This is a genomic window from Sphingomonas sp. BL-S-30 (assembly GCF_055521475.1).
Genome location: NZ_CM145481.1, coordinates 2,999,510 through 3,057,180, shown reverse-complemented (window position 1 = coordinate 3,057,180; position 57,671 = coordinate 2,999,510). Strand labels below are relative to the sequence as shown.

The window sequence follows — 57,671 nt, the reverse complement described above, 5'->3', positions numbered from 1 at the left end:
TGGCGAGGATCGGCGCCGCGATGCCCAGCGAGCTGAACTCGGCCAGCGCGCGCGGCAGTTCGGTGAACGCCAGAAGCGCGGACGGCGGCCGTATCGCGTCGGCCTGGGGTTCAGTCATTCGGTCATCCTTCCAATAGCTGCAGTCTTAACTCGCTGCACTGCAATATAGTTCATTCATCCATCCCGAACGCCCGGTGCTGCGCTGAAACGCGCGCGACGTCGTGCGCCAGGATGGCAAGGTCGTGCGGCTTGCCATCGCGGTCGCGGACATGGTCTTTCAGCAGCGCCTCCGCGCGGAAGCCGAGGCTCTCGAACAGCATCACCGATCCGATCTGGTCGGGGGTCATCTGCGCGGTCAGCTTCTCCAGCCCGCGCTCGATCGCGACGGCATAGATCGCTTCGAGCAGGTCGCGCCCGATGCCCGATCCGCGCTTGCCCGGCGCGACGAGCAGCCGGATCTCGCCGACATGCGCGCTCCAGCCGAGCGGATCGCGCACCAGCGCGGCCGTGCCGACGAACTGCCCGCCATCCTCGGCGATCAGGCTGTCGATCCAGCCGTCTTCGATCGCCGACTGCCAGGCGTCCACCACGCGCGGATGCTTCAGGTCGCGGCCGAGGAACAGCAGGTCGTGTTCGGGCAGGGTATTGGCGAAAGCGAGCATCGCGTCCCGGTCGCTCGGTGCGAACCGCCTGATGTGATGACTCATGTCGACCTTTCCCCCAGCCAGTCGACCAGTTTCGGCCATAGCCGCTTGATCGCGTTGCCCCCGGCGACGAGGCTGACATGGCCGCCCTTCATTGTCACCTGTTCCTTGTCGGCCGATCCGATCTTGTCGATCAGCGGGGCCGAGGCCGCGGATGGTACGATATGGTCGTGCTCGGCGGTGACGTGGAGGAAAGGCGCGGTGATCCGGGCCAGATCGACCGGCCGGCCGCCGACGTCCATCGTGCCCTCGTTGAGCGCATTGCCCCACATCAGCTTCTTGGTCGTCTCGCGGAAATATTCGCCGGCGAGCGGCAGCGTGTCGCTCGCCCAGCGGTCGAACATGCGGAAGGATTTGACATATTCGTCGTTCCACAGGTTGTCGAGCAGCCGGATATTCCCCGCGATCCGTGCGCCCGGCCGCAGCATGTCGAACGCGGTATAGAGATAATCCGCCGGGCAATTGCCGAAGGTATCGACCAGCCGGTCGACATCGAAGAAGCGCTTGTCCGCCCAGGCCTGGAACATCTCCATCCTGGAGAAATCGACCGGCGTGGTAAAGGTGACGAGATTCTTCATCGGCGCGTCGGGATGCAGCGCCGCCCAGAGCAGGGAGAGCACCCCGCCGAAGCAGTAACCGACCAGGGTGAAATCGTCCTCGCCGGTCTCCCGCTGCACCCGCGCGATCGCGTCGGGGATGAAGTCGAGGACATAATCGTCGAGCGTCAGGCCCTTTTCGTCGGCGCGCGGCGGGCTCCAGTCGAGCATGAACACGTCGAACCCGGCCTTGAGCAGATATTCGACCAGGCTCTGCCCGGGCACCATGTCGAAGATATAGCCGCGATTTGTCGTCGCCATCACCAGCAGCAACGGCACCCGGTACACTTCGTCGGTCATCGGGCGATAATGATGGAGGTTCATCGTGCCGCGCTGGATCAGCAGATCCTTCGGGCTGGCCCCCAGCACCGGCGCGGGCGAGGCGAAATAATCGAGCCCCTTGAAGTTGCGCTGGAGCGCGCGGTCGAACGCGGTACTGGCCTGGGTGAACAGGTCGGGGGCGCTCTGCTCGGCCATGGTCAGCGCTGCGACACGCTTAAGCCGGCTTGCCCGGCGGCGTGCGGGTGCGCTTCGGCTTGGGTCGTTCCGGTGGGGCGATCCCGGGCGGAAGGTTGGAGGCCTGGGCCATCAGCAACGCCTCGATCCGCCCGACCGACTCCTCGATCCGGCGGACTCGCGCGGAGAGATCCTCCACCTCGCTGCGGCTCGGCATGTTGGCGGCGGCCAGCGCCTTGTCCATCATCTGGTGCGCGGCGGCCTGGGCGGTCATCGTCGCGCTGCTGGCGCCCTGCATCACGCGCGAGAATTCGCCCGACTTCATCACCTGGCCGCCGAACTGGTTGGCCATCTGCTCCCACTGGCCGAGCATCTCGCGGAAGAACGCAGCCGGATCGGGTGGGGTCGTCATGCGGGCACATCCTTTACCCGCTTGAAGCATCCGTCAAGCAAGGGTGCGGCGCAGCATTACCGCAGCAATCAGTTGCCGGTCGCCCCACTCACCGGCTTCGGCCCCGCCGCCGTAGCGTCCAGCGTCGAATCCCCGCCCAGCACGCGGTAGAGCGTTACCAGGTTGGTCGCCGCGGTCAGTCGCGTCGCAATAAGCTGCTGCTGCGCGGAATAGTAAGTGCGCTGGGCGACCAAGCTCTGCAGGAAGGTATCGATCCCGCCGCGATACCGCGCGTCGGACAGGCGATAGCTGTCAGCCGCAGCGGCGGTGAGCGCCTGGCTGGCCCGGGTCTGCTCGGCAATCGTGCCGCGGCGGGCAAGCGCATCGGACACTTCGCGGAAGGCGGTCTGAATGGCCTTTTCGTACGCCGCCAGCGCCGCGTCGCGCTGCGCCTCGGACAGGCGGACATTCGCGCGCCCGGCGCCGGCGTTGAAGATCGTGTAGTTGGCATTGGCGCCGGCCGAATAATTGAACGATCCGCCCTTGAAGAGGTCGCCCAGCGACCCGCTCGCCAGCCCGAGCAGGGCCGTCAGCGAGATGCGCGGGAACAAAGCGGCTCGCGCCGCGCCGATCTCCGCATTGGCGCTGCGCAGCTGATATTCCGTCTGCACGACATCCGGACGGCGCAGCAGCACGCCGGAATCGAGCCCGGCGGGAAGTTCGGCAACGGTGCCGGCCGCTTCGTCGATCGAGGCCGGGAGCGCCGCGGAATCGATTGGCGCCCCGACCAGCAACTGCAGCGCGTTGATGTCCTGGGCGAGGTTGGTGGTCTGCTGCGCCAGATCCGATTGCGCGCTGGCCAGCACCGTCTCCGCCTGGCTGAGGTCGGTGCGCGGCGCGATGCCGCCCTTGAGCCGCGCCTGAGTCAGGGTCACGCTGCGCTGGGCGTTCGCGGCGGTGTCCCGTGCGATCGCGAGCAGGCTCTTGTCGGCGGCATAGTTCAGCCAGACCGTGGCGATGTCGCCGACCAGGGTCAGGCGCGTCGCCCGCGCAGCCGCTTCAGTGGCGAAATAACTGTTCTGCGCGGCCGTGCTCAGCGACTGGATCCGCCCGAACAGGTCGAGCTCGAACGCGCTGATGCCGCCATCGACCGAGAAGTTGGTGCGCGCGCCGCTGCCATTGCCGTTATCGGACCGCGTGACGCCGGCCGAAGCGCCGACCTGCGGCAGCAACTGCGCTCGCTGGATGCGATATTGCGCCCGCGCCGCCGCGATGTTCGCCGCGGCGATGCGCAGGTCGCGATTGTTCGCCAGCGCCTGCTCGATCAGCCCCTGCAACCGCGGGTCGCGGAAGATCTCCCGATAGGTGACCGCCGGCAGCGCCGCTTCGCTCTGCTTCAGATAGGAATCGCCGACCGGCCAGGAGGGCGGCACCGGCAAGTCGGGCCGTACATATTTCGGCGCCATCGAGCAGGCGCCGAGCGAGGTTGCCGCAAGCAGCAGGACAAACCGGCGCATCATGCTTTCTCCCCGCTAGGCTGTTCGGGGGGCTGGGCAGGGGGTGCCGGATGCTCGTGGTGCAGGCGTGCCAGCACGTCGCGCGTGCCGCGCCGCACCAGCACGAAGAACAGCGGGATGTAGAAGATCGCGAGGATCGTCGCGGTCAGCATGCCGCCGATCACCGCCGTGCCGATCGCGACCCGGCTGTTCGCGCCGGCGCCGGTCGAGACGGCGAGCGGCAGCACGCCGAAGATGAAGGCAAGGCTGGTCATCAGGATCGGGCGGAGACGGATGCGGGCCGCCTCCAGCGCTGCCTCGATCACGCGCTTGCCCTGCTTCTCGGCCTGTTCGGCGAACTCGATCATCAGGATTGCGTTCTTCGCCGCCAGGCCCATGGTGGTCAGCAGACCGATCTGCAGGAACACGTCATTCTCGAGGCCCCGCAAGGTCACCGCGAACACTGCGCCGACCAGGCCGAGCGGAATGATCAGCAACACCGCGATCGGGATCGTCCAGCTTTCGTACAGCGCCGCCAGGCACAGGAACACGACCAGCAGCGACAGCGCATAGAGATAGGGCGCCTGGCCGGAGGACAACCGCTCCTGATAGGACAGCCCGGCCCAGGCCACGCCGGTCCCCGGCAATTGCGCGGCGAGTTCCTCCATCCGCGCCATCGCCTGGCCCGAGCTGATGCCCGGCGCTGCCTGGCCCTGGATCTCATAGGAGGAGAATCCGCCGAACCGGCTGAGCGACGAGGGCGCCGTGCCCCAGGTGACGTTGGCGAAGGACGAGAAGGGCGCCATCTCGCCGGTCGACCCGCGGACATACCAGGCAGCGATGTCGTCGGGCGAGGCGCGGTACGGCGCATCGCCCTGGACATAGACGCGCTTCACCCGGCCGCGGTCGTTGAAGTCGTTGACGTAGCGGCCCCCCCAGGCGGTCGACAGCGTGCTGTTGACGTCGGCCTGGCTCAGCCCGAGCGTGCTCAGCTTTTGCGGGTCGACATCGACCTTCAGGGTCGGCTGATCCTGCAGGTCGGTCGGGCGGACTGCCTGAAGCGAGGAATCCGCGCGCGCCGCCGCGAGCAGCTTGTCGCGCGCTGCCTTGAATTCCTGGCGGCTCAGGCCGCCGGTGTTCTGCAGCTCCATCTGGAAGCCGGCCGACTGGCCGAGGCCACGCACCGCCGACGGCACCGTCGCATAGAATTCGACGTCGCGCAGGCCGCCCAACGCCTGGGTCGCGTTGCGCGCGATCGCCTGCGCGCCATTCTTCTCGCCCTTGCGTTCCGACCAGTCTTTGAGCGCGACGAAACCACGGCCGGTATTCTGGCCGCCGCCGCCGCCGCCCGCGACGGTCATGATCGCGTCGGTGTTCTTGCCTGCGGTCTTCAGGAAGTATTTCTCGATCTCACGCTGCGCCTGCTGAGTCTTGCCGATCGTCGCGCCCGGCCCGAGGTTGAACTGGATGCTCGTCGTGCCCTGATCCTCGGTCGGCAGGAAGCCCGTCGGCAGCTGAATGAACATGATCGCCAGGATCGCCACGGTGACGCCGTAGATCGCGAGGAACAGGATCTTGCGGTCGACGACCTTGGCCACCGCCCTGGTATAGCGTTCCTGATTGCGCTCGAAATTGGTGTTGAACCAGGTCTTGGCCTTCTCCATCCGGTGCTGGACCCACCGGATCGATTCATATTTGCTCTCGCGCTCCTCTTCCTTGCGTTTGAGCAGGGTGGAGGTGAGCGCCGGGGTCAGCACCAGTGCGACCACGACCGACAGCACCATCGCCGACACGATCGTGACGGAGAACTGGCGATAGATCACGCCGGTCGATCCGCCGAAGAACGCCATGGGCAGGAACACGGCGGACAGCACCAGCGCGATGGCGATCAGCGCGACGGTGATCTCGTTCATCGACTCGATCGTTGCGTCGCGCGGGCTCATGCCCGGATTCTCGTCCATCAGGCGCTCGACATTCTCCACGACGACGATCGCGTCGTCGACCAGCAGGCCGATCGCGAGCACCAGCCCGAACATGGTCAGCGTATTGATGGTAAAGCCGGCAATGGCGAAGATCGCGAAGGTGCCGAGCAGCACGACCGGCACCGCGATCGTCGGGATCAGGGTCGCGCGCCAGCTCTGCAGGAAGATGAACATGACGATGACGACCAGGATGATCGCCTCGATCAAGGTCCAGACCACTTCCTCGACCGACAGCTTGATGAACTCGGTGACGTCCTGCGGGAAATCATAGGCGAAGCCGGCCGGGAATTTCTTCGCCTGGGAAGCGATCTCGGCCTTGACCAGCTCGGCGGTCTTCAGCGCGTCGGCGCCGGGCGCGAGGCTGACGGCGATGCCGGCGCCGGGATGGCCGTTGATCCGGCTGACGATGCCGTAATTCTCGGAGCCGAGCTCGACCCGGGCGACGTCCTTCAGGTGAAGCGTCGATCCGTCGGGCTGAGTCTTCACCACGATATTGGCGAATTGCGCGGGCGTCGACAGGCGGCTCTGCGCCGTCACGGTCGCGTTCAATGCCTGGTCGGGGCTGTTGGGTACGCCGCCCACTTCGCCGGCCGCGACTTCGGCATTCTGCGCCGTGATGGCGGAGATGATGTCGCTCGGCATCAGGGAATAGCTGGCGAGCCGGTCCGGGTTAAGCCACACGCGCATCGCATATTGCGATCCGAACACGTTGATGTCGCCCACGCCCTCAAGCCGGCCGATCGGCTCCTGCAGGGTGGAGACCATGTAATCCGACACGTCCTGGTTGGTGCGCGTGTCGGTCGTGTCGAAGATCGCCGCGACCATCAGGAAGTCGGGGTTGGACTTGGTGACGGTCAGGCCCTGCTGCTGCACCTGGGAGGGCAGGCGGGGCAGCGCCTGCTGCACCTTGTTCTGCACCTGCACCTGCGCGATGTCGGGGTCGATGCCCTTGGCAAAGGTCGCGCTGATGTTCACGCCGCCGCGCGAGTTAGAGTTCGAGCTGAAATAGAGCAGGCCGTCGATGCCGGTCAGCTGCTGCTCGATCACCTGGGTGACGCTGTTCTCCAGCGTTTCCGACGAAGCTCCGGGATAATTGGCGCGGATGTTGACGTTGGGCGGCGCCACGTCGGGGAACTGCTCGATCGGCAGGGTGAAGATCGCCCCGACGCCCGCCAGCATGATGATGATCGCGACGACCCAGGCGAAGATCGGCCGGTCGATGAAGATGCGTGAAATCACTGTCCGATCAACCGCGCGTCTGGCCGGCCTGGTTGCCGGTACCCCCGCCCGCACCCCCACCAGCACCCCCACCAGCACCCTTGCCCTGCGGCGGTCCGATCCGTTCCGGCTGGCTCGCCGGCACCGGCCGCACGACCTGGTTGGGCAGGGTCTTGCCGACGCCCTGGACGATCACCTTGTCGCCCTTGTTCAGGCCGGCGGTGACGACCCAGTTGGTGCCGATCGCGCGCGTCGCGGTCACGCTGCGCTGGAGCGCCTTGTTGCCCGGCCCGACGATGAACACCGTCGCATTGCCCTTGGGGTCGCGCGACACGGCCGGCTGCGGGATCAGGAAGGCATTATTGTCGATCGACTGGGCGAAGGTCGCCCGCACGAACATGCCCGGCAGCAACTCGCCCTGCGGATTGGGGAAGCGCGCACGCAAGGTGACGGTGCCCGTGGTCGGGCTGACCACCACTTCGGAGAATTCGACCGAGCCGGCATAGCCATAGTCGCTGCCGTCCTCGAGCTTCAGCCGCACTTCGGCATTGGCCGGGCTATGGCCGCCGCTTGCCAGTTCGCGCCGCAGCCTGAGCAGGTCCGCGCTCGATTGCTGGATGTCGACATACATCGGGTCGAGCCGCTGGATCGTCGCGAGCGGATCGGCCTGGTTGGTCGTGACCAGCGCGCCTACGGTGTAGAGCGACCGCCCGATCCGCCCGGTGATCGGCGCTGGAACGGTGGTGAAGCGGAGGTTGACCTTCGCGGTGTCGAGCGCGGCGCGGTTCTGCGCGACGGCGGCCTGGGCCTGGCGCGACTGGGCGAGCGCGTCGGTGTAATCCTGCTTGGCCACGGCTTCGATATCGGCGAGCGGCTTGTAGCGCTCGGCCTTGATCCGCGCCGCTTCGGCGCTGGCGGTGGCGCTGGCGAGATTGGCCTGGGCCTGGTTCGCCGACGCGCGGTAGAGGCTCGGATCGATCTGGTAGAGCGGCTGACCTTGGCGGACGAGCGCCCCCTCGGTGAAGAACCGGCGATAGATCACGCCCGAAACCTGCGGGCGGACCTCGGAACTCTCATAGGCGGTGGTGCGGCCGGCCAGTTCGGTCGTGATCGGCACGCTGGTCGGCTGAATGACGACGAAGCCCACCTGGGGCGGACCCTGCGGCCCGCGCCGCCCGCCGCCCTGCTTGCTGTTATCCGCCTTGCCGCAGCCGGACAGCAGCAGCACCGCCGCCATCGCGGCGAGCGAGGACACACGCACAAAAGACATACGCACGGGAGTAAGCGATCGCACGGTCATTCAATCTCCATCGCGTCGCTGTCCGCACACTGCGATGGAAGATTCCCGCGCAAGAATATGCCGAACACCACGCCTCAGCCTTGGTTCCTGTCCTGTACGCGTCGGTACAGGCAAATGCTTTGTTTATCCTATATCCTATATCTTACCTGAGTTTCGCGATAGACAGGCCGTCGGCCTTGGCGCGATCCTTGGTAGATTCCTCGCTGCGCTTCAGCGCCTTGGCTATCGCCTTCAGCGCCATGCCTTTTTTGGCGAGGACATGGAGTTTCTGGATTTCGTCGCTGGTCCAGGGCTGGCGGTGACGTTCGAACTTGTCCTGGCTCATGATGGGCGGACCTTCCGCTTCAGCGACACCAAAGCCTGATCGAGCGCCGAGAGGAAACGCGACCGGTCAGTCTTCGAAAAGGGCGCGGGCCCGCCGATCGCGTCGCCGCCGGCGCGCAGGTCGGCCATGATCGCCCGGGTCGCGATGGCCGCGCCGATCGAGCTGGTGGTAAAGGGTTTGCCGGTCGGCGCGATCACCGTCGCGCCGGCTTTAAGACACCGGTCGGCAAGGAGAATGTCCGTAGTAATCACCACCGCGGCAGCGTCCGCGCGCTCGGCGATCCAGTCATCGGCGGCATCGAACGCGTCGCTCACGATCGCCCGCTCGACCAGCGGATGAACCGGAATGCGCATGATGCTGTTACTCACGATGGCCACCGGCACCTCATGGCGAAAGGCCACTTTATAGACCTCATCCTTTACGGGGCATGCATCCGCATCCACAAGGATTCGGATTGTCGCAAAGTGTGTCAGACCTGTTACTCCCGTTCAGATACTTCGCGGGGCATACTGCCGACCTCGACGATCTCGATCGCGTCGCGCATCCCGCCAAAGTCGATCAGGTCGCCTGGCTCAGCACCCATCATCGCTTTCACCAGCGGCCCGGTGAAGGCAATGCGCCCTTCCGCCGGGTCGGCCTCGTCGCTGCCGACGATATGGATCGTGCGCAGCGCGCCGTTGAGGCGGAACGTGACGCTGGCGCCGAACGCGACCTCCTCGCCGCTCGGCTCGGGCGCCACGATCGCGGTCGTCTGGCGTGTGTTCCAGTAGCGTAGCGCGCGCTTCAGCACTTCGCGTGCATCGTCGTCGGCTTCAACCTCGATCTCCGCCTCCAGCGCCGTCACCCGCGCATCCATCAGCGCAAGGCCCCGCGCCGTCACCAGGTTCGGCCCCGGCGGCAACGGCAGCTCGAACTTGGGCTCCTTATGCTCCTCGTCGCTCTCGCGGCGAAATGCGACGCTCATGTCTTCCTCCCGGGGGCAAATATCGGCGGGCGCAGCGGCCCCGTCGCTGATTCCTTCAACCATTCCAGCACGGCATCGATCCGCGCGAGGCGTCGCATGTCGCTATGCGTCACCAGCCAGAAGCTGCGGACGATATCGACCTGGTCGGGAAACAACATGGTGAGGCCGGGATCCTGATCGGCGATGAAGCTGGGCAGCACGCCGATTCCGGTGCCGTTGGCGATGGCGCTATACTGCACGTTGATGCTGGTCGAGCGGAGATTGGCGTCGAGCCCCGGCGCGACCTCGCCGAGATAGTCGAGTTCCGGCGAGTAGAGGAATTCGGGGACATAGCCGATCAGCGTGTGTCCGCTCAGTTCCTCGATCGACCCGATCGGGCCATGCGCCTCGAGATAGCGCGTCGCGGCATAGAGCCGCAGCCGGTAGTCGGCGAGTTTCGCCGCGATCAGCCGGCCATGCCGCGGCCGCGCCATCATCACCGCGATATCCGCCTCGCGCTTCGACGGGTTGAGGAAACCCGATGCGGTGACCAGGTCGAGCCGGATATCGGGATTACGGCTGCGGAACTCAGGCAGGCGCGGGGCCAGCACCCAGGTCGCGACGCCCTCGGCGACGCTCAGCCGGACATGCCCGCTCGCCTGAGTCGATCCGCCCGCCACTTCGCCCAGCGCATGGAGCGCCGTGCTCTCGATCGTCTCGGCATGCGCCAGCAGCGCCTGCCCCTGCTCGGTCAGCCGCCGCTCGCCCGCCTCCACCTCGAACAATTCGGACTGAAGCGCCGCCCCGAGCCGCCGCAACCGCCGGCCGACGGTGGTCGCATCCATCCCCAGAGATCGCGCCGCGGACGCGAGATGCCGCGACCGCGCCACCGCGAGGAAAATCCGCAGGTCGTCCCAATCGAACATCTCGTCTTACCCTGCATAATTGCAGGGCTCACATGCACCCCCGGCACCTTGCCTGCAAATTCTCCAAGCGTAAGGAAGAGCCACAAAAGTTTTGGGAAGGTTGGATATGCGCCTCATCGATCATCACGTCGCGGGCCTTTCGGGCGGCGGTTCGGGCCGGACGGCCGATGTGTTCAACCCCAATACCGGCCAGGTTCAGGCGACGGTGCAGCTCGGCGATCAGGCCGTGCTCGATGCCGCCATCGCCGCCGCGCAAAAGGCGCAGCCGGCCTGGGCCGCCACCAACCCGCAACGCCGCGCCCGCGTGATGTTCAACTTCAAGGCGCTGGTCGAGAAGAACATGGACGAGCTGGCCGAGCTGCTCTCGTCCGAACATGGCAAGGTCGTCGCGGATTCGCGCGGCGACATCCAGCGCGGGCTCGAGGTCGTCGAATTCTCCTGCGGCATCCCGCATGCGCTGAAGGGCGAATATACCCAGGGCGCGGGCCCCGGCATCGACGTCTATTCGATGCGCCAGCCGCTCGGCATCGGCGCCGGCATCACCCCGTTCAACTTCCCCGCGATGATACCGCTCTGGATGTCGAGCGTCGCGATGGCCGTCGGCAACGCCTTCATTCTGAAGCCGAGCGAGCGCGACCCGTCGGTGCCGGTGCGCCTCGGCCAGCTGTTCCTCGAGGCCGGCCTGCCCGAAGGCATCTTCCAGGTCGTGCACGGCGACAAGGAAATGGTCGACGCGATCCTCGATCATCCCGCCATTTCGGCGGTCAGCTTCGTCGGCTCGTCCGACATCGCACATTATGTCTACCAGCGCGGCGGCGCGGCCGGGAAGCGGATCCAGGCGATGGGTGGCGCGAAGAACCACGGCATCGTCATGCCCGATGCCGATCTCGACCAGGTCGTCGCCGACCTGTCGGGCGCGGCGTTCGGCTCGGCCGGCGAGCGCTGCATGGCGCTGCCGGTCGTGGTGCCGGTCGGCGAGAAGACCGCGGTCGCGCTACGCGAAAAGCTGATCCCGGCGATCGCCGCGCTGCGCGTCGGCGTCTCGACCGACAAGGACGCGCATTACGGCCCGGTGGTGAACGCTGCGCACAGGCAACGTATCGAGAACTGGATCCAGACCGGCGTCGACGAAGGCGCCGAGCTGGTGGTCGATGGCCGCGGCTTCTCGCTTCAGGGCCATGAGCAGGGCTTCTTCATCGGCCCGTCGCTGTTCGACCATGTCTCCCCCGACATGCAGGCCTACAAGGAAGAGATTTTCGGCCCCGTGCTGCAGATCGTCCGCGCCGATGATTTCGAGCATGCGCTGCGTCTGCCGAGCGAGCACCAATACGGCAACGGAGTCGCCATCTTCACCCGCAACGGCCATGCCGCGCGCGAATTCGCCGCGCGCGTCAATGTCGGCATGGTCGGCATCAACGTGCCGATCCCAGTGCCGGTCGCCTATCACAGCTTCGGTGGCTGGAAGCGCTCCGGGTTCGGCGACACCAACCAGCACGGCATGGAAGGCGTGAAGTTCTGGACCAAGGTCAAGACGGTCACCCAGCGCTGGCCTGACGGCGGTGTGGGCGACGCCGCCAACGCCTTCGTCATCCCGACCATGGGGTGAGGCGCTTGCTCGGCTGCCTCGATCTTTGTCGCCACGGACCCATCGAGGTCCGTGGCGATGAGGTTCAGGCAGTGGCCGGGCTGCCTTCCACCGCATTACGCCCCGCCACACTCTCGAACCGCGCATGATATTTCGGATGTTCGGTGCCCATCCACCGGTCCCACCAGGTGAAGTAGAGGCCAAAATTATACCGGCCCTCGCTGTGGTGCAGGTCGTGGTGGGTGGTCGTGGTCAGCCAGCCGGTCCAGGGCGATCGGGTGAAGCCCGACCAGGCCAGCTCATGTCCCGAATGGCCGATCGCGTTGCGGGCGATCTGGTGGCCGAGGAAGATGAAGATGGCGAGCGGATAGATCGGCCCGAACAGCGACAGGAGCAGCAGGGCGATCGGCACGTAGAGCGACTCGAACACCGCCTCGATCGGCGCAAAGGCATAGGACGCCCAGGAGGTCGGGGTGCGCGACTGGTGATGGGCGGCATGCGCGCGGCGAAACATCGCGCGCAGATGCAGCCCGCGGTGCATCCAATAGAACCAGGCGTCGTGGGCGATCGCCAGCGCGATCACCTCCAGCGCGATCAGCCACGGATTGAAATCATGCGCGATGGCGATCACGCCGCCCGCGATCAGCGCGAAGGCGATCAGGTCGACCACGCCGAAGACCGCGATGGTCTGCACCGACAGCATCACCTCGCGCCGGCGGTCCGCCATGGTCGCGGCGCGTTGCTGGATGCGGCGGGGCGCAGTCCAGCGGCGCAGCAGCCAGTAAAGCAGCGCGATGCCCGCGGCGCCGATCAGGTAGCGGGTCATCTCGATGGTGAAGCTGTGCAGCCAATGCGCGCCGATGCTTTGCAGGATTCCGATCACGCTGATGCTCCGTTCGATTGCGGTCGGCCGGCTTCCTATGCCACCGCGCGCGTCCAGGCTGCGCGGGGCCGAAAAATGCCGATCGATTCCGGAATCGATCGCATCTTTTCAGTTCCGCACGATGTTCGCCCGGCGGTATTCGCTCGGCGACTGGCCGACGGTTTCGCGAAAGGCGCGGTTGAACGGCGCGAGCGAGCCATAGCCCAGGTCCATCGCGATGGTCAGGATCGGCAGGTCGACATGGGTGGGATCGACCAGCAATGCCCTGGCCTCGCCGATGCGGTGATGGTTGAGGAAGGCCGAGAAGTTGCGATAGCCCAGCCGCTGGTTGATCAGGCTGCGCAGCCGGTGCTCGGGCGTCTCGAGCAACTCGGCCAGCGCGCCGATGCTGAGGCCGGGCTCGCGATAGACCGCTCCGGCGATCGCGGCCTCGAGCTTGCGGTTGAGCACATGTTCGGACGGGCTGAAGCTCGGGGCAGGGGCGGGCTCCGGCTGGGCGGGATCGAACAGCAATTCGGGATCGCTCTGCAGCAGCGCGACGCCCATCGCCATGGTGGCGATCAGGATGGCGACGGCCTGGGCGAGCGCGATGCCCGGGTCCGCGCGGCGAAACCCGAACAGCATTTCCAGTACGATCACGACAAAGGCCAGCGTGCCCACCACGATCACGAATCCGACGCGCAGCTGGCGGCGCTTCTCGATCAGGTCGTCGCCCCGTTCGCTGATCGCGATCAGGATCGCATGGCCGATGAAGACCAGCGACACGCTGCGCTGGATCGTCGAGACCGCGTTTCGCAGGTCGAGCTGCGCGTAGCGGGCGAAGAAGAAGCAGGCCCAGCAGCCAATCGTCACGGTGATGCCGGCGATCAGCGCCCGCCGGTCGATCGTCCGTTCGAACAGCAGATGCGCGAAGATCCACAGCAGCAGCGGCACCGACTGCGCGGCAAGCTGGACCAGCGCCCAGACCGGTCCCTCGGTCGGCCGGAACAGATACGTCGCCAGCGTCTGATAGCAGCACACGCCGATCAGCAGCATCGCCGTGGCGGCGCGGATCGGCATTGGCGCCCGGCCGCGTCCGATCACGATGGCGATCAGCAGCAACTGGCCGATCGCCAGCACCCGCATCACCGTGTCGAGGAGCATCAGCTGCGCCATATCCGCACCGTTATGGCTTGGCCGCGGAACCCCGTCCATCGCGCCGGTGGGAAATGTCGACCAGGCGCGATAGACAAGGCCGCGTGTCCGGAAATGCCGTCGTCGCGCGCGCGATCCAGGTTTTTTCTCTCGGGAATATCTCAATGACTCAGCAATTCGACATCACCGACGATCAGCGCGAGATCCAGGATCTGGCGCGCAAGTTCACCGCGGATCGCATCACGCCCTTTGCCGCGGAGTGGGACGAGAAGCACATTTTCCCGCGCGAGACGATCAAGGCCGCGGCCGAGCTCGGCTTCGCCTCGATCTATGTTTCGGAGGAAAGCGGCGGCATCAATCTGGGCCGGCTGGAATCGGCGCTGATCATGGAGGCGATGGCCTACGGCTGTGCGTCCACCTCGGCCTTCATCTCGATCCACAACATGGCGTCCTGGATGATCGACCGTTTCGGCAGCCAGGCGGTGAAGGACAAATATCTCCCGCGCCTAGTGACGATGGACGAGATCGCCAGCTATTGCCTTACCGAACCCGGTTCGGGCTCGGATGCCGCGGCGCTGAAGACCAAGGCAGTCAGAGACGGCGACGACTATATCGTCACTGGCTCGAAGCAGTTCATCTCGGGCGGGGGCGAGAACGAGATCTACGTCACCATGGTCCGCACCGGTGAGGAAGGCCCCAAGGGCATCTCCTGCCTGGTGATCGAGAAGGACATGCCCGGCGTCAGCTTCGGCGCGAACGAGCGAAAGCTCGGCTGGCATTCCCAGCCGACCGCGCAGGTGATGTTCGATGGCGTGCGTGTGCCGAAGGAGAACCTGGTGGGCGGTGAAGGAGAGGGGTTCCGCATTGCGATGATGGGGCTCGACGGCGGCCGTCTCAACATCGGCGCCTGCTCGCTCGGCGGGGCGCAGCGCTGCCTCGACGAGGCGATCAGATACACCAAGGACCGCAAGCAGTTCGGCACTGCGATCGCCGATTTCCAGAACACCCAGTTCATGCTCGCCGACATGGCGACCGAGCTCGAGGCGGCGCGCGCGCTGCTCTACATGGCTGCCGCCAAGGTAACGGCCAATGCGCCCGACAAGACCAAATTCGCCGCCATGGCCAAGCGTCTCGCCACCGATACCGGATCGTCCGTCGCCGACCGCGCGTTGCAGCTCCATGGCGGCTATGGCTATCTGATGGACTATCCGATCGAACGCTTCTGGCGCGACCTGCGCGTCCATTCGATCCTGGAGGGCACCAACCAGGTCATGCGCATGATTGTCGGCCGGGACCTGACACGGCAATGAGGAAATGGCCTGTTTGTGTTCCCGCGAAGGCGGGGACCCAGTCTGGACCGCCTTCGCGTGGGTACAAATTGTGAGCGACGTCCTCACCCAGCAAGACGGCAAGGTCGCTCGCATCCGGCTCAACCGGCCCAAGGCGATCCATGCGCTAAACACCGCGATGTGCGCCGCGATCCTCGACGCGCTGGAGGCATGGCGGATCGACCTCGACATCGAGGCGATCCTGATCGACCATGCCGAGGGCCGCGGCTTCTGCGCGGGGGGCGACATCCGCATGCTCGCCGAAAGCGGCGCGAAGGACGGCGCGGAAGCGCGCGAGTTCTTCCACACCGAATACCGCATGAACCACCGGCTGTTCACTTATGCCAAGCCAATCGTCGCCTTCATGGACGGCATCACCATGGGTGGCGGCGTCGGCCTGTCGCAGCCAGCGACATATCGTGTGGCGACCGAGAATACCCGGCTCGCCATGCCGGAAACCGGGATCGGCCTGTTCCCCGATGTCGGCGGCGGCTGGTATCTCTCGCGCCTACCGGGTCGCACCGGCCAGTATCTCGCGCTGACCGGGCACCGGCTCGACGGCGCGGAATGCCTCGCGCTCGGCCTCGCCAGCCATTATCTGCCGAGCGATCGGCTGGAAGAGGCCAAGGCCCGCATCGCCGCCGATCCCCAGCAGATCGCTACGATCCTGGAAGACCTGTCGGCACCCACGCCCGACGCCCGTATCCTCGCGCACCGCGATGCGATCGATCGCCTGTTCGCCTCGGACCTGCTCGAAGACATTTTCGCCGCGCTAGAGGCCGATCCTGGCGAATGGGCGCAGCAACAGCTCGCCACCTTGCGCACCAAGTCGCCGCAGACGATGAAGGTCTCGCTCCGCCTGCTCCAGGAAGGCACGATGATGCCGACCTTCGAGGACGAGATGCGCCAGGAATATGCCGTCGGCGCGCATGTCGTGCAGCGGCACGATTTCCTCGAGGGCGTCCGCGCGGTGATCGTCGACAAGGACAATGCTCCCCGATGGGATCCGCCAACGCCCGAAGGCGTGACCGATCACGTCATCGACCAGATCTTCGCCCCCTTGCCTGACGGCGAGGCGTGGACTCCCGCATAAGGACTCAACCCATGGCAGATTACGAAACCCTCCTCGTCGAGCAACGCGGCGCCGTTACGCTGATCACACTCAACCGGCCCCAGGCGCTCAACGCGCTCAACAGCCAGGTGCTCGCCGACCTGATCGCCGCGACCGCCGCGTTCGACGCCGACGACAGCCAGGGCTGCGCGGTCGTCACCGGCAGCGAAAAGGCCTTCGCCGCCGGCGCCGACATCAAGGAGATGCAGGCCCAGGGCTTCGCCGACATGTACGGCCACAACTTCTTCGCCGGCTGGGAGAAGTTCACCGCGACGCGCAAGCCGATCATCGCCGCGGTCGCCGGCTTCGCGCTGGGCGGCGGCTGCGAGCTGGCGATGATGTGCGACTTCATCCTCGCCGCCGACACCGCGAAATTCGGCCAGCCCGAGATCAAGCTCGCCGTCGCGCCGGGCATGGGCGGCTCGCAGCGGCTTACGCGCGCGGTGGGCAAGGCCAAGGCGATGGAGATGTGCCTCACCGGCCGGATGATGGGCGCCGAGGAAGCGGAGCGCGCCGGGCTGGTCAGCCGGATCGTCCCGGCGGCCGATCTGGTCGAGGAAGCAGTGAAGACCGCGGCGGCGATCGCGTCGATGGCGCCGCTCGCGGTCAAGGCGAACAAGGAAATGGTCAACGCCGCGTTTGAGACGGGGCTCGCGATGGGCATCCAGTTCGAACGGCGCCTGTTCCACGGCCTGTTCGGCTCGGCGGATCAGAAGGAAGGCATGACGGCGTTCGTCGAGAAGCGCCCCGGTAACTGGACGGGAAAATAACAATGGCACGCGTCGGATTCATCGGTCTTGGAAACATGGGCGGCGGCATGGCCGCGAACCTCGCGAAGAAGGGGCATGACGTCCGCGCCTTCGATCTCTCCGCCGAAGCGCTCGAACGCGCCAAGGCCGCGGGCTGCTTGCCCGTCACCAGCGCGGAAGAGGCGGCTGACGGCGCCGAGGCGATCATCACCATGCTGCCCGCCGGCAAGCATGTCGAACAGGTCTATACCGAAAGCCTGTTCGGCAACGCGCCGGCCTCGGCGATTCTGATCGACTGCTCTACCATCGACGTCGCCACCGCCAAGCGCATCGGCGAAGCAGCGCTCGCCAAGGGCCTGACCTCGGTCGACGCGCCCGTCTCCGGCGGCATCGGCGCGGCCAATGCCGGCACCTTGACCTTCATGGTCGGCGGCAGCGCGGAAGCGTTCGACCGCGCTCAGCCCTTCCTGTCCGACATGGGCAAGGCCGTGATCCATGCCGGCGACAGCGGCACCGGCCAGACCGCGAAGATCGCCAACAACATGTTGCTCGGCGCGACCATGGTCGCGACCTGCGAGGCGTTCCTGCTCGCGCGGAAGCTCGGGCTCGATCCGCAGAAATTCTTCGACATCTCCTCGGTCTCGTCAGGCCAGAGCTGGTCGATGACGACCTATGCGCCGCTGCCGGGCGTCGGCCCCGATACGCCGGCCGACCATGACTATCAGGGCGGTTTCGCGACTGCGCTGATGCTCAAGGATCTGCGCCTGGCGATGGAAGCCGCGGCCGAGGCGCATGCCGACACCCCGATGGGCGCGAAGGCGGCCGAACTCTATGAGAGGTTCGCCGCTGAGGGGCAGGGCGGTCTGGATTTCTCCGCCATCATCAGAATGCTCGACCACGCGGAATAAACCGTCGCAAAACACCGCCTCGGCATCTTGCATGCAACATTGATGTCATGCATCCCTATCACAAGGGCGGGCAACGCCGCTGGAGGGAGAAGGTGATGAAGGCTTTGTTGTATCTCGGCGCGACGGTTCTGGCAGTATCCACTGCCTGCATGGCGGTCGCGCAATCCGCGGCGCCGACCGAGCCAATGCCCGCCGGGCCGAAGGTGGCGGAGAATTTCTGGTCCGCCAAGCCGACCCGGCCGACGCCCTATGTCGCGCCCAACAAGGTCCATTGGAAGCTGTCGGAGATCCTCGCCGCGCATCGCGGCCAGAGCGACTGGGTCCAGCCGATCATCCGCAACCAGGAACAGGATGCGGACTATATCTCGCTCGGCGCCGGCAAGAAGACCAAGACGCGCATGTATGCCGACGACCGGGTCGTCTGGATCGTGCAGGACGGGTCGATGAAGGTGACGATCGACGGGGTCGCGCCGTTCGTCGCGACCAAGGGCTTCATGGTCAGCGTGCCGTTCCGCCATCTCTACTCGATCGAGACGGTCGGCGATCAGCCGTCGCTCCGTTTCGAGGTGCGCCAGGCCGGCTCCCCGCCGCTCTTCCCGCTTTCCGAAACGCCCGATGCCTATCCTGGCCGCACCTATATGAAGGTCCGCGGCAGCCCGGGCCCCGCGACCATCCCGACTGGTGGGACGAGCAACCCGATCTGGGTCGATTTCCTCAAGGACATCGCGATCGGCGACAAGCCCTATAACGGCAAGTTCGTATGGGACGATCACTTCACCTCGAACATCCTGCGCAGCAAGGCCGCGCCGGTGCCGCCCGCGACCAACAAGGGCCATTTCCATGTCGACTGGACCGAGTTCTGGTTCATCATGGAAGGCAAGATCGGCTACCAGATCGAAGGCTTCCCCTATTTCGAGGCCAATCAGGGCGATGTGGTCACGGCGGCCAAGGGTCGCTGGCACCGTGCCGGCAACAGCCCGCTGACGCCGATGTCAACGCGCATTCCGTTCAACCCGCGCCCGGTGATCCTGCACAATTTCGAACCGGAGTGATGAGGATCTGATCGAACCGGGTCATACCAAGGTGTAGTCCTGGCACCGGTGCGGACGATAGGCAGTGTCGTCCGCACCGGTAGTGATGGCGCAGGCGGATATCACCCGATATCGTGCCGCAACCTTGAAGGAGACCGCTGATGACCGTCCTGATCCTGGCCTTGCTCATCGGCGTCGTCGCCGGCCTTCGCGCAATGACCGCGCCCGCCGCCGTCAGCTGGGCCGCCCAGCTCGGCTGGCTGCATCTCGACGGCACCTGGCTCGCCTTTCTTGGATATCGGTTCACCCCCTGGATCTTCTCGCTCTTCGCCCTGGCCGAGCTGGTGACGGATCAGTTGCCGTCCACCCCGAGCCGCAAGGTGCCGCCGCAGTTCATCACGCGAATCCTGATGGGCGGGCTCAGCGGCGGGGCGATTGGTGCTTCGGCCGGATCCCTGATCGCCGGCATCGCCGCCGGCGCGGTCGGCGCGGTGGTCGGTACCCTGGGCGGTGCCGCGGTACGGGCGAAGCTGGCGGCGTTGTTCGGCAGCGATCGGCCGGCGGCGCTCCTCGAAGATGCGGTCGCGATCATTGGTGCCTTCCTGATCGTCTCGGCCGCGGTATGAGCCGCCGGTTCGACGCGATCATCATCGGCGGGGGGCAGGCGGGTCCGTCGCTCGCCGGCCGGTTGACCGAGAAGGGCATGACCGTCGCGCTGGTCGAGCGCGACCGTCTCGGCGGCACCTGCGTCAACACTGGTTGCACACCGACCAAAGCCATGGTGGCGAGTGCTTATGTCGCCCACGCCGCGGCCAGGGCGGCGGAATATGGGGTCGACCTGCCGGGCTCGCCGACGACGGACATGAAGCGCGTGCGCGACCGCGCGGCGGCGATCGCGTCAGACTCGCGCGGCCGGCTGACGGACTGGCTGGTCGGGATGGAGGGGCTGACCCTGATCCATGGCCATGCCCGCTTCACTGCGCCTGACACCATCGAGGTCGATGGCGAAGCGCTGACCGCGCCGAGGATCTTCCTCAATGTGGGCGGCCGCGCCAATGTGCCGCCGATGCCGGGGATCGACCTGATCACCCCGCTCACCAACGTCTCGATCCTCGATCTTGCCGAGCTCCCGCGGCATCTCGTCGTGGTCGGCGGCAGCTATATCGGCCTGGAGTTCGCACAGGCGTTCCGCCGGTTCGGCGCTCAGGTGACGGTCGTCGAGATGTCGCCGCGCCTCATCGCGCGCGAGGATGAGGATATCTCGGAGCTTATCCGCGACATGCTGGTCGCCGAGGGGATCGAGGTGCGCATCAACGCGACCTGCATCGCCTTTTCAGCCCATCCGGATGGCACCGCGGTCAAGGTCGATTGCACCGAGGGCGCGCCCGAAGTGATCGGGTCGCATGTGCTGCTCGCGATCGGGCGGCGGCCGAACACTGACGATCTCGGGTTGGACAAGGCTGGGGTGGCCACCGACGCACGCGGTTATGTGGCGGTCGACGACCGGCTGGCGACCAATGTGCCGGGCATCTGGGCGCTGGGCGACTGCAACGGTCGCGGTGCTTTCACGCATACCGCCTATAATGATTACGAGATCGTCGCGGCGAACCTGCTCGACGGCGCGGACCGGAAGGTGAGCGAGCGCGTATCGGCATACGCCCTCTATACCGATCCGCCGCTGGGGCGCGTGGGCATGACCGAGGCGCAGGCGCGCGAAACGGGACGGCCGCTCCTGGTCTCGACCCGACCGATGAGCCAGGTCGCCCGCGCGATCGAAAAGGGCGAGACCAACGGCCTGATGAAGGTCGTCGCCGATGCAGAAACGCACAAGATCCTCGGCGCGGCGATTCTCGGCGTCGGCGGTGACGAGGCGATCCACGGCATTATCGACGCGATGCATGCCGATCTCGCTTATCCGGTGCTGCAATGGGCGGTGCCGATCCACCCGACCGTTTCGGAGCTCATCCCGACCCTGTTGGGCGGGCTTCAGCCGCCAAAGGGCTAAGTCGCGCCGGTGCCTGGACCCGGATTGCCCAAAATGTCAGGCAGTTCACTGACATTTTTGATGGCAAGACCTTTTCGGAACTATAGTTGTAAATCAATGATTTAAGATGAATTGTCGAGAGAATTGGCACGCTCGGTCAGGCCGCGACCTTCATTCTGCTCATCATGTCCCGTTCGTCGGCGCGCAGCGTGAGCACCGACACGCCCGACGCGGTGACGGCGACGGTGTGTTCGAATTGCGCGGACAGCGACCCGTCGTTCGTCACGACAGTCCAGCCGTCCTCCTCGGTCCTCACGCTCCGCCGGCCGCGATTGAGCATCGGCTCGATCGTGAACACCATGCCCTCCCGTAAGGTGAGGCCAGTTCCCGGTTTGCCGAAGTGCAGGATCTGCGGTTCCTCATGCATCTCCCGGCCGATGCCGTGACCGCAATATTCCCGCACCACCGAATAGCCGTTGCGCTTGGCATGGCGTTCGATCGCCCAGCCGATGTCCCCGAGCCGCGCGCCCGGCCGAACCGCGCGGATGCCCATCCACAGCGCTTCGTAGGTGGTCTGGACCAGCCTCCTGGCGGCCGGATTCACCGCGCCGACGAGATAGGTCTTGCTGGAATCGGCGATATAGCCGTTCTTCTCGAGCGTGATGTCGAAATTGACGATGTCGCCGTCGCGAAGCATTTCGGTCGGCGACGGGACGCCGTGGCAGACCACGTGGTTCACCGACGCATTCAACACGAAGCCGTAGCCATATTGGCCCTTGCTCGCCGGCCGGGCCTGGAGGTCATGGACGATGAAATGCTCGACCATGTCATCGACCTGAAGCGTCGACATGCCGGCGAGCGGGGTGCGATCCAGCAACCCGAACACGGAGGCCAGCAGCCGACCGGATTCGGCCAGCAGCGCCAGTTCCTCAGGCTGCTTGGTCATGCTCGACCACGGCCAATGGCTGAGGCGAGAAGCCGGCGGAGCCAAGCTCGCGTGCGATGATCTCGGCGAAGCTGAGCGTCGGATTGGTCTCGCACAGCATGCCGACCTTGATCCAGAAGGCGGCCTGCGCATTGATCGATCGAAAGGTTACCTTGCTCGCCCTTCGCACCTGATCGTGCAGATCGTCGTCTATGTTCACAATGCCCATCAGGGTCTCCGCATATGATTCGTTTATATGGCGTATACAGATCGTATATGCGCAGGCCAAGGGGTGTGTCTGACGCTCGAAATAGCGGGCGAACGCCGTTGCAATCCTGCCCTTTCCCGGCATGAAGCAGGCTGGAAAAGGGGAAGCGCGTGAAGCTCTATCACTGCAAGGATGCGCGATCGCTGCGTCCGTTATGGACCTTGGAGGAGCTTGGCCTGGACTTCGAACTGGTGACGATGCCGGCACCGGCGCGGTTCGCCCATCCCGGCTATCTGGACATCAATCCGCTCGGCACGGTGCCGACACTGATCGATGGCGCGTTGACGATGACCGAATCCACCGGGATTTGCCACTATCTCGTCGACAAGGTCGAAACGACGCCTCTGCGCGTCGCGCGCGACGAGCCGGCCTATGGCGAATATCTCAACTGGCTGTACCGCAGCGATGCCACGCTGACCTTCCCGCAAACGATCGTGCTGCGCTATTCCGAGCTGGAGCCGGAGGAACGCCGGCTTCCCCAGGCGGTCGAGGATTATACGATCTGGTATCTGTCACGGCTGCGCAGCGTGGAGGCCGCGCTTCGGGATTGCGAATTCCTTTGCGCCGACCGGTTCACGATCGCGGACATCGCGGTGCATTTTGCGCTGTACATGGGGCGGTCGCTGGGGCTCGACGCGCGCTACAAGCCCAATTGCATCGCCTATCTGGATCGCCTGAGCGAGCGCCCGGCCTTCAAGCGGGCATTGGCCAGGCAGGAACTCGCCGGATGACCCGCTCGAGCATTTGCTGAAAGACCGCGGCGGTTGCGGCCACGTTGGTCGCGGATACGCATCGGGCATCGTCGCCCGCGCCGTGATGGAAGCGGTGGATGCCGAAGACCGCGGCGACATTTCGATATCCGGCGGCAAGAATCTCGATCTGCTCTCCGGCCGAAAGCAGCGCGCTCGAATAGGGCGCTTCCAGTCCGACATGGCCGGCAAAGAGGGTGCGCGCCAGCGGCAGCAGCGCCGGGCTGACCGACAGGAAGCGCTGGGGGTCGATGCTGGGAAGCCGCGCACCGGTGATCTCGTGCCAGTCCTGCGCCGCGACATTGGCGCCGAGGTGCAGCCAGAAATGCGTGTCTTCGGGGCGCGGCGCGGTGGCCTTCAGCGCCTCCGCGGCGCCGAGATTTTCATATTCATGGCCGGTGTTGCAGATGAAGGCGAGATTGTAGTCCAGCACGGCGCGGCTGGCCCAGCGCGCCAGCCACAGCCAGGCGGCGATCCCCGGGCCGCGCTCGCCGGCGCAGCCGTACCAGCCCGATCGCGGCGTCGAGACCGCCAGCCAGCTTTTCCTGCCGCGATCGATCCGGCCGATGAAGTTGAAGGCCGGGCGGCGGCCGCCCTTGCCGGTGACGTACAGCGTCGCTGCTTCCTTGCGAATCGCCGCGGTCAGAAACGGCCGGGCGTCGTCGGGCGCGAGGAGTGCGACCGGTCCGGGAAACATCGGTTCGCGCCCGTCCGCGTTGAGCGCGATCACCTTGCCGGTCGGGCCGTTGGTGATGGCGATGACTGCCTTGGCGCCGGCGGCGAAGGCAGCGGCGATCGGCGCCCGGATCGGCTTGGCCAGCGCGGTGGACCACCGGCCGAACGGCAGGTCGACCAGCGCGATCGCCCCTGCCAGCGGCGCATCCGCCTGACCGCCGGCATCGATGCGGACGAGCGGGCCCGTCGCGCCTTCGGGCCCGGTGGGTGTCACGATTGGCTGTGGCCATACCGCGGCCCTGGCCGCGCCGCAGACCAGTTCGCTGCGCTCCGGCTCGAACCAGGGCGTCGAGACATCCTGCCGCTCGACCTTGAAGCCGAGCTTCTCGATTTCCGAGGCGAGCCAGGTGCCGCAGGCGTTGTCGCCCATGCCGCCGGCCTGCTTGCTGCCGAAGCCGATATATTTCTCGAGATCGGCCGCGACCATGGCGGAAAGCCGGGCAGGGACCTTCGCCATCGCCGCTGTCACCGGTAACGCGGCGCTGCCGGCGAGAAAGCTGCGCCTGTCAGGCGTGAGCATGGTGCGTTTCCTTCTTCATCCGGCGCGAGCAGGCGCGGGTTTGCCCAGCAGCATGATACTGACCAGCGATACCACGCACATCGCCCCCAGATAGATCGAGATCGGCGCGCTGCTTTGATAATGCGCGAACAGGGCAGTGGCGATGATCGGCGCGAAGCCGCCGCCGAACACCGTGCCGATCTGATAGCCCAGCGACGCGCCCGAATAGCGCACCTCCTTCGGAAAAAGTTCGGCGAACAAGGCGGCTTGCGGGCCGTACATCATGCTGATGAAGATCAGCTCGAGCGTGATCGCCAGCACCACCGCCAGCGGCTCTCCCGTATCGATCAGCGGGAACATCGCGAAGGCCCAGGCGCCTGAGAGCACCGCGCCGAGGATGAAGATGCCGCGCCGCCCGAACCGGTCCGACAGCGCGCCGCAGAGGATCAGCGCGGGGATCATCGCGATGCTCCCGACCATTACCGCCAGCAGCATCACGTCGCGCGCGATCCCCACCGTGGCGGTGCCATAGGCCACCGCATAGGTGATCGCGGCATAGAAGCAGGTGTTGTTCGCGACGAATGCGCCGCCGGCGAGCAGGACGACGCGGCTGTGGCCCGTGAGCAGGGTTCGCAGCGGCGATGGCGGTTTTGGGCCTGTCACGGCTGGGGGCGCACCGGGCTCTGCGTCCGGCTCGGGGATGGTCCAGTGAATGATCAGGCCGATGAAGATCAGCGCGATGCTGACGAGAAATCCGATCCGCCAGCCCCAGACGAGAAAGGCGTTCGAATCGATCAGCGCGCTGGTGATGAGGAACACGGTGTTCGCCAGCACCACACCGAACGGCACGCCGACCTGGACGAAGCTGCTGTAGAAGCCCTGACGATGTGCCGGCGCGCTTTCGATCGCGAGCAGTGCCGCGCCGCCCCATTGCCCGCCGACCGCGAGGCCCTGGATGAAGCGCAATATCACGAGCATGAGCGGTGCCAGGCTCCCTGCGATCGCATAGCCTGGCAGCAGGCCGATCAGCGTCGTCGCCAGTCCCATGAGGAACATGGCGAGCACCAGGGCGCGCTTGCGGCCATGTTTGTCGCCGAAATGGCCGAAGGCCATGCCGCCGAGCGGCCGCGCGATGAATCCCACCGCGAAGGTGCTGAACGCCGCGATCTGCGCGACAAACAGCGGCAGCTCGGGCGGGAAGAACAGCTTGGGGAAAACCAGCGCCGCGGCGGTGCCGTAGATGAAGAAGTCATACCATTCGACGGCCGCCCCGGCGGAGGCGATCAACGCCACCCTGATGCTCGGCCTGGCCGCCGGCGGCTGTTGCGTTGACAAGCTCTTCTCTCCCAATGGCAAGCGGCACGGATCCCTGGTGCCGGATTACCAGCGGTACGACAGGTTGATTCCAATGGTCCGCGGCTTGTTGTAGCGGACCGAGAGCGGGTAGCCCGCCTGGGTGAATTTGAGCACCTCGATCTGGCGATCGGTGAGGTTGCGCACGAAGACCGCGACCTGTGCCTTGCCGATGTTGAGGCCCGCGCGCGTGCCGAAAATATCGAAATCGGACATCGGAATGAGGGGGGTGGCCGCGGTGATGGTGTCCTGGCTGCCGCCGCGCTGGCCGGCATAGCTCAGGTTCACGAAGCCGACGACATTCCTGAAGATCGGCCGCCGGTAATCGAGCGACGCCGACATCGTCCAGTCGGGGATCTGCGCGACCGCCGAACCCTGGACCGGAAGACCAGTGACGCCCGCCGGCACCTTGGCGAAAGAGGCGCTCTGGGTGGCGGCGTTGAGGCCGACCGAGAACAGGCCGCCGGCCAGCGGGAAGCGCCCGTCCATTGCGGCTTCGAGGCCGCGGGCATGGATGGTGCCGCCGTTGATGTTGAAAATCTGTCCCGCGGTGAGGCACGCATTGGTCAGCGTGCAGCCATCGTTGATACTGGTGATCGCATCGCTGGTACGCGACAGATAGGCCGACAGGCGGAAGAAGATTTTCGGGATGATGCTGGTCTTGACGCCCGCTTCGTATCCGATCGTGTTCTCGTTGCCATAGGTGAAGACGAACGGATTGGGCGCATTGGCGTTGAAGGTACCGTTGTTGACGCCGCCGGCGCGATAGCCGGTTCCGACCTTGGCATAGAGCAGGGTCGAGGCGACGCCCGGCACCTTGTAGCTGGCGGTCAGGGTGAAGACCGGCTGGTTCGAGCTGAACGCATAAGTGGTCGGCAGCTTGGTGTAGGTGGTCGTGTACAGCGCGGTGATGCCCTGGGTCGCCGTCTTGTAATCGTGCGAGAACCGGCCTTCGCCGACGAGCGTCACATCGCCGATCGCATATTGCAGCGAGGCATAGCCGGCGAGCGAGTAGATGCGCTGCTTGGTGCGGCTGTCCGTCCCGAAGATCAGCGGGAAGGTCGCCGGGCAGTTCAGCGATGTCGGCAGCGGCTTGACGCAGACTGGCGCAGTGGGCGTGCCGGTACAGAAGCTGCCGGCCAGCGTGAACGCGCAGGGCGAGGAGCCGATCACCAGCGCATAGTCGTCATTCTGATAGAGCCCCTCGGCACCCGCGATCCAGGTCAGGCGCCCGCCGGCGGCGGTGCCCTGCAGATGAAGGTCCTGGTAGAGCGTGCGATCCTTCACATCGGTCCGAACCTGGCCGAAGGGATAGATGCCGATCTCGCCCTTGGTCCGCAGGCTGATCGCCGTCGCAAGGTCGATCGCGGCCGCATATTGCTGGCTGGAATGCCATTTGGTGGCCATGCTGGTCGATTCGAGCGTGATGCCGCCGCCAAGGTCGTAGCGGACCATGAGCATCGCCCGCTGGACCTTTTGCTGCAGCCCGTCGTCGCCCGTGTGGGGCAAGGTGAAGCGCGACTGGGTGAAGCCCAGCGGGATCGCGGGGTTCACGCCGCCGCCCGGCACGACCAGGCTGTTCACGAAGCTCGGCAGTTTAAGGTCCTGCGCATCCACCAGCAGGGTCGCGTCGATTGGGCCGCTGCGGAAGCGGATCTGCCCGCGCGCCGTCCACCCTCTGGTGCTGTCATAATATTTGTCGTGATTGGGGTCGTAGTAGAAGCCCTTGTCCTGCGTATAGCCTTCGGCGCCGATGCGAATGGCGACCTGGTCGCTCACGGCTTCGTTGACGACCACGGCAAGCCGGTTCTGGTTCTGCCCGAAGGTGAAGCCGTCCCGGATATAGCCGCTGTCCTGGAATTTGGGCTTGGCGAGCACGATGTTGACCACGCCGAATTCGGAGTTGCGCCCGTACAGCGCGCCCTGCGGTCCCTCAAGGACCTCCACCCGCTCCAGATCGAAATAATCGAGCGTCTTGAAGTTGCGGCCGCCCAGCGTGCTGCTGCCGGCATAGGCGCCGTTGACGAACAGGCCGACGCCCGAATCCGCGCCCGTGGCGCGTGCCGTTCCCGATCCACGCACTGAAATCTCGGCGAGATTCTCGCTCGCGACATCGTTGAAGCGGACCCCAGGTACCGTGCTCAGCAGATCGCCCGAACCGGCGACCGGCCCCTTGGAGTCGAGCTGGTCGGCGGTCACCGCCGAAATCGTGCCCGGCACGTTACGGATGCTCTCCTCGCGCCGGCGCGCGGTGACGACGACATCGCCATCCGATCTGGGAGCGGCGCTTTCGCTGGTCTGGTCAGCGGGGGCGGCCGTGACGCCCGGCGCGCCTGCAGGAGCGTCCTGTGACGTGCCGGCCGACGTCTGGGCAAGCGCCGGCGTGGCGACGACGAGCGCAAGGGTTGCGGTCGTGGCAAGAAAAGCTCGCATGCATCCTCCCATTGGCGCTCGTTCATTGCGGCGCTGTGGTTCAATCATCCGTCCATCGCACATCCATGTCAACAGATTGTACGACAATCTTAACGCAATGGTTCAACAAAACATCTTGCGGCTGAGCGGTGGCCGCAATAGGAATGATGGTGCAAGATCGGCGAGCATCCGACCGATGCGACGATCTTGAGAGAGGTACGGCGTTGACCAGCAAGGCAAAACCATCAAGCTTGGACCCGGACGGCGACGCGGCGATCGAGAGTCGGGGTGATGCCTCACCGCAGCCGGCGCCGACTGCCGACGATGTGGCAAGCGCGCTGCGCCTGAAAATCCAGAGGAGCGAGCTTGCCCCTGGCGAGTGGCTTCGCGAGGCCCGGCTGTGCAGCGAATTCGGCGTTGGGCGGTCGATCGTGCGCCGCGCGCTGAGAGCGCTTGGCGACGACGGTCTGGTCGAGCTGGAGGAAAATCGCGGTGCCCGTATTTCCGCGACCACGGTCGAGGAAGTGTTCGATCTCTACGAGCTGCGTGCCGCGCTTTACGGTCTGGCGGCTCGCTTCGCCTGCCGGCGGGCCTCGGACGCGACGATTCGGCGGATGCTGGTCAAGATCGATCAGATGCTGAGCGACGCGGCGAGCGGCGCGCCGGCTGATCAGATCATCGAACTGAGCGAGTCGATCTTCAGCGAGATGGCCGAATCGGCGAGCCTGGACGCCCAGAAGATGATCGAAGCGGTCCGCCGCAAGACGCGGTTCCATTTCTCCTATGTCGCGCTCGCCATCACGGCGAACACGCCCGGTCCCTATGGCCATTGGCGCCGCGTTCGCGCGGCGCTCGTCACGCGCGACGCGGACGGGGCAAGCCAGGCCGCACGCGACATTCTGTATTTCATGCAAGGCGAAGTCGCGCGGATCATGCTGGCGCGCGGCTCCAGCGTTCGGGAAGACGCGCCGCCTGCACCTGCTGCCAAGCCAGTCAAACGCCGCGCCGCCGCCAATCGGAGATAGACATGATCCTGCGTTCGTCCATCAAGGCAATGCTTGTCGCGGCGGCGCTGGCCACCACGGCCGCCGCGCCGCCGGTTCCGGCCGGCCAGGCCGAAAAGACGTCCTCGCCGGCAATGACGAACCTGCTGGACTATCTGCGCAACCAGAACAGCACGGGATTTCTCATCATCCAGGACGGGAAGGTCCTGGTCGAAAAGACCTGGCCGGCCCCGACCGGTGACCCCTTGTTCGCCAGCTTCGTCTATGAGCGGAACAAGCAGGGCGAACTGCTCGAGGATGTCGCCTCGCAACAGAAGAGCTTCGTTTCCGTCCTCGTCGCGGTGGCGATCGACAAGGGGCTGATCGACGTGGAGAAGCCGGTCTCGGCCTATATCGGCACGGGCTGGTCCAAGGCTTCGGCCGAGCAGGAGGCCCAAATCCGCGTCATCGACGTTCTGACGATGAGCTCGGGCCTCAACGACAAGTTCGGCTATCAGGCGCCGCCGGGAACGACCTTCTATTACAACACCCCGGTCTATGCGATCACCAAGCGCATCGTCACCGCGGCAGCGAAACAGTCGCTGGAGGTCATCACCCGTGATTGGCTGACCGCGCCTTTGGGCATGAACGACACGGCGTGGCGCAAGCGGCCGCTCGCATTGGCCTCGGTCGGCAACGATACCGGCCTGGTGACGTCGCCGCGCGATACCGCTCGGTTCGGGCTGATGATCCTGAACGGCGGCGTCGCGAAGGACGGCAAGCGCCTCGTTTCGGAAAGCAGTTTCAAGGCGATGTTCACGCCATCGCCGACCAACCCCGCTTATGGTCGGCTGTGGTGGCTGAACAGAGGCGCGTACAGCACGCGTGCGCTGGGTGGCCGCAAGGAGGGCCCACTGGTCCCCGCCGCGCCGACTGACATGGTGGCCGCGCTCGGGGCGTTCGAGCGTCGCCTCTATGTCGTCCCGAGCATGAAGCTCGTCGTGGTGCGCATGGGCGCGGCCGCGGGCGACAAGGATTTCGACCAGCAACTCTGGCTGCGGCTGACAAAGGTCATCGGTTGACGCGCCGGTCCGCCGCAGGCGCGCGGTTGCGCGTCTGCCGACCATAACAAAGAGGAGGCCATAAATGGCGATTGCGCATCGCATCGCGGCGCTGAGCGCAGCGATGCTCTGCGGGGCCCTGTCCCCGGATTCCGGCGCGGCACCGATCGTCCGCGCACCCGCGGGCGCGGTTCGCGGAACCGAGGCTGACGGGCAGCGGGTGTTCAGGGGCGTGCCCTATGCGATGCCGCCCGTCGGGGAACGGCGCTGGAAGCCGCCCGAGCCCTTTCCCGCCTGGCCCGGCGTGCGCGACGCGACCAGCTTTGGCGCCGCCTGCCAGCAACCATCGGCGCCCGCGGGCAGCATCTATGCCGAAACCTATCCGGCGATGGGCGAGGACTGCCTGACACTCAACATCTGGGCGCCGACCGGGGCGAAGAACGCGCCGGTGTTCCTGTGGATTCACGGCGGTAATTTGATCCGCGGATCGTCCCGGCAGGCGATGTTCGATGGCGCCGGTTTCGCGAAACGCGGCATCATCATGGTGTCGATCAACTATCGCCTCGGTGTGTTCGGCTATCTCGCGCATCCCGAATTGAGCGCCGAATCGCCGGATGGAGCGTCGGGCAATTATGGCCTGCTCGACCAGGTCGCCGCGCTGCGCTGGGTGAACCGCAACATCGCCGCGTTCGGTGGCGATGCGGGCAATATCACGATTGCCGGGGAGTCGGCGGGCGGGCTTGCCATCCTGCATCTGCTCGCGTCACCGCTGGCGCGAGGGCTGTTTGCCAAGGCCGTGGTCCAGAGCGCGTCGCTCATGAACATCCCCGAGCTGAAGCACGGGCGCTTCGGTGTGCCATCGGCCGAGGCCCTGGGCGAGCATTTCGCCGCCGCCGCCGGCGCGAAGAGCATCGCCGATCTGCGCGCGATCGATTCCGCCGAGCTGGCCGAGCTGGCGCGAAAAGCGGGCTTCGCCTCGACGGCGGTGGTCGATGGGCATTCGCTGACCCGCCAGTTGATCGAGACGTTCGAGCGCGGCGAGCAGGCGCATGTGCCGCTGATGACCGGTTTCACCGCCGGCGAGATCGGGACGATGCGCGCGATATTGCCGGGCCTGCCCGACCCTGCGCACTATGACGCCGCGCAGTATGAGGCCGCCATCCGCCGCAATTATGGCGACCTGGCAGAGACCTTCCTGCTCCATTATCCGGCGAAGAACGTCGCGGCGACCATGCTGGCCGCGGCGCGCGACGGGTTTTTCGGATGGACGTCGCAGCGCCTGGTGCGCGATCAGGCGGCGATCGGCATGCCCGCCTATCTCTATTATTTCGACCATGGCTATCCCGCGGCCGACGATGCCGGCATTCGCGCCTTCCACGCCTCCGAAGTGCCCTATATGTTCGGCACGATCGATCGTGTCACGCCGCTATGGCCGGCGATTCCCGACACGGCCGCCGAGCGCGCCCTGTCCGATGCGATGGTCGATTACTGGGCGTCCTTCGCGCGATCCGGCGCCCCGGCCGCGCGCAACCAGCCCGCCTGGCCATCCCATGGTGAACGATCCGCCTATATGATTTTTGCCGGCACGCCGCAGGTCGCGACGGATCTCATGGCCGGCCAGTTCCGGCTGCACGACCAGGTCGTGTGCCGCCGACGGGCGGCGGGAAACATCCCCTGGAACTGGAATGTCGGCGTGGCGGCACCGGTTCTGCCGGCCGCATCGGAGAGGTGCAGATGATCGATGGTGCGATGCAGGATTTCCCGCTGACGCTGGACCGGATCCTCGACCATGCGGCGAAGTGGCACCCCGATGCCGAGGTGGCGACCGCTCGCGAGGACGGCACGATCGAGCGGATCGGCTATGCCGGGCTGAAGGCGCGCGCGCTGAAGGTCTCGCGCGTCCTTGGCGATCTCGGCGTTGAAGTCGGCCAGCGGGTGGCGACGCTCGCGTGGAACAGCCAGGCGCATGTCGAGGTGTGGTACGCGATCATGGGCATGGGTGCGGTCTGCCACACGCTCAACCCACGGCTGACAGCCGCCCAGCTGTCCGCGATGCTCGTACAGTCCGAGGCGCGGATAGTGATCGCGAGCGCCGACCTGCTGGGGCTCGCGCTCCAGGTGGCGGAAGGCGCGCCGGGAATCGAGCGCGTGCTGATCATCGATGGCGATGCGGCGCCGACCGACAACGATATCGTGGCTGCGCTCGCTCCCCTGATCGAGCTGGCGGACGAGACGGTGCGCTGGGGTGATTTCGACGAAACCGCGCCGAGCGGCCTGTGCTTCACGTCGGGATCGACCGGCGCGCCCAAGGGCGTCACCTACACGCATCGCTCCAGCTTTCTGCACACGCTGCGCCTGTTGCAGGCGGACGTGCTCGGCATCAGCAGGGCGGAGACGGTGCTGCCGGTGGTGCCGATGTTCCATGCCAATGCATGGGGCCTGCCGTTCGCCGTGCCGGCAGCGGGCGCGAAACTCGTGCTGCCCGGCCGCCGGACCGATGGCGCCAGCCTGGCCCGACTGATCGAGGCCGAGGGCGTTACCGTCGCCGTGGGCGTGCCGACCGTATGGCTGGGGCTTTGCGAGCATCTCGGCGCGACCGGTGCCCGGTTGCCGTCCCTCCGGCGCATCATCGTCGGCGGCGCGCCGATGCCGCCCGCGCTGATGACCCGGATCGAGGAACAGCTTGGCGTGGTGGTCCAGACGAGCTGGGGCATGACCGAGCTGTCCCCGGTCGGCACCTTCGCGGTGCTCAGCGACCCGGAACGCAGCGCGGCGATTTCGGGCCGGCCGGCGCTCGGCGTCGATCTCATGCTCGCTGACGAGAAGGGCAATCCGCTGCGGCAGCAACGCGATCAGGAAGGCCGGCTCCATGTTCGCGGCGCCGCGGTGATCCAGTGCTATTTCGGGCAGAGCCAGCCGGCGACCGATGCCGGCGGGTGGTTCGATACCGGCGATCTGGCGAAGATCGACCGCAAGGGCAATCTGATAATCACCGGCCGCGCCAAGGATCTCATCAAGTCCGGCGGGGAATGGATCAACCCGGCAGAGATCGAAGCGGTCATCGGTGCGCTGCCGCAAGTCTCGCTGGCTGCCGTGATCGGTCGCAACGATCTCAAATGGGGTGAGCGCCCGGTCCTGCTGGTCGAGCTGCGCGAGGATCAGGAAATTTCCGACCAGGAACTGCTGGCGACGCTGCGCGGCCGGGTGGCGTCCTGGTGGATACCCGATGCCGTGGTGCGAATCCCCGTCATGCCGCTGGCCGCCACCGGCAAGGTGGACAAGATCCAGCTCCGCCTGGCGCATGGCGCTGACTGACCGGGGTGAGATGGTGCCCGCTTACGGGCTTACTCAGGCGGAGTGTGAACTGGAAAGTGCAGGGCGCACGCTGCCGCCGACGCAGCGATAGCGCCTCAGCCCAGAAGCGGAACGAGGCATTGGAGCGCCGCAGCGTAATAGTCGGTCGCAAGCGGTCTCGGTGCGACTTTGCCCAGAGCCCGGTCGACTACCGCCATGCCGCCGGGCGAGAGCGGATAGGGTGCCATATTACCCGTCGTCACGTCGATCCAGGCAGGGATCGGCGTGCCCTTTGCCAGGAGCCCGCGCCACCAATCAATGGTGGGCTTGACCAGGGCGCCGCGGCCGCTGGTTGCGGCGAAAAGCGGGACGCGGATGGCGTCGAACCCGAAACGCGGCGGTTTGTCGGCCGCTGGCGAGATCGTGCCGTCGTTGCCCACGTCGATCCAGTCGGCAGGGAGCCGGTTCGGGCCGAATTGCGCCGCGCGCAGCAACGCTTCCCCATCGGCAATCACCGGCCGCCAGACGCGTCCATCGCGCCGCGCGCAATCGTCCAAGGCCGACCAGATATAATAGCACGGATTGAGCATCGTACGGGTGCCGCTGGCGAACCCCTCCAGCCCCGGCAGCAGCAGATGCCGGTTTCCCCGGACGACCACCAGCTTCTGCAGGATCGCCGCGCGGATCGCCGCTGCCCGATCCTTGTAGCGCGCATCGTGCCATAGGTCGCCCGCCCGTGCCAGCGCCCAGGCGATCATCAGGTCGCCGTCGGTGGCGTTGTTGCGATCGGCCACCGGGGTCGCCGCGCCAGGATCGTAGCGCCAGGCGTACAGCGCCAGGTCGGGCCGTGCGAGATGGGCCTCGGTCCATTGCCAGACCTGGTCGAAGCCCGCCCGGTCGCCGGCCGCCACCGCCAGCATCATCGCGTAACTCTGGCCCTCGCTATGGCTGATGCCGCCATTGCCGGTGTCGATGACGCGACCGTCCACTGCGACGAAGGCTGCCTTGAAGCCCTCCCAGCCCGGCATCACAGACGCGGGCTGGGTTTGGGCGGGCGAGCAGCCGCTGATTCCGAAGCTTGCAATCGTACCGACCATGGAAAGACAAAAATAGCGGCGATCAACGCCCATGCTTCAACCTTATTTCGGCGTCGTTCCAGCGGATGGTCCGCGTGCGCAGCGTGGGACCGCCGCCCATTTGCCGCATCCAGCCGCTATAGATGCCTTCCAGCACGGGACGAAGCACGTCTTCCAGCCGACCGCCGACCAGCATCCCGAGCGCCGTGGGCAAGCCGGAATGCGTGATCAGGATTCCGTCCTCATCAAGCGCGAAACGCGTCGATCCGCAGCCATGCCGGCTCCAGAAATCGTTCACGCGGACAGTGAGCGCGGTCAGGTCGTCCACCCCTGTCAGCGGCGCGAGCGTGGCGATACGGACACCGGCGGCGCGAAGAAGGGCGTTACGCTGCGCGTCGCTCGCAGTTGCGCGTATTTCGGCCACCATGCCGGCGAGCAACAGCGCGCCGGCAGCCATTGCATCACCATCGGGTCCCGATCCGGGCGTGACCATCAACGCTCGCTTCCCAGCGTCTGTCGAATGCCGATCGATGACCGGTATTCATCATAAGTTCCGAAAGTATTCACGCCAAAAGAACCACCTATCTGAGTCGAAGGCGTTACCCGGTAATAGAGAGAGCCGTCCGCGGCAAAGGCAAATCCGGTTTTGCTCAGGCTGTCATAATATGAGCGAACATCGGTATTCTGTGCCTTGAGCGCGTCGAGCGTCGTCTGAGCCGCCGGATCGGTCGGATAGATCGACACGCGGTCCTGTTCGAAGCTCTGATAACCCGGCGTCACGCCGAGACGGCCCTCGATCCGAGGCGAATCATAGCTGTAGCGGATCGGCAGGCCCACGCTCAGGAAGCTTTGCGGGCTGAAATAGCCGCCATGCCCATAAGTGAAATAATTCTGGTTGTTGCGGAAGCTTTGCCAGTTGACGTTGAGGCCGCCGGTCAATTGCGACTGACCGCCCCGGATGATGGGAAGATAGCCGCCGACATTGGCCTGCAAACCGCGATTGTCGGCGACATTGAGTCCCTCGTAGCGATAAGCCGACAGATCACCATACAGTCCCGTGCCGGCCCGGTCCCAGGAAAGCGCAAGTCCGCCGCCGGTCCGCATCACTTCGCCCCAGCGCTGTCCGGTGACGGGATCGCGAGCGCCCGCATACGCGACGACGCTCTCGGTGACCGGCTCACGGCGGACCCAGCCGCGAGCGCTCGTATTTTGCGAGAGGCGCGGCTTGGCGGTAAGGCCGAAGGTAGCGCGCGTCGTCTCGAATCCGATCGGCGTCGTACCGATTTCGGCCTGGATCCAGGGGCTGTCATAGGAAGCGGCGACCGCGACGCCTGAGGCGTGCTGAGTGTCCGCCTGAATCAGCTTGGACGGCAGTTTCGCAACGATTCCCTCCGCCTCCGGAGTCGCATTGCGGCCAAAACGGGCCAGCGCCGATCCGCTCGGACGGCCCGCATCGATGACCTTGGCGGTCGCGCTGACCCCGATGCGGCCGCCGAGCAGATCCGTCGAGGCTTCCGCGGTGCCGGACAGTTCGCGCAACTCGCTGAGGCCGGTTTCTCCGGAGCGCTGACGATAGCCCGTGGTCACGTCGGCACGGGGGCCCGTATTGGTGGACAGCGCGGCGATGTCGGCCTGGAGCTTGGCCATGACCGGGTCTGCGGGCACGGTGCCCGAGATGGGGCGATAGACCGGAGGATAGGCCGGGCCCGCCCCGGGTATCGGCGTCACCTCCGCAGCCGTCCCGCGATCGGGCGCACCATAGCCTGGTGCGACCCTGAACGGCACGGGATCAGATCCCGACGGCACATAGGGGGCCGGCTCGGCGGCGGCGACGCGGCCGCCGCTCAGCGCGAAAGGATTTGCCACGACAGGGGCGGGCGGCGCGGATGCTTGTCGGAAGGGGTTGGAGTCGGCCATTCCCGCCGCGAAGGGATTGGTGCGATCGAGCATGCCGGCACTCTGGTTACGGGCGGCATAGCTGGCCTCGGCGTGGCGCATATATTTGATGGCGGCGCTGCGGTCGCCCCGCGCCTGCTCCATCTGCCCGGCCGCCAGATAGACCTCGTAGTCGCCCGGATAATATTGCAGCGCTCGGCCGATCGTTGCGACCGCAAGGCCGTGATCGCCATTCGCCCCCGCGGTCCCGATCAGTCCGATCAGCGCGCCCTTGTCACGTGGCCGGCCGGCGAGCACCATCCGGAAGGTCTGCGCTGCCTGCGACGGCATGTTGCCGGATTGATAGAGCCGCGCCAGCGCTGCGAGCACATCGATATTGCCCGGGGCGGCGCCCCAAGTCTGCTGCAGCAGATCGAAGGCTGAGGCATATTGCCCGGCCAGGCGCAACCGGTCCGCTTGAGCAGCGGCGCGGATGCCTTCCAGCCGCGCGACCGCGACAGCGCCGTCGGGCGTGCCCTGAGCGGAGAGGCGCGCGCGTTCGATTGCCGTCGCGGTTGCGTCGTCCTGGCCGGTCCGGGCCAGGATCCGGACAACCGGCTCGAAGCTGTCGGGCGACGATGGGCCAGCGGCCAGCGCCTGTTGCGCGACCTGTATCGCGGTAGCCGAATCGCCCAGATCGTCGAGCGCGCCACCGATCATCGCCAGCGACCCGGCGCTGAGCCCCGGCGTCGCGGCAAGTTGACGCAGGCCGGACGTGGCCGACAGGGCCTGGCCCTGGGCAGCGAGCGCCCGTGCGCGCTTGATCGCCGCTTCGACCTTGAGCTGCGCCGCGAAGCGTTGCATCGCTGGAGTCAGGCGGCTGGGGGGAATCTGATCCAGTAATTGCTGCGCCGCCGCATTGCGGTCGAGCTGCCCGTCCAGTAGCGCCGCGGCGTAGAGCGCGTCAGGCGTTCCGATCGACTGGAGCGACCGGATCAGCGATTCGGCCTCCGGCGCGCGACCCCGGCCGATCAGGTGGCGCGCATATTCCAGCCGGATCCAGGGGTCGGACTGGTCGGCCAGCAGGCCGCGCTGGAATTGCTGTTCCGCCTCCTGGAAATTGCCCTGCGCCGCGGCCTGCAACGCCGCATTGCGGATGACTCGGCTGGCCAATTGAGCATCGCCACCGCCATTGGCACCAGCCTGGCGTGCAAGGTCCGCGGCGTCGGCATAGCGCCCCTGCCGCTCATAGATGTCGGCGAGCAGGGCCAGTGCCGGGCGGCGATCCTTCACCGTCTCGCGCGAGAGCGCCTCGGCATCCGCCTGCGCGCCAGACAGGTCGCCGGCATCAAATTTGGCGCGCGCTGTCGCCAGCCGGCTGAAGAAGCGCGCCGACGCCAGGGCCTCTGCCCATTTGCCTGCGTTGCCACGCACGGATGCTCGTTCCAGTAACTCGACCGCATCGCTGAATCGCGATTGGCGCAGCCGGACGATGCCGAGCCCGCCCGATGAATCGGCATCGGCCCGGTTGCGGGCAAGGGCAGCCTCGAAATTGCGGCCGGCCGCCGCCACGTCGCCGCTGTCGAGCGCGCGAAATCCCGCGGCGCGCGCGTCGCCGCCACGATCGATGGGCGTGGTGACCGCCTTCGGTGCGGACGGGCCCGGTCGGATGGCAGGCGCGGGACGGGGCGCCTGTGGCGCTGCCTTGACCTGTACCTCAGCCTTGATCGGTGCCGCCGCGTTTGGTGCTGGAGAAGACGCGGAGACTCCGCGCCGCGCTTCCGCATTGGACGGGTCGAGCGCCAGCGCGCGCCGATAGGCCTGCCTGGCCAGGTCTGCGCGCCCGTGCGCTTGCCAGTAGCGGCCCTGCTCGAGCAACGCCGGGACTCCTGGCGCCTGGGCCAGCGCCGGGGTGGCGACGGTGGTCAGGAGCAGCGTCGCAATAGTGCTGATTCGCATCATGCCGCTTCTCCCTTCAATCGCCGGCGTTGTTGCCGCGCGAAAAACAGATAGAGCGGTCCGCCCAACAGCAGCGCGGCAACGATGCCCCCAAGCGCCATCAGCAGAGGCCGCTGGCTGAACCACCAGGCGACCCGCATCCAGCCGGGCAGTGAGCCGGCCCAATAGCTGGGCCCGACGGCAAAGCTCCGCATCCCGTCGCCGCTCGTGACCGCCAGGTCGCCCTGCACCTGGGCATTGATCCGTCGGTCGGTGAGACCCTGGACAAGCAACGGCAGCTCCCGCGGGTCATTTCCGATCACGGCGACCACCGTGCGGGCGGAGTCGTAGGGCGATCGGAAGCTGACCAGCCCGCTAAAGGCGTCGGTCGCCTGTAGAAACGTGTCGGCGCCATCCGGATCGGCGATGCTCGAAGAGAGCAGCCCAAAGATCCGGTTCAGCGGCCCTCGCTCCATCACGCGGAGGCGTGTGCCGTCGGCGCGGACTGGAGCGTTCGCAAAAAGCGCCGGGGCCGACCGCGTGACTTCGAAGCCGCCGATCACCAGCACATCCCGCCCGGCCATCGTGGCATCGCTTACGGATTGCGTTACCATCACGGCGGTGGGGGGGGTGCCGGTCGAATCGCCGAACCGCCCCATCAGCAGCAGATAGGTCTCGACCACGCTCGGCGAGGGCGCTCCGCCCATCAGCACCGTCGTTTCCGCCAGATTGGGGCTTACGGTGAACGGATACCCTGCATTGGCGAATGTCGCGAGATTGGGCATGACCTGGGCGTGATAGGCGTGCGTCAGATCGATGCTGCTGTCCGGATCGATTGCGACGCGGACATTGTCAGGGATCGTCCCCTCGCACCGCTTCTTGTTCGCGATGATCAAATTATAGTCGAACGTCAGGTCATTCTGGCCGAACAGATTGTAGCTGGGAAGTTCGACCGTGGCTTTGGCAATACGCGTTCCCGCCCCTTCGGTCTGGCCAAACAGCGGTAGCCACCAGTTGTCGCTGGTCAGCGGCAGGGTCCGCAGGAAAAGATCATTGAGCGAGACGTCAAGCCGCGACGCACGCTGATCGAGCCAGACAGCGGTCGGATAGCGGTAGTGCAGCTCGAGCTGAGCGCCGCCCCGCGGCCAGAAGAAGAGATCGGGTGGTGCGCGGAAGCCGGTGATCAATGGCCCGGGCGGCAAGCCCTGTCCCTGCAACCGGGCGGGAGCGATCAGTTCGCCAAGCTGCACCGGACGATCGGTCCTCAGCCAGCGCCGAGCCGCGTAGCGGGCATAGGTCGGAATGCGCACGCCATCGAATGTCGCGAGAGTGCCACCCGTCGCACCGCGCCCGATGGCCAATGCCGCCGCCGCCAGCTTCAGTTCGCGATCGTCGCGGCCCATGATCAGCAGCAGATTGCCATAGGAATCCGACGGATTGCGCATGATGAATGCCGATGGGCCGCCAATCGTCGGCACGAAATTGCCGATCCGCATGCCGGGCCGCACGAAGACGATCGCGTTGCCCCGCGGCAGAGCCCCGTAGACGGGCTTGAAGGCAAAGCCGCGATAGCTGGCAAGGCTGCCGAACCAACCTGCGATGCTGGCCGCCGCTTCCAATTCTCCGTTGCGCGGCGCAGAGGCGAACACGAATGGCAGGGTGAGCGGAAGATTGTCGCCCCGGTCGAAAAACGGCGACGGCAGCCGCGCCAGATCGGGCGCCAGCGGCAATGTCTGGATCGTCAGGTCGAGTCCGGACCGCACATTGCTGATATTCGCCCATAAGGAGCTATGGAACGAATCCTCGCAATCGCGGGCATAATGGCCGACGAGCCGCAGGTTGAGTTGATTGTCGCCCGGAAGGAACAGCGCCGGGTTGATCGGGATCGCGATACGCTGACCAGCCGCGCCATCGGGAGTCAGGGCGACGGTACGCACGGCTTCGCCGTTGACGATCACCACTAATTGGCTGAGATCGGCGAGCAATGCGGGCGACCACGCCATCGTCAGAGTCAGGGTGGCACCCGTCACGACCTCGTTGGCGCGCATGCCGAAGGGAATGCTGATCTCGCCGCGCGTGCCGGCAAGCCGGATGGCGGATCGCACCTGCAGGTCCCGAAAAGTCAATTGCTGTCTGCGTATGCCGGCCGCAGGCGCGGCAGTTGCTGTGGTGCTCCTTGCCGGGTTTTGCGCGGGCTGTGCCCGGATTCCCGCCGGGTACGCCATGACCAGCATGGCCGCGCTAACGGTAGCGGTTGCGATGGCACCGGGCACCCGCAGCCGCCTTTCCTTACGCCGTTCCGCCCGATTCAGCCTCAGCAGCCGCTTGAGCGTGACCAGATCGACCTTCACGACGTCGCGCAGCGACCGCAGGACGGAAACCGACGGACGTGGCTCGGCGCTCTCCCACGCGTCTGCCCGACCCATGATCGAGCGGACAAGCTGGCGTCGTTGGAGCATGTCGAGTTCCTTGAATCGCATCTTGGCGGTGCTGCCGGTTGTTCGCAGCAAATCGACCGGCAACGTCAGCATCTCGTCGCCCAGCGGCAGGGCGATGTGCGTGATGGACCGATCCAGCAACGAAACGTCGGACGGCGCTGTCACAGAGAGGCCGCCCATCGAGACATCGTTGGTTGTGGCGTCCAACACATGCCCATCGGCGAAATAAAGCGTGGCAACAAGCCGCACGGGAATGCGGATATGCTCGCGCGTCTGGCGCGTTTCCCGCCCGACCGAGACCGCGGCGAGCAGGATGACCAGGCTGAAGCTCGCCCATAGTGTGTTCAGCACCAGCGTATCGGCCTGAATGTTGAAATATTGCGGGAAAAACAGTAATTTACAGAATCCGAACGCAATGCCGAAGACGATCAGCGCGATACAGAAGAGATGTGGCCGCACGGTCGATCGGTCGAAATAGGTCTTGTCGAGCAACGCACCCTTGTCGGTCACGTTGAACTTGCCGCCATGCGGGCGAAAGAAGGTCTGGAAGGTCGGCCGCACCAGATGAAAGGCAAGGATGGTTTCATAGATCTCGCCCCAGAAGGGGCGCCGGTCGCCGCCCTGGAGAATGCCGCTCGACACCTGCGAACAATAGAGATGGGCGGCGGCATAAGCGAAGATCAACGACGCCGAGGCGTGCATGATATTCTGCCCCAGGATGAGATAGGCCAGGGGGCTGGTCAGGAAGACGATCCGTGGCAGCGGAAACTGGAAGTGCAGCAACGCGTTCAGATAGCAAAGCCGCTGCTGCCAGCTGAGGCCCGGGCCGGTCAACGGGTTGTCGATGCGCATGATTTGAGTCATGCCGCGCGCCCAACGGACCCGTTGGCGGATATGGAGGACGAGCCGCTCGGTCGCGAGGCCCGCCGACAGGCGTAGCCCGAGATAGGCGGTGCCCCAGCCCCGACGCTGGAGCTTGAGCGCAGTATGGGCGTCCTCCGTGACCGTTTCGAACGCAAAGCCACCGATATCTTCGAGCGCCGCGCGTCGAAGGACCGCGTTGGAACCACAGAAAAAGGCGGCGTTCCAAAGGTCGTTGCCCTTCTGCACCGCACCGTAGAACAGATCGCCTTCACCCGGCAGCTCGCGCACCGTGCCGAGGTTCCGCTGGACCGGATCGGGCGAGTAGAAATGGTGCGGTGTCTGCACCAGCGAAAGTTCCGGGTCGCGCTGGAACCAGCCAATCGTCATCTGGAGGAAGGCGCGCGTGGGCACATGGTCACAATCGAAGATGGCGACCAGCGCGCCATCGGTCCGCGCCAGCGCGGCGTTCAGGTTTCCTGCCTTGGCGTGACGGTTGTCGGACCGGGTTATGTAGCCGCAGCCAACGGAATGCGCGAACGCGCGAAACGCGGGGCGTCGTCCGTCGTCGAGCAGATAGACTCGCATCTTGTCGGCCGGATAATCGAGATCGAGCGCCGCGAGCACGGTCGTGCGGACGATGTCGAGACTTTCATTCAAGGTGGGAATGAAGACATCGACGGTTGGCCACGCGTCCGGTTCTCCCCGCAGTTCGACCGCGTCGCGCTCCAGTGGCCAGGCCGTCTGCAGGAACCCCAGCGCCAGGATCACCCAGGCATAGAGTTCCGCGAGATACAGGCCGATGCCGAACACAGCGCTTACCGGACTGTCGAAATCAAGCGTCGCGGTGGTGCGCCAGAACATGTAACGGCTCGATGCGACGACGGTGAGGATGGCGAGCGAGAGCATTGCCCGCTTCGAGCGCGCCCGCCGCAGCAAAAATGTCGCCGCGATGGTGACCAGCGCGAAGATCCATTGGGAATTCAAATCGAGCGGGACGGTCACGACGATCAACGTCATGGCCAGCGCGGCGGCTAGCATCGACCATTGCAACACCCGTGCGGCAAAGGTCACTCCACCGACTCCGCGGGGATCAGCTCGCAGCGCCGTTCGACCGCTGCCGCCATGGCGCGCAGATCGGGCAGAACCACGCTGTGCGGCGCGTACCGGACGATCGACTGGAATGATGCGAGCGCCTCGTTGACCGCCTCGTCACGACGCACCGTCGCGATCAGCCTGGCGCCAAACAACTCGCTCAGGAAAACCTTGCTGTGTCGCGACAGCCGGCGGGTATCGTCGATCTGGTTGAGCACGAAGGCCGTCCCGCTCAGCTCGATGGTCGGCGTGCCGGGCTCGACCTTCGCCAGCGCGGCCAACGAGGCCGGCCGCGGCATCAACGTGCACAGATGGAGCGCCGCAAAAGGCAGCAGGCGATGCTTCAGCTCGATGTCCGCCGACGCTACATCGGCGATCACCACCCGGCCAGGGCCAAACAGCGCGCCGTGCCCGTCGCGAATCACATCGGCAAAGGCTGGCGCGCGCGACGCAGTGTAACCGGACAGCAGCGTCACGCCCTCGACAACCACCTTGTCCTCGTGCGGGTCGTCGATGCGTGGCAACTGGTCGACCGGCTTCAGCCCGAAACACAGCTTGAGCGCATCCGCGTAAGTGAAGTCGATCGCCGTGACGTCATGGCCCCGCTCCGCCAGCCCGAGCGCGAGATGGGCGGTGAGAAAGGTCGTGCCGACGCCGCCAGTGGGCGAGTGGCACAGGATCAGCGTCACGGTCGCGGGTTCGACAGCGTCTGGAGGAAAGCGCGCAGACCCTCCTCCGCCTGTCGGACATCGCCACTGCGCGCGGCAACCGGATTATCATAGCCAGCGAAGAAGCCGACCGGGTCGTCGCGGACCGGGGTGTCGATCGCCCGGCGCCGCTTGCCCGTCACGCGCTCGTCGACGAGCAGCGCCTCGAACAGCGGCCAGGGTTCCAGGTCGGCAATGGCATCGGCAAACTGGCGATAGCGGAAGTCAGGCCGCTCTAGCTTGTCGAGAAGCGAAGTCACGTCTGCGCGCATAATCATCCCACCCTTTAACGCCGCGCATCAGGTATCCTCTCCCATCGCTTTGTTACACGCTCTTTACAGGAACGTTCTTCTCGCCGTTCACTGATTGTACCCGATCTGGGCCGCTCAAGCGATTTAATGGCATTGGCCGTGCAATATTTTGCGACGACCCGCCCTCTAGAGATATAACCATTTCGGCACAATCTTTATTATCGAGGTTGGAGTCAATCTTATGATTCCGTTAGGAAGTTCGGTTCCGGGGTTATGGGTCGAGGCGCTTCTTTTCGGGGGACGTGCGGAGGTATGATTCTCGTAAACCATGCGTCGCTGCCCCAGGCTGCGCTGACAGTTTGTTGCTTTGAGATCGACGCGATCCGAGTCCGCATGAGCCGTGTCCGGAGCGATGTCGTACCGGCGTCGACCCGACTACCGCGCAAAAATTCTACGCGACTCGGCGGCGATCAGCCGAGTCGCCGATGATTCGGCTCGCCCTGCTTTCTACGGCCGCACGACCAGCCCAATCCATGTCGCCCGCCTCCAGTCGATCGCGGCCCTCAGCGGTAGCGCAGTCGCCGTACCATGGCGGCGAGCTTTTTGGCCGGCGGACGAAGGAAGCGGTTGGGAAAGGGCGCTCCTTTCGGCCCGTTCGGATCACGCAGCTCGTTGCGTTCACCGGCATCCGGGCTCAGCGGAATCTGCATTCCCGCCGTCTCCTCGAGCTTTGCGAAGAGCCTCGTGCTCATGCGCTCGGCGAGTTCTTCATGGCCTGGCCGTGCGAGGAGGTTGTCCGTTTCCCTCGGGTCGGCCTGAAGGTCGTAAAGCTCGTCGATATCCCAGATGCCGTGGAAATGCATATATTTGTACCGGTCTTCCCGTAGCGCATGAACGGTCGGCGTCTGCGGAAAATTGCGCTCCCAATAATATTCGTAGAGGAGTTCGGTGCGCCAGGGGATCGTCTTGCCCTGCGCGAGCGGCAGGGCGTTGGCGCCGGCCATCGAACCGGGCGCAGCCAGGCCTGCCGCCGCGAGCATCGTCGGCGCCACGTCGATATTGGCGACGACATGGTCGACCGTGCCGGGGCCGAACAGGGCAGGGCACCGCGCCAGCATCGGGACTCGCATCGAATCCTCATAGGCGGTGCGCTTGTCGATCAGGCCGTGCTCCCCGAACTGGAAGCCGTTGTCGCCCATATAGAGGATCAATGTGTCGTCGAGCTCGCCGCGCCGTTCGAGCAGATCCATGATGCGGGCCAGGCCCTCATCGACCGCCAGCAGCGTCTCCATGTACCGCTTGTAATAGTCGCCGACGTCCAGCGTGCCGTGATAGGGATAGTCGACGCCGTGCCAGCTGTTGCGCTGGTTCTCCACCCACATCGGGCGGCCCGGCGCGCCGGCCTTCATCGTCTCGGGGTAGCGGAAGGTTTCTTTCGCATAACGGCCCGCGTGTCGCGGCGCGGGAATGAACTCCGAATGCACCGCCTTGTGCGCGAGATGCATCATCCAGGGCCGCTTGCGATCGCGCTTGCCGATCCAGTCCAGGGCATAGTCGGTGAGTTCGTCGGTGATATAGCCCTTTTGCGGCACGTGCCTGCCGTCGACATTCAGGCCATCCTCGCTCGGCCAGTAAGTGCCTTGCCCCTTGAAACTGACCCAATGGTCGAAGCCGGGCTGGGGGGTGTCGGTCTCGGCGCCCATGTGCCATTTGCCGATAAAAGCGGTCTCATATCCGGCGGCCTGCAGATATTGAGGATAATAGGTCAGGCCCGGCGGGATCGGGTGGTTGTTGTCGACCACCTTGTGCTGGTGCGCATAGAGGCCGGTGAAAATCGAGGCCCGCGACGGCGAGCACAGGGCGGTCGTCACGAACGCGTTGCGGAAATGCACGCCTTCCCTTGCGAGCCGGTCGAGCGTCGGCGTGTCGCCGAAGTCCTGGGCCTTCATGAACCCCATGGCGTCGAAGCGGTGGTCGTCGGTCAGGACGACCAGAATGTTGCGCGGGCGAACACCGGCGTTTCGCTTCAATATGAGCGACTGGCGCTGCGGAACGGCCGCTGTCGCGCCGGCCGCCCAGCTGAACAGGCCGAACGCGCCGCCGCTCCCGGCAAGCAGGACGCCGCGGCGAGTTGGATCGTCGTTCATGCTCATCCTCATTTTTCGCCGGTGGCGCGCCCGCTATACGCCATCGCGGACAAGTTCCTCAAACGCCACTGGTTCGGTCTGAGCCTGCCGGTCGTTACGCCGCCGCTTTTCCCACCCGTGAGGCGGAAGCCTCGGTGCCGGGTTCGGCAAATAGCAGGCGTTCGCTTCTCGCCTGGCTGATGGTGCTTCCCGCCGGAATGCTTTCGGTAAGCCACACATTGCCTCCGATGGTCGATCCGCGCCCGATCGTGATGCGACCAAGCAATGTAGCGCCGGCATAAATCACGACATCGTCCTCGATGATCGGGTGCCGATGAAGGCCCTTTTCCAACGCGCCGTCAGCTGTCGTCGGAAAGCTACGCGCGCCGAGCGTGACCGCCTGATAAAGCCGAACACGCTTGCCGATGATCGCTGTCTCGCCGATCACGACGCCGGTTCCATGATCGATGAAGAAGCTCGATCCGATCTGCGCGCCCGGGTGGATGTCGATGCTTGTCTTCGAGTTGGCGACTTCCGCAATGATGCGGGCCACCAGCGGCGCGCCGAGGACATGCAGCCGATGTGCAAGACGGTGATGGATGATGGCGAGCATGCCGGGATAGCACAGCAGGATCTCGTCGACGCTTCGCGCTGCCGGGTCGCCGGCATAGGCTGCTTCCAGATCGGTATCGAGCAATTCGCGAAGATCGGGCAGTGATGCGGCGAAAGCGCCGATGATGCGAGCCGCGTCGTCGGGCACCGGTGGCAGTCCCTCGGCGCTAAGAGCATAGGCGCATTCCAGCCGAATTTGTCCGTAAAGTCGGCGCAGCGCGATATCGAGCGTCTCGGCGACATAGGCGTCCTCGTTTTCGAGGCGCACGAAATTGGGGCCGAGGCGTAGCGGGAACAGCGCGCCGCACAGGATGCCCATGATCTTGTCGATTTCGATCCGCGACGGAAAACCGACCGCGCCATATTCCGCATGGCGCTTCTGCGCGGTACGCCACCGCGTGCGTGCGGCCTTCAGGCCATTGGCGATGTCGTCGAGGTTCCAATAATCGCCATTCGTCGGTGCGTCGTCGTCGACGGACATCATGTATCTCCGACATATGTCCGCCGTAGCGGGGACAGGCTGATCATGAAGGAACGAACAGAAACTCCCCTAATTTGATAGAGATTGAAATCAAGTTTACCTATGCCTCGGAAAAGGCAAATCCATCCCGGGTGACAGTCGTGCGCCGTCCGCGCTCAGCGAAAACGCCAACGCGATGGCGCTTCAGGGTTCCAGGCCCAGTTCCGTCATTTCCACGACGCGGTGCTCACGGGCGCTGATCTCGGCCGCGACGCCGATCGCAACGGCGCGCAGGCCGTCATCGGCGGTCACCTCGACCGGTCCCTTGCCGCGGACAGCCCGGGCGAATGCCTCGTGCTGATAGAAGGTCGCGCCGTGATGCGATCCGGCGGCCATCGCCGTCTCGTCGACGGCGACGGTCTCGCGCTCGACTGCCTTTTGTGCGCGAAAGCCGACGCGTGGGGAAAAGACGAGGTCGCCGGGCGGGACGATGACGTCGAGCCGCGCGGTGTCGCCGGTCGCGACGATTTCTTCCTGATGCTCGGCGCCATCCGCGAACATGCACAGGTCGAGTAGCGCGCGCACGCCGTTGGAGAAATCGACCACGGTATAGCTGTTGTCGATGATGTCGGGGCGCTCGCCGCCATATAGTTCGTCGCGGTGGTTGACGTCCATCGCGCCCGAACAGAACACACGGACCGGTTCGGCCTGGATGATCAACCGCATCAGATCGAAGAAATGACAGCATTTCTCGACCATCGTGCCCCCGGTGTTGCGCGAGAAGCGGTTCCAGTCGCCGACCTTCACCAGGAACGGGAAACGGTGCTCGCGCATCGCCAGCATCTGCAGACGGCCGATGCGCCCGGTATGAACATCCGTAATGAAGCGCGCAACCGGCGGCATGTAGCGATATTCCATGCCGGTCCAGACCGGCGCGGTATGGGACGCCGCGCGATCGGCGATCCAGCGTGCATCCTCGAGCGTCGTCGCCAGCGGCTTTTCGCACAGGATGGCGAGACCGCGCTCGAACAGGGGAAGGATGGTTTCGCGGTGCGTATTGTTGGGGGATGCGATCACGACCGCGTCGACCTCGCCCTTTTCCGCCAGCTCTTCGGCCGTGCGAAAACGTTGGGGTCGCGCGTCGCCCAGCGACGCGTCGGCCCAGCCGAGCGAGGTCTCGACCGGATCGGCGATCGCGGTGATGACGGCATTCGGCAGCAACCGGATGTTCCGGATATGCTCGCATCCCATCATGCCGGTGCCGACGATGCCGTAACGGATAAGCTCTCCCACCCTGTCGTCCCTTGTGCCATGAGCGCGCATGCTCGCGCGTGGTGATGAATCGCGCCCGCTCGGCAGGAGTGGGGCTTCCGTCTCCCCGCTGGCATGGGGCATGGCGCGATTCAAGGGCGAACGGCGCGTCGGGCCCGAAGCATCGATCGGAGGATATCTGCCATGAGTCCGTGCGAAGTCAGCTGGTTCTCGGCGCTGTGCGACGACGATTACGAGTTTCTCGGCGTGCCCGATCCGAAACTGCAATCGAGCTGGGAGCATTGCCGCGATATCGTGCTCCAGGCCGAGAGCGGCGGGTTCGACAATGTCCTGCTGCCATCCGGCTATGCGCTGGGCATCGACACCACTGCCTTTGCCGCGGCGATCGCGGCACTGGTCCGGCGCATCCGGCTGTTGATGGCGGTTCGGATCGGCGAGAGCTGGCCGCCCCAGCTCGCACGCCAGATCGCGACGATCGATCGCATCCTCGGCGCGGGCGCGGGCGGGCAGGGGCGTCTCACGGTCAACATCATCTCGAGCGAGCTGCCCGGCGAGTCGCTGGCGAGCGGACCGCGCTACGCGCGCACCGTCGAGGCGATGCACATCCTGCGCACGCTGCTCGACGGCAATCCGCTCGACCATGATGGCGACTTCTGGAAACTGAAGCTCGACCCGCCGCGCATCGGCACGGTTTCGGGCCGCGCGCCCGCATTCTATTTCGGGGGGCTGTCCGAGGATGCGCGCGAGGCCGCCGCGAAAGGCGCCGATGTCTATCTGATGTGGCCCGACCGGATGGACGCGGTGCGCGAAACGATCGCCGACCTGCGCGCGCGTGCCGACAAGGCCGGTCGCAGCCTGCGCTTCGGCTACCGTGTGCATGTCGTGGTGCGCGAGACCGAGGCGGCCGCGCGGGAGGCGGCGGATCGCCTGTTGTCGCGGCTCGACGATGCGGCGGGTGCCGCGATCCGCGCCAAGTCGCTCGATTCCCAGTCGGCCGGCGTGCGCCGCCAGGCCGAGCTGCGCGAAGCGGCTGGCGGCGAAGGTTATGTCGAGAACAATCTGTGGACCGGCATCGGGCGCGCCAGATCGGGCTGCGGCGCCGCGATCGTCGGCGATCCCGATCAGGTGCTGGCCAAGCTCGAGGCGTACAGGGCGGCCGGGATCGAGGCCTTCATCCTCTCGGGCTACCCGCATATCGCCGAGGCCGACCTTTTCGCGAGGCACGTCCTGCCCCGTCTCGACCATGGGCCACTGGTCATAGCATAGCCGCGCCGCCGCATAGAAAATCTCCGCTGGCCAATACCGGAGGCGCCGCATAGCGTCGTCGCATGGAGACGGATCAGGCGATAACGGCGCACGCCGGGACTTTTGCGCGCGACGGTTACGCGGTGTTTCCGGCCATCCTCGCGGGGGAGCTGCTGGATCTGTTGCGGGCGGAATGCGACCATTTCGTCGCGCGCGAAAATGCCCGGATGGATGCGGCCGGCGTCGATGCGCTTGGGCTCAGCCATCGTGGGACCCGCTATTTCGCCAACGAATGCCAGCGCGAGCAGCCGTCGTTGCGCCGGATGCTGTTCAGCCGGACGATGGCGGACATCTGCCGGGCGACGCTCGGCCCCGACGCCTATTTCTTCTTCGATCAATATGTCGTGAAGGGGCCGGATCGGGGCCTCGCCTTCAGCTGGCACCAGGATTCCGGCTATGTCGTCGGCAATGGCGGGCCACCCGACCATCTGCCTTATCTCACTTGCTGGTGTCCGCTTGACGACACAACGGTGGAGAATGGCACGGTCCGGGTCATTCCCGGTAGCCATCTGGATGGTATCCGCGCCCATGGCCGGCAGGCGGCAACCAATGATCTGGCGGTCGCGACGGAGGAGGCGGGCGTCGCGATCGAGGTTCCCGCCGGCAGCGTGGTCGCTTTCTCCAGCCTGTTGCTCCACGCGACCGGCGCAAACCTCAGCGCTACGCCCAGGCGGGTCTATCTCGCGCAATATACCGCCGAGGCGATGCTCAATCCTGGCACGCGCCAGCTTCGGCGCAATGCCGTGCGGATTCTCCAGAATGGCGAGCAGGTCACCTTCGCGTGATCATGTCGCCGCAGCGCCGCGCGCTTCTGTTCGCGCTGATCCTCACTGCGGGCATTCTGAACCTCGTCGACCGGCAGATCATCTCGATCCTCAAACCCGTCATCAGTGCCGATCTTCACTGGTCCGACAACGACTATGGAACGCTCGCCGCCTGGTTCCAGGGCGCTGCTGCCGTCGCCTTCCTTTTCACCGGGACGATCGCCGACAAGCTCGGCGTGAAATGGGCCAATCCGGTCGGGGTCGCCGCCTGGAGCCTCGCGGCCATGCTGCATGGCTGGGCCAGCGGATTCACCCAGTTCGTGCTGTGCCGCGTGGCGCTTGGCGCGACCGAGGCAATGGGCACGCCGAGTGGCGTCAAGACGATCGCGACGATCTTCCCGCCAAGGCTTCGATCGACCGGCTTCGGGTTGCTGAACGGCATCAACAGCATCGGCGCGATCGTGACCCCCCTGTTCATTCCCGCGGTTGCCGCCCTTTGGGGCTGGCGCTCGGCTTTCGTCGTCGCGGGCATAGCCGGATTGCTATGGGCCGGAATCTGGTTGCTGGTAACGCGCGGCCTCGACTTCGGCGCCACGCCGGAAGCCACGCCCGATACCGAAGCAACCACCGAAACCTATGGCCCGATCCTCACCGAGCGGCGGACCTGGGCGATCGCCGTCGGCAAGATCCTGTCGGATTCGACCTGGTGGCTCATGCTGTTCTGGATGCCCGATTTCTTCAACCGGCAGTTCGGCTTGACCGGCACCGCGCTTGGGCCGCCACTTGCCATCGCCTATACCGGCGCCGCGATCGGCTCGCTCTGCGCCGGCGCGATTTCCAGCGCCCTTCTCGGGCGCGGCTGGAGCGAGAACCGGGTCCGCAAGGGCGTCATGTTCGTCTCGGCGCTGTGCGTGGTGCCGGTGTCGCTGGCGCTGCATGTCGAAAATTATGGACTGGCGGTCGCATTGCTCGCCCTGGCACTGGCCGGGCACCAGGGCTTCTCGACGACGCTGTTTGCGCTGATCGCCGACGTGACGCCGCACGACAAGGTCGGGCGGGTCACCAGCTTCGGGGCTTTTTGCGGGAATCTCGGCGGCATGGCGATCGCCAAGATCGCCGGGCTCGTTCTTGCGGCGGGCCTTGGCTACGGCCCGTTGTTCGCCTTTGCCAGCATTTCCTATCTCCTCGCGCTCGGCTGGATTCACCTGTTGTTGCCGCGCATCCGCCGGGTGGGGTCCTTAATTCCCCGGTCCGGCGGCTGACGGCCGGTCCGCCGCTACAGGCGAGGGAAGGAAAACTTTCTTCTCCCACTAAATAGGTAGGGTAATAGCCGCCGACAGAGTCCAAAAAAAGGGGTAGATCGATGACCAGCCAGCGTTCGAAATTCATCGCCTTCACATTGCTCGCGACGAGCGGCGCTCTGGTGCCGGCAATGGCGTGGGCCCAGTCCGAAGCGCCTGCCGCCGTCGAAGAGGCGAAGAGCGACGATATCGTCGTGACCGCGCGGTATCGTTCGGAAGCGGTCAAGGACGTGCCGATCGCCATCACCGCGATCAGCGGAGAATCGCTTGCCGAGCGCCAGCTGAACAATCTCCAGTCGATCGCGACCTCGGTCCCCTCGGTCGAGTTTCGCGCGGGCTCCTCGAACAAGGATCGTACCGTCTTTATCCGCGGCGTCGGCACCATCACCACCTCGCCCGGTGTCGAGCCATCGGTATCGACCGTGCTCGACGGTGTCGTGCTGACGCGTCCGGGCCAGTCGACGCTGGATCTGGGTGAAGTCGAGCGGGTCGAGGTGCTGCGCGGGCCGCAGGGCACGCTGTTCGGCAAGAACGCGTCGGCCGGCGTCGTCAACATCGTCACGCGCAATCCGACCGAGCAGTTCAGCGCGTTCGGCGAGGCGGGTCTCACGACCGACGAGGAATATCGGCTGAAAGCTGGTGTCTCGGGCGCGCTCATCCCGGGCAAGCTGCTCGCCCTGATCGGTGGCCTCTACACCAAATGGGACGGGAATGTCCGCAACCTGGCCACTGGCCATGACGTGAACGGGTTCGAACGCTATGGCGGCCGCGGCAAGCTGATTTTCACCCCGAACGACGATCTGAAATTCACGGTCGTCGGGGATTATCTCCAGTCGCGCGATACTGTGCCGACCGCGATCTACGCATCGACCTCGCAGACGGCCTATCCGACCAACGTCGTCACCAACTCCGCGGCTCTTGTTGGGCTGCTGGCGGGCGCCGGGGTCGTGCCGTCGCGCGACAACCGCACCATCTCCTCGTCTTTCGATTCGGACGTCCGCGACAAGAATTTCGGCGCATCGCTTACCGGCGAACTCGCGCTCGGCGACTATCATGTCACCTCGATCACGGCCTATCGCAAATGGCTGAACCATCAGCATCAGGATTTCGACGGCATCTCGACGCTCGCGGTCGGCTTCCCGCAGGGCGAGGATTTCGGCGATGTGGATTCCCGCCAGTTCTCGCAGGAACTGCGGCTCACCTCGCCCAAGCAGGGCCTCATCGACTATGTGCTCGGCGCCTATTATCTCCATGCCGATACCGATGAGCGCTATCAGCGGACGATCACGACCCTGCCCGGGCCGCTCACCACGGTGGGCATCGCCAATTACGGCGTGACCAACGACAATTACGCGCTGTTTGGTGAGGCCAACGTCAACTTCACCAGCTTCTTCCGCGGCATCGCCGGCTATCGTTCGACCTGGGACGATGTCGATTTCTACCATGTCCGGACGTCGACCAACGATCCGACCAATCTCGGGGCCGCGGCGCCGGCGGTCGATCGACCCGGCATTCGCGGCTATCACAATGCCACCGGCTCGACGAGCCGGCGCGGCGACAGCTACCGGCTTGGTCTCCAGCTCGACCTGGGCGAAAACGCGCAGACCTATTTCACCTATTCGCGCGGCTATAAGGGGCCGGGCTACAACGTCTATTTCAACATGCGCTCGCAGCTTGTCGGCACGGCGGTGCTGCCACTCGATGAAGTACCGCTCCAGCCCGAAACCTCGAACTCCTACGAAGCTGGCATCAAGGGCAACACGTCTGACCGCAGCTTGAGCTACGCCCTGGCGGTCTATTCGACCAGCTTCGAGGGTTATCAGGCGAACTTCGCCGATACGGTCGGCGGGCTGCAGGTCACGCGGCTGATCAATGCCGGTTCGGTCCGTTCGCGCGGCGCCGAGGCCGACGTGACGCTCCGGCCGACCAAGGGCTTCACGGTCGATCTGTCGGCTGCCTATACGGACGCCAAGGTAGTGAATTTTAACTGCCCGGTCGGCGCCGCGGTGAGCTGCAACATCAACGGCCAGCCCCTGCCGTTCGCTCCCAAGGTGAAGCTCTACGGCAACGCCGCCTATCGCTTCCCCGTGACGGATACGCTCAACCTCGAACTCCAGAGCGACCTCTCGTTCCGCAGCAAGACGCAATATTCATTGTCGGAAACGAAGAACACGATCGAGCCATCGGTTGCGATCTGGAACGCCAGCGTCGCCGTCCTGTCCGGCAGCTCGGGCTGGCAGGTGCGGGCCTATGTGAAGAATATCACGAACACGCATTATTCGAGCTTCCTCGGCAATGGTAGCGCCGCCGGCACCGCGCGCTTCGTTCCCCGGGATGATCAGCGCTATGCGGGTCTATTGCTGCGCAAGGACTTCTGAGCTCAGCGGGCAGAGTGCGGTGGGGCGGTGTGGATCGGGAACACCGCCTCCACAGCGTGACGGCTCCACGAGATTGATTACTCCTCTGCCAGCGCGCGGATCACATGCGGCCGTCTGGCCACGCCATGGCCAAATGCCGCGCGGCGTCCCGCGCCGCGAGCCAACGCTGATGCTCTTCCTTGGCGTCGGGGAGCGCGCGGTGAGCGCGCGCCGTATGAGGCGGGAGAACAGCCATGGATTGGACTAGGGTGTCCAAGGCTGAGGCGCGTTGCTCCGGCGGCCCGAAGCCTCCAAGGATCGCGGCAGCCGTTTCCCGGATCGCGTCGTCCGTGTCGCGAAGCCGCAAGCTGTGCCGTGGATAGCCGGCCGCTCGGAGTAGCGCGCTCAGCCATTTGCCATCCCAGGAGGGCGCGCTGGCAAACAGATCGTGACCGGTCAGCTGGTCGATCATCGTCGCGGCAACGATGTCGTGAGCCCAGCCGCAACGGATCAGGGCCGCGCGATCGATCTGGTGGATCGCCTCGGCGCTCCGATCCCAGTCGTCCCATCCGGGGGCGGGTCGGATCAGGTAATCGGCGGATCGGCCATCCTCGAATACCCACGCCACTTCGATCGGCACGCTCTTCCTGCCGAGAGAGGACGCTTCGAAGTCGAGGAAGACCTTCATCGGCGCACGCGCACGGCTCGGCCGGGGTGCTCAGGCCGCCTGGGCAAGCGCATAACGGCGGCAATGCTCGAGATAACCTGCCTCATGGCTCGCGGTGAGATCGACGACGCTGTCCCACAACCAGGTCGGCGCATCTATGCTGCCACTCTGGCGCCGGCCGATGGCATCGGCCCAGTGCGCCCGCGCCGACCTGTCCATTTGGCGCGCATGCGCGACCCCGACGACATAGGCGAGATAGCGCGCGGCCCGTGTCGCTTCGCTGCTGGAGAATTGTTCGATCTCCAGCTTCAGGTCCTGCGGAAGGAGTTCGCGCAACACCATCGGCGTGCCGAGCAATCTCGTCGCCAGCATGCGCTCGCCCAGATTGGGTGCCAGGGCTGCGGCCCCCGTCACCACGCGCACCGCATGATCGCGCGGCATGTCGGCATCTCTGGCGGCAGGCGCCGCTGCGGCGACTGCCTCCTTGAGGTCGATCAGGGCATATTCCGTGGGGGCTTTTTTCGAGCCGCCGATCGCGACCAGCGCGGCGAAGCGTAGATTGCCAAGCGAACTGCAGCCCTTCTTCCAATAGGCGGCGTCGACCAGGCGCACATGGTGCCCGTCCTCGCGCCGGTTGAGCGACAGGATCATGGCGATGACCGACGGCTCCCGGAACAGGGTGTCAAGCGCCGCGCGCTCCTCGTCTTCCAGCGCCCAGAATTTTCGACCGAGCGGCAGGCGAGGCTCGACGTCGCTTAGCCGTTCGTCGGCGAGATGGCGCCAGCGGCGCCCAAGCGCTCGGCGCCGCACGGCCCGGATGATATTCGGCTCTGGCGCCAAGTCTGCATCGCCTTCTGCCATGGCATGCGTATAGCCTTCCACCATTTCCTCGATCATCCGCGCCGTGGTGACGCCTGGCAGGTCCGACCCCCGCGCCGCAGTCGCCAGGCTCAGGCCGAGTCGGATGAGGTCGTGCGCCGGATTGCCGATGACGCTTTGGTCGAGATCGCGGACCTGGACCGCAACGCCCCCGTCCGCATCGGCGACCGGACCCAGATTGCCGAGATGGCAGTCGCCGCAGATCCAGATCGCGGGCCCCTTGGGAAGCCGGCGTGCCGCGCGAGACTGGGCTAGCCATTCGTAGAATTTGACAGTGTTCCCGCGCACAAAGGCGTGAGTGGATCGTGCCATCTTGAGCGCGCGGCTGCGTTCGAGTGTGTCCAGCCTTCCATCGGTAATCGAGTTCATCGACGCTCCTTCGACACAGTAACACCTGCACAGAGTGCAGCAACGCGCCAGCAACAATAATGTCGCCTGCGACCTGCATCGTGCTGCGTGATGAGATGCGGCGGTCTCCCAAGCCTGACGTTCAAGCAAGTGGCGGCGCGATTCTACGGTCGCTTCAGCGGCATCGGGAGGCCGGCTGCGATGAACACGACTTCCTGAGCGGCGGCCGCGACCGCCTGGTTCACGCGCCCGGCCGCGTCGCGGAACCGGCGGGCCAGCGCATTATCGGGCACGATGCCGAGCCCGACCTCGTTGGAGACAAGGATGAGATGCCCGTCGAACCTGATGATCGAGGCGCAAAGCGTGTCCGTCGCAGCGTCGATTCCCTCATCTGCCAGCATGATGTTCGTCAGCCATAGGGTGAGGCAGTCGACCAGGACAACGCTTCCCGGGCCCGACTGCGCATCGATCGCCGCAGCCAGTTCGCGCGGTGCGTCCACCGTCTCCCAGCGCGCGTCCCGGTCGGCACGATGGCGGGCGATGCGGTCGCGCATCTCGTCGTCCCAGGCTTCGGCCGTGGCAATATAGACGTGCCGCCCGTCGATCGCCTCCGCGCGCTGCTGCGCATAGCGGCTCTTGCCGGAGCGAGCGCCGCCAAGGACGAAGAGGCTGGTCGAGGTCATTGCGGTAAAGGCTCCGGCGTGACGGCGAGACGCAGCAGCGCGTCGATATCGATATGGCGTTCGAGTTCGGCGGCGATCTCGTCCAGCGCCGCATCGACATCGCCGGCATAGTCGATGCCCGCGCCAGCCACGTTCAGCTGCGCGAGCAGGGCATGGCGCAGCTCCGCCGTGGCCAGCAGCCCGTGCAGATAGGTGCCGATCACGCTGCCGTCCCGGCTGATCGCACCGTCGGGCGCGCCGTCGTCGAGACGGGCGAAGGATCGAGCGGCATCGGGGCCCTCGGTCAGCCCCATATGCATCTCATATCCTTCGACGGGTGCGCCGAGCGCCTCGCCGCGGACATGGCGCAGCACCTTGGCGGGGGAGAGGCTGGTGGCGACGTCGAGCATGCCGAGCCCCTCCACGCTGGAGGCGGGTCCTTCGATGCCGAGCGGATCGGCGACGCTGCGTCCAAGCATCTGGTAGCCACCGCAGAGCCCCAGGATCATGCCGCCGCGGCGATGATGGCCGAATATGTCGATGTCCCAGCCCTGGGCGCGCAGAAAGGCAAGGTCGGCGATCGTCGCCTTGGAGCCGGGCAGGATCACCAGCGCAGCCTCGGCCGGGATCGGCTTGCCCGGCGGGACCATGACCAGTTCGATGCCGGGCTCGAGCTTGAGCGGATCCAGATCGTCGAAATTGGAGATGCGCGGCAAAATCGGGCAGGCCACGATCCTGCGTCCCGCGATGCGAGCGGCGGCGCGTTCCAGGACCACCGCGTCCTCGCTCGGGAGCCGTGCGGTGGCGGCAATCCAGGGCACGATCCCGAACCCGCGCCAGCCCGAGCGTTTCTCGATCTCGCGATAGCCGTCTTCGAACAGGGCAGGGTCGCCGCGGAACTTGTTGATCAGGAAACCGCGGATCATCGCGGCATCCTCCGGGTCGATGACTGCGCGAGTGCCGACGATCGAGGCGATCACGCCGCCGCGGTCGATATCGCCGACCAGTACCACCGGCACGTTGGCGGCGCGGGCGAAGCCCATATTGGCGATATCGCCGGCGCGCAGGTTGATCTCGGCAGGGGAACCGGCGCCTTCCACGACAATGACGTCGCATGCTTCGCTGAGGCGCCGGTAGCTCGCCAGCACTTCGCCGAGCAATTGCCCGCGCGCTTCGCGGAAGTTGCCGGCGCGCAGGACCCCACGAACCTGGCCGTGGACGATGAGCTGCGAGGTGCGGTCGGCCTGGGGCTTGAGCAGCACCGGATTCATGTCGGTGTGCGGCTCGACCCGGCAGGCGATGGCCTGCAGTGCCTGCGCGCGGCCAATCTCGCCGCCGTCGGCCGTCA

General features: G+C 65.7%; 48 protein-coding genes (2 of these 48 running past the window's edge). 17 read left to right on the top strand and 31 right to left on the bottom strand.

Annotation, left to right across the window (positions count from 1 at the left end; translation table 11 throughout):
* The 11 genes from ACZ1I5_RS14140 to ACZ1I5_RS14090 all read right to left on the bottom strand — a co-directional run.
* Nucleotides 1-118 carry the 5' portion of an esterase/lipase family protein gene (locus ACZ1I5_RS14140; protein WP_465169881.1) on the bottom strand. The gene continues 671 nt to the left of window position 1, outside the view, so 118 of the gene's 789 nt are visible here — the first part of the coding sequence; it begins with the start codon at nt 116-118; its stop codon lies off the left edge, out of view.
* 52 nt (nt 119-170) lie between these two features.
* Nucleotides 171-707, bottom strand: a complete 537-nt coding sequence (locus tag ACZ1I5_RS14135) for an N-acetyltransferase family protein (RefSeq protein WP_465169880.1) — start codon at nt 705-707, stop codon at nt 171-173.
* The gene (locus ACZ1I5_RS14130; RefSeq protein WP_465169879.1) at nt 704-1,777 is read right to left on the bottom strand and encodes an alpha/beta fold hydrolase; all 1,074 of its coding nucleotides are present in this window, start codon (nt 1,775-1,777) and stop codon (nt 704-706) included. The genes ACZ1I5_RS14135 and ACZ1I5_RS14130 overlap by 4 nt, the downstream gene beginning before the upstream one ends.
* 19 nt (nt 1,778-1,796) lie before the next feature.
* The gene (locus tag ACZ1I5_RS14125; RefSeq protein WP_465169878.1) at nt 1,797-2,168 is read right to left on the bottom strand and encodes a poly(R)-hydroxyalkanoic acid synthase subunit PhaE; all 372 of its coding nucleotides are present in this window, start codon (nt 2,166-2,168) and stop codon (nt 1,797-1,799) included.
* 68 nt (nt 2,169-2,236) lie between these two features.
* The gene (locus tag ACZ1I5_RS14120; protein ID WP_465169877.1) at nt 2,237-3,667 is read right to left on the bottom strand and encodes an efflux transporter outer membrane subunit; all 1,431 of its coding nucleotides are present in this window, start codon (nt 3,665-3,667) and stop codon (nt 2,237-2,239) included.
* Nucleotides 3,664-6,864, bottom strand: coding sequence for an efflux RND transporter permease subunit (locus tag ACZ1I5_RS14115; RefSeq protein ID WP_465169876.1), 3,201 nt, complete (start codon nt 6,862-6,864; stop codon nt 3,664-3,666). Before ACZ1I5_RS14115 ends, ACZ1I5_RS14120 begins: the two co-directional genes overlap by 4 nt.
* A gap of 7 nt (nt 6,865-6,871) precedes the next feature.
* On the bottom strand, nt 6,872-8,113 hold the full coding sequence (locus tag ACZ1I5_RS14110; RefSeq protein ID WP_465173972.1) for an efflux RND transporter periplasmic adaptor subunit: 1,242 nt from the start codon (nt 8,111-8,113) through the stop codon (nt 6,872-6,874).
* A 172-nt stretch (nt 8,114-8,285) separates the two neighbouring features.
* A complete protein-coding gene (locus ACZ1I5_RS14105; protein WP_465169875.1) occupies nt 8,286-8,468 on the bottom strand; it encodes a hypothetical protein in 183 nt (60 codons plus the stop codon).
* The gene (locus tag ACZ1I5_RS14100; RefSeq protein ID WP_465173971.1) at nt 8,465-8,923 is read right to left on the bottom strand and encodes a YaiI/YqxD family protein; all 459 of its coding nucleotides are present in this window, start codon (nt 8,921-8,923) and stop codon (nt 8,465-8,467) included. Before ACZ1I5_RS14100 ends, ACZ1I5_RS14105 begins: the two co-directional genes overlap by 4 nt.
* Nucleotides 8,924-8,946: 23 nt before the next feature.
* Nucleotides 8,947-9,432 carry a GreA/GreB family elongation factor gene (locus ACZ1I5_RS14095; RefSeq protein WP_465169874.1) on the bottom strand — a complete coding sequence of 162 codons (486 nt, stop codon included), beginning with the start codon at nt 9,430-9,432 and terminating at the stop codon, nt 8,947-8,949.
* The gene (locus ACZ1I5_RS14090) at nt 9,429-10,337 is read right to left on the bottom strand and encodes a LysR family transcriptional regulator (RefSeq protein WP_465169873.1); all 909 of its coding nucleotides are present in this window, start codon (nt 10,335-10,337) and stop codon (nt 9,429-9,431) included. Before ACZ1I5_RS14090 ends, ACZ1I5_RS14095 begins: the two co-directional genes overlap by 4 nt.
* A 106-nt stretch (nt 10,338-10,443) precedes the next feature.
* Between ACZ1I5_RS14090 and ACZ1I5_RS14085 the strand changes: the two genes are divergently transcribed.
* Entirely contained in the window at nt 10,444-11,943 is a 1,500-nt protein-coding gene (locus tag ACZ1I5_RS14085; RefSeq protein ID WP_465169872.1) for a CoA-acylating methylmalonate-semialdehyde dehydrogenase, read from the top strand.
* A 64-nt stretch (nt 11,944-12,007) separates the two neighbouring features.
* Here ACZ1I5_RS14085 and ACZ1I5_RS14080 read toward each other — a convergent pair whose 3' ends face one another.
* The gene (locus tag ACZ1I5_RS14080; RefSeq protein WP_465169871.1) at nt 12,008-12,805 is read right to left on the bottom strand and encodes a sterol desaturase family protein; all 798 of its coding nucleotides are present in this window, start codon (nt 12,803-12,805) and stop codon (nt 12,008-12,010) included.
* 108 nt (nt 12,806-12,913) lie between these two features.
* Nucleotides 12,914-13,960 (bottom strand): AraC family transcriptional regulator, encoded by a 1,047-nt coding sequence (locus tag ACZ1I5_RS14075; RefSeq protein ID WP_465169870.1) that lies wholly within the window; start codon nt 13,958-13,960, stop codon nt 12,914-12,916.
* Nucleotides 13,961-14,103: 143 nt separating this feature from the next.
* On the opposite strand from ACZ1I5_RS14075, the gene ACZ1I5_RS14070 reads away from it, so the two are divergent.
* The 7 genes from ACZ1I5_RS14070 to ACZ1I5_RS14040 all read left to right on the top strand — a co-directional run bounded on the left by ACZ1I5_RS14070 (nt 14,104) and on the right by ACZ1I5_RS14040 (nt 21,071).
* Nucleotides 14,104-15,249, top strand: coding sequence for an acyl-CoA dehydrogenase family protein (locus ACZ1I5_RS14070; RefSeq protein WP_465169869.1), 1,146 nt, complete (start codon nt 14,104-14,106; stop codon nt 15,247-15,249).
* A gap of 67 nt (nt 15,250-15,316) precedes the next feature.
* The gene (locus ACZ1I5_RS14065) at nt 15,317-16,360 is read left to right on the top strand and encodes an enoyl-CoA hydratase/isomerase family protein (protein WP_465173970.1); all 1,044 of its coding nucleotides are present in this window, start codon (nt 15,317-15,319) and stop codon (nt 16,358-16,360) included.
* Nucleotides 16,361-16,371: 11 nt separating this feature from the next.
* Complete coding sequence (locus tag ACZ1I5_RS14060) at nt 16,372-17,148, top strand: enoyl-CoA hydratase (protein ID WP_465169868.1); 777 nt, start codon at nt 16,372-16,374, stop codon at nt 17,146-17,148.
* Between the two features lie 2 nt (nt 17,149-17,150).
* Nucleotides 17,151-18,035 carry a 3-hydroxyisobutyrate dehydrogenase gene (gene mmsB / locus ACZ1I5_RS14055; RefSeq protein ID WP_465169867.1) on the top strand — a complete coding sequence of 295 codons (885 nt, stop codon included), beginning with the start codon at nt 17,151-17,153 and terminating at the stop codon, nt 18,033-18,035.
* A gap of 95 nt (nt 18,036-18,130) precedes the next feature.
* A complete protein-coding gene (locus ACZ1I5_RS14050) occupies nt 18,131-19,087 on the top strand; it encodes a cupin domain-containing protein (protein WP_465169866.1) in 957 nt (318 codons plus the stop codon).
* Between the two features lie 140 nt (nt 19,088-19,227).
* Nucleotides 19,228-19,692 carry a DUF4126 domain-containing protein gene (locus ACZ1I5_RS14045; RefSeq protein ID WP_465169865.1) on the top strand — a complete coding sequence of 155 codons (465 nt, stop codon included), beginning with the start codon at nt 19,228-19,230 and terminating at the stop codon, nt 19,690-19,692.
* Nucleotides 19,689-21,071, top strand: coding sequence for an FAD-containing oxidoreductase (locus tag ACZ1I5_RS14040; protein ID WP_465169864.1), 1,383 nt, complete (start codon nt 19,689-19,691; stop codon nt 21,069-21,071). The genes ACZ1I5_RS14045 and ACZ1I5_RS14040 overlap by 4 nt, the downstream gene beginning before the upstream one ends.
* A 136-nt stretch (nt 21,072-21,207) precedes the next feature.
* On the opposite strand, the gene map is transcribed toward ACZ1I5_RS14040, so the two are convergent.
* Both map and ACZ1I5_RS14030 read right to left on the bottom strand, forming a co-directional pair.
* Entirely contained in the window at nt 21,208-21,996 is a 789-nt protein-coding gene (gene map / locus ACZ1I5_RS14035) for a type I methionyl aminopeptidase (protein WP_465169863.1), read from the bottom strand.
* On the bottom strand, nt 21,980-22,204 hold the full coding sequence (locus ACZ1I5_RS14030) for a ParD-like family protein (RefSeq protein WP_465169862.1): 225 nt from the start codon (nt 22,202-22,204) through the stop codon (nt 21,980-21,982). Before ACZ1I5_RS14030 ends, map begins: the two co-directional genes overlap by 17 nt.
* A 149-nt stretch (nt 22,205-22,353) precedes the next feature.
* Between ACZ1I5_RS14030 and ACZ1I5_RS14025 the strand changes: the two genes are divergently transcribed.
* Complete coding sequence (locus ACZ1I5_RS14025; RefSeq protein WP_465169861.1) at nt 22,354-22,974, top strand: glutathione S-transferase family protein; 621 nt, start codon at nt 22,354-22,356, stop codon at nt 22,972-22,974.
* On the opposite strand, the gene ACZ1I5_RS14020 is transcribed toward ACZ1I5_RS14025, so the two are convergent.
* The 3 genes from ACZ1I5_RS14020 to ACZ1I5_RS14010 are packed head-to-tail and all read right to left on the bottom strand — an operon-like array spanning nt 22,937 to nt 28,012.
* Complete coding sequence (locus ACZ1I5_RS14020) at nt 22,937-24,247, bottom strand: hypothetical protein (RefSeq protein WP_465169860.1); 1,311 nt, start codon at nt 24,245-24,247, stop codon at nt 22,937-22,939. The genes ACZ1I5_RS14025 and ACZ1I5_RS14020 overlap by 38 nt on opposite strands.
* Before the next feature lie 15 nt (nt 24,248-24,262).
* Nucleotides 24,263-25,561 (bottom strand): MFS transporter, encoded by a 1,299-nt coding sequence (locus ACZ1I5_RS14015; protein ID WP_465169859.1) that lies wholly within the window; start codon nt 25,559-25,561, stop codon nt 24,263-24,265.
* Nucleotides 25,562-25,606: 45 nt separating this feature from the next.
* Nucleotides 25,607-28,012, bottom strand: coding sequence for a TonB-dependent receptor (locus tag ACZ1I5_RS14010; RefSeq protein ID WP_465169858.1), 2,406 nt, complete (start codon nt 28,010-28,012; stop codon nt 25,607-25,609).
* A gap of 230 nt (nt 28,013-28,242) precedes the next feature.
* Here ACZ1I5_RS14010 and ACZ1I5_RS14005 point away from each other — a divergent pair, with 230 nt between their 5' ends.
* From ACZ1I5_RS14005 to ACZ1I5_RS13990, 4 genes are all read left to right on the top strand, one after another.
* A complete protein-coding gene (locus ACZ1I5_RS14005) occupies nt 28,243-29,016 on the top strand; it encodes a GntR family transcriptional regulator (RefSeq protein ID WP_465169857.1) in 774 nt (257 codons plus the stop codon).
* 2 nt (nt 29,017-29,018) lie between these two features.
* On the top strand, nt 29,019-30,056 hold the full coding sequence (locus tag ACZ1I5_RS14000; protein ID WP_465169856.1) for a serine hydrolase domain-containing protein: 1,038 nt from the start codon (nt 29,019-29,021) through the stop codon (nt 30,054-30,056).
* A gap of 64 nt (nt 30,057-30,120) precedes the next feature.
* The gene (locus ACZ1I5_RS13995; protein WP_465169855.1) at nt 30,121-31,773 is read left to right on the top strand and encodes a carboxylesterase/lipase family protein; all 1,653 of its coding nucleotides are present in this window, start codon (nt 30,121-30,123) and stop codon (nt 31,771-31,773) included.
* Complete coding sequence (locus ACZ1I5_RS13990) at nt 31,770-33,350, top strand: AMP-binding protein (protein WP_465169854.1); 1,581 nt, start codon at nt 31,770-31,772, stop codon at nt 33,348-33,350. Before ACZ1I5_RS13995 ends, ACZ1I5_RS13990 begins: the two co-directional genes overlap by 4 nt.
* A 95-nt stretch (nt 33,351-33,445) precedes the next feature.
* Here ACZ1I5_RS13990 and ACZ1I5_RS13985 read toward each other — a convergent pair whose 3' ends face one another.
* From ACZ1I5_RS13985 to ACZ1I5_RS13945, 9 genes are all read right to left on the bottom strand, one after another.
* Nucleotides 33,446-34,426, bottom strand: coding sequence for a glycosyl hydrolase family 8 (locus ACZ1I5_RS13985; protein WP_465169853.1), 981 nt, complete (start codon nt 34,424-34,426; stop codon nt 33,446-33,448).
* 22 nt (nt 34,427-34,448) lie between these two features.
* The gene (gene bcsD, locus ACZ1I5_RS13980; RefSeq protein WP_465169852.1) at nt 34,449-34,862 is read right to left on the bottom strand and encodes a cellulose biosynthesis protein BcsD; all 414 of its coding nucleotides are present in this window, start codon (nt 34,860-34,862) and stop codon (nt 34,449-34,451) included.
* Nucleotides 34,863-34,897: 35 nt separating this feature from the next.
* Nucleotides 34,898-38,242: a cellulose biosynthesis protein BcsC gene (locus ACZ1I5_RS13975; RefSeq protein ID WP_465169851.1), complete on the bottom strand. Its 3,345-nt coding sequence runs from the start codon at nt 38,240-38,242 to the stop codon at nt 34,898-34,900.
* Nucleotides 38,239-42,591 carry a UDP-forming cellulose synthase catalytic subunit gene (gene bcsA, locus ACZ1I5_RS13970; protein WP_465169850.1) on the bottom strand — a complete coding sequence of 1,451 codons (4,353 nt, stop codon included), beginning with the start codon at nt 42,589-42,591 and terminating at the stop codon, nt 38,239-38,241. The genes ACZ1I5_RS13975 and bcsA overlap by 4 nt, the downstream gene beginning before the upstream one ends.
* Nucleotides 42,588-43,301 carry a cellulose synthase operon protein YhjQ/BcsQ gene (locus ACZ1I5_RS13965; protein WP_465169849.1) on the bottom strand — a complete coding sequence of 238 codons (714 nt, stop codon included), beginning with the start codon at nt 43,299-43,301 and terminating at the stop codon, nt 42,588-42,590. The genes bcsA and ACZ1I5_RS13965 overlap by 4 nt, the downstream gene beginning before the upstream one ends.
* On the bottom strand, nt 43,298-43,579 hold the full coding sequence (locus ACZ1I5_RS13960) for a hypothetical protein (protein WP_465169848.1): 282 nt from the start codon (nt 43,577-43,579) through the stop codon (nt 43,298-43,300). The genes ACZ1I5_RS13965 and ACZ1I5_RS13960 overlap by 4 nt, the downstream gene beginning before the upstream one ends.
* Nucleotides 43,580-44,133: 554 nt before the next feature.
* The gene (locus ACZ1I5_RS13955; RefSeq protein WP_465169847.1) at nt 44,134-45,717 is read right to left on the bottom strand and encodes a sulfatase family protein; all 1,584 of its coding nucleotides are present in this window, start codon (nt 45,715-45,717) and stop codon (nt 44,134-44,136) included.
* Between the two features lie 94 nt (nt 45,718-45,811).
* Entirely contained in the window at nt 45,812-46,789 is a 978-nt protein-coding gene (gene epsC, locus ACZ1I5_RS13950) for a serine O-acetyltransferase EpsC (protein ID WP_465169846.1), read from the bottom strand.
* Nucleotides 46,790-46,972: 183 nt separating this feature from the next.
* Complete coding sequence (locus ACZ1I5_RS13945; RefSeq protein ID WP_465169845.1) at nt 46,973-48,061, bottom strand: Gfo/Idh/MocA family protein; 1,089 nt, start codon at nt 48,059-48,061, stop codon at nt 46,973-46,975.
* A gap of 162 nt (nt 48,062-48,223) precedes the next feature.
* On the opposite strand from ACZ1I5_RS13945, the gene ACZ1I5_RS13940 reads away from it, so the two are divergent.
* From ACZ1I5_RS13940 to ACZ1I5_RS13925, 4 genes are all read left to right on the top strand, one after another.
* On the top strand, nt 48,224-49,306 hold the full coding sequence (locus ACZ1I5_RS13940; protein WP_465169844.1) for an LLM class flavin-dependent oxidoreductase: 1,083 nt from the start codon (nt 48,224-48,226) through the stop codon (nt 49,304-49,306).
* Between the two features lie 62 nt (nt 49,307-49,368).
* The gene (locus ACZ1I5_RS13935) at nt 49,369-50,130 is read left to right on the top strand and encodes a phytanoyl-CoA dioxygenase family protein (RefSeq protein ID WP_465169843.1); all 762 of its coding nucleotides are present in this window, start codon (nt 49,369-49,371) and stop codon (nt 50,128-50,130) included.
* A 2-nt stretch (nt 50,131-50,132) separates the two neighbouring features.
* Nucleotides 50,133-51,371, top strand: coding sequence for an MFS transporter (locus ACZ1I5_RS13930; RefSeq protein WP_465173969.1), 1,239 nt, complete (start codon nt 50,133-50,135; stop codon nt 51,369-51,371).
* Between the two features lie 101 nt (nt 51,372-51,472).
* Entirely contained in the window at nt 51,473-53,788 is a 2,316-nt protein-coding gene (locus tag ACZ1I5_RS13925; protein ID WP_465169842.1) for a TonB-dependent receptor, read from the top strand.
* Between the two features lie 100 nt (nt 53,789-53,888).
* Here ACZ1I5_RS13925 and ACZ1I5_RS13920 read toward each other — a convergent pair whose 3' ends face one another.
* The 4 genes from ACZ1I5_RS13920 to ACZ1I5_RS13905 form a co-directional block, all read right to left on the bottom strand.
* Complete coding sequence (locus ACZ1I5_RS13920) at nt 53,889-54,455, bottom strand: transcriptional regulator (RefSeq protein ID WP_465169841.1); 567 nt, start codon at nt 54,453-54,455, stop codon at nt 53,889-53,891.
* A gap of 30 nt (nt 54,456-54,485) precedes the next feature.
* Complete coding sequence (locus ACZ1I5_RS13915; protein WP_465169840.1) at nt 54,486-55,682, bottom strand: DUF2252 family protein; 1,197 nt, start codon at nt 55,680-55,682, stop codon at nt 54,486-54,488.
* 143 nt (nt 55,683-55,825) lie between these two features.
* Entirely contained in the window at nt 55,826-56,344 is a 519-nt protein-coding gene (gene cobU, locus ACZ1I5_RS13910) for a bifunctional adenosylcobinamide kinase/adenosylcobinamide-phosphate guanylyltransferase (protein WP_465169839.1), read from the bottom strand.
* Nucleotides 56,341-57,671: the 3' portion of a cobyric acid synthase gene (locus ACZ1I5_RS13905; protein ID WP_465169838.1), read on the bottom strand. The gene runs 139 nt beyond the window's last position; only the last 1,331 of its 1,470 coding nucleotides appear in the window; its start codon lies off the right edge, out of view; the stop codon is at nt 56,341-56,343. The genes cobU and ACZ1I5_RS13905 overlap by 4 nt, the downstream gene beginning before the upstream one ends.

Coding starts and splice junctions, on each gene's coding strand:
- ACZ1I5_RS13940 (WP_465169844.1), top strand. CDS start 48,224: ATGAGTCCGTGCGAAGTCAGCTGGTTCTCGGCGCTGTGCGACGACGAT.
- ACZ1I5_RS13955 (WP_465169847.1), bottom strand. CDS start 45,717: ATGAACGACGATCCAACTCGCCGCGGCGTCCTGCTTGCCGGGAGCGGC.
- ACZ1I5_RS14095 (WP_465169874.1), bottom strand. CDS start 9,432: ATGAGCGTCGCATTTCGCCGCGAGAGCGACGAGGAGCATAAGGAGCCC.
- ACZ1I5_RS13920 (WP_465169841.1), bottom strand. CDS start 54,455: ATGAAGGTCTTCCTCGACTTCGAAGCGTCCTCTCTCGGCAGGAAGAGC.
- ACZ1I5_RS14090 (WP_465169873.1), bottom strand. CDS start 10,337: ATGTTCGATTGGGACGACCTGCGGATTTTCCTCGCGGTGGCGCGGTCG.
- cobU (WP_465169839.1), bottom strand. CDS start 56,344: ATGACCTCGACCAGCCTCTTCGTCCTTGGCGGCGCTCGCTCCGGCAAG.
- mmsB (WP_465169867.1), top strand. CDS start 17,151: ATGGCACGCGTCGGATTCATCGGTCTTGGAAACATGGGCGGCGGCATG.
- ACZ1I5_RS14040 (WP_465169864.1), top strand. CDS start 19,689: ATGAGCCGCCGGTTCGACGCGATCATCATCGGCGGGGGGCAGGCGGGT.
- ACZ1I5_RS14000 (WP_465169856.1), top strand. CDS start 29,019: ATGATCCTGCGTTCGTCCATCAAGGCAATGCTTGTCGCGGCGGCGCTG.
- ACZ1I5_RS14030 (WP_465169862.1), bottom strand. CDS start 22,204: ATGGGCATTGTGAACATAGACGACGATCTGCACGATCAGGTGCGAAGG.
- ACZ1I5_RS14050 (WP_465169866.1), top strand. CDS start 18,131: ATGAAGGCTTTGTTGTATCTCGGCGCGACGGTTCTGGCAGTATCCACT.
- bcsD (WP_465169852.1), bottom strand. CDS start 34,862: ATGGCTGCCGGCGCGCTGTTGCTCGCCGGCATGGTGGCCGAAATACGC.
- ACZ1I5_RS14020 (WP_465169860.1), bottom strand. CDS start 24,247: ATGCTCACGCCTGACAGGCGCAGCTTTCTCGCCGGCAGCGCCGCGTTA.
- ACZ1I5_RS13935 (WP_465169843.1), top strand. CDS start 49,369: ATGGAGACGGATCAGGCGATAACGGCGCACGCCGGGACTTTTGCGCGC.
- ACZ1I5_RS14130 (WP_465169879.1), bottom strand. CDS start 1,777: ATGGCCGAGCAGAGCGCCCCCGACCTGTTCACCCAGGCCAGTACCGCG.
- ACZ1I5_RS13930 (WP_465173969.1), top strand. CDS start 50,133: ATGTCGCCGCAGCGCCGCGCGCTTCTGTTCGCGCTGATCCTCACTGCG.
- ACZ1I5_RS13990 (WP_465169854.1), top strand. CDS start 31,770: ATGATCGATGGTGCGATGCAGGATTTCCCGCTGACGCTGGACCGGATC.
- ACZ1I5_RS13985 (WP_465169853.1), bottom strand. CDS start 34,426: ATGGTCGGTACGATTGCAAGCTTCGGAATCAGCGGCTGCTCGCCCGCC.
- ACZ1I5_RS14120 (WP_465169877.1), bottom strand. CDS start 3,667: ATGATGCGCCGGTTTGTCCTGCTGCTTGCGGCAACCTCGCTCGGCGCC.
- ACZ1I5_RS14110 (WP_465173972.1), bottom strand. CDS start 8,113: ATGTCTTTTGTGCGTGTGTCCTCGCTCGCCGCGATGGCGGCGGTGCTG.
- ACZ1I5_RS14075 (WP_465169870.1), bottom strand. CDS start 13,960: ATGGCGCAGCTGATGCTCCTCGACACGGTGATGCGGGTGCTGGCGATC.
- epsC (WP_465169846.1), bottom strand. CDS start 46,789: ATGTCCGTCGACGACGACGCACCGACGAATGGCGATTATTGGAACCTC.
- ACZ1I5_RS14010 (WP_465169858.1), bottom strand. CDS start 28,012: ATGCGAGCTTTTCTTGCCACGACCGCAACCCTTGCGCTCGTCGTCGCC.
- ACZ1I5_RS13995 (WP_465169855.1), top strand. CDS start 30,121: ATGGCGATTGCGCATCGCATCGCGGCGCTGAGCGCAGCGATGCTCTGC.
- map (WP_465169863.1), bottom strand. CDS start 21,996: ATGACCAAGCAGCCTGAGGAACTGGCGCTGCTGGCCGAATCCGGTCGG.
- ACZ1I5_RS14105 (WP_465169875.1), bottom strand. CDS start 8,468: ATGAGCCAGGACAAGTTCGAACGTCACCGCCAGCCCTGGACCAGCGAC.
- ACZ1I5_RS13925 (WP_465169842.1), top strand. CDS start 51,473: ATGACCAGCCAGCGTTCGAAATTCATCGCCTTCACATTGCTCGCGACG.
- ACZ1I5_RS14045 (WP_465169865.1), top strand. CDS start 19,228: ATGACCGTCCTGATCCTGGCCTTGCTCATCGGCGTCGTCGCCGGCCTT.
- ACZ1I5_RS14070 (WP_465169869.1), top strand. CDS start 14,104: ATGACTCAGCAATTCGACATCACCGACGATCAGCGCGAGATCCAGGAT.
- ACZ1I5_RS14135 (WP_465169880.1), bottom strand. CDS start 707: ATGAGTCATCACATCAGGCGGTTCGCACCGAGCGACCGGGACGCGATG.
- ACZ1I5_RS13915 (WP_465169840.1), bottom strand. CDS start 55,682: ATGAACTCGATTACCGATGGAAGGCTGGACACACTCGAACGCAGCCGC.
- ACZ1I5_RS14125 (WP_465169878.1), bottom strand. CDS start 2,168: ATGACGACCCCACCCGATCCGGCTGCGTTCTTCCGCGAGATGCTCGGC.
- ACZ1I5_RS13975 (WP_465169851.1), bottom strand. CDS start 38,242: ATGATGCGAATCAGCACTATTGCGACGCTGCTCCTGACCACCGTCGCC.
- ACZ1I5_RS14085 (WP_465169872.1), top strand. CDS start 10,444: ATGCGCCTCATCGATCATCACGTCGCGGGCCTTTCGGGCGGCGGTTCG.
- ACZ1I5_RS14060 (WP_465169868.1), top strand. CDS start 16,372: ATGGCAGATTACGAAACCCTCCTCGTCGAGCAACGCGGCGCCGTTACG.